Origin of the sequence: Rhizobium sp. CCGE 510 (assembly GCF_000292525.1) — a bacterium.
GTDB lineage: Bacteria > Pseudomonadota > Alphaproteobacteria > Rhizobiales > Rhizobiaceae > Rhizobium.
In genome coordinates, this window is the sequence record NZ_AEYF01000044.1 from 282,802 (window position 1) to 338,255 (window position 55,454).

General features: G+C 61.9%; 54 protein-coding genes and 1 tRNA gene (2 of these 55 only partly in view). 24 read left to right on the forward strand and 31 right to left on the reverse strand.

Annotated elements, in window-relative coordinates; genetic code table 11:
- From RCCGE510_RS21445 to RCCGE510_RS21480, 8 genes are all read right to left on the reverse strand, one after another.
- Positions 1 to 126 carry the 5' end (the start) of a Maf-like protein gene (locus tag RCCGE510_RS21445; RefSeq protein WP_007633452.1) on the reverse strand. It extends 495 nt beyond the left edge of the window, so the window shows 126 of its 621 coding nt (coding positions 1-126); its start codon is at positions 124 to 126; its stop codon lies off the left edge, out of view.
- A gap of 55 nt (positions 127 to 181) precedes the next feature.
- Complete coding sequence (gene infA, locus RCCGE510_RS21450) at positions 182 to 400, reverse strand: translation initiation factor IF-1 (RefSeq protein ID WP_003545338.1); 219 nt, start codon at positions 398 to 400, stop codon at positions 182 to 184.
- A gap of 123 nt (positions 401 to 523) precedes the next feature.
- Complete coding sequence (locus RCCGE510_RS21455) at positions 524 to 1,009, reverse strand: low molecular weight phosphatase family protein (RefSeq protein WP_192815335.1); 486 nt, start codon at positions 1,007 to 1,009, stop codon at positions 524 to 526.
- Positions 1,006 to 1,479, reverse strand: coding sequence for a UPF0262 family protein (locus RCCGE510_RS21460; RefSeq protein WP_007633461.1), 474 nt, complete (start codon positions 1,477 to 1,479; stop codon positions 1,006 to 1,008). Before RCCGE510_RS21460 ends, RCCGE510_RS21455 begins: the two co-directional genes overlap by 4 nt.
- Before the next feature lie 4 nt (positions 1,480 to 1,483).
- Complete coding sequence (hisD, locus tag RCCGE510_RS21465) at positions 1,484 to 2,782, reverse strand: histidinol dehydrogenase (RefSeq protein ID WP_007633463.1); 1,299 nt, start codon at positions 2,780 to 2,782, stop codon at positions 1,484 to 1,486.
- A gap of 67 nt (positions 2,783 to 2,849) precedes the next feature.
- Entirely contained in the window at positions 2,850 to 3,281 is a 432-nt protein-coding gene (locus RCCGE510_RS21470; RefSeq protein WP_007633470.1) for a DUF2948 family protein, read from the reverse strand.
- 94 nt (positions 3,282 to 3,375) lie between these two features.
- Positions 3,376 to 4,668, reverse strand: a complete 1,293-nt coding sequence (gene murA, locus RCCGE510_RS21475) for a UDP-N-acetylglucosamine 1-carboxyvinyltransferase (protein WP_007633472.1) — start codon at positions 4,666 to 4,668, stop codon at positions 3,376 to 3,378.
- A gap of 106 nt (positions 4,669 to 4,774) precedes the next feature.
- Positions 4,775 to 4,969, reverse strand: a complete 195-nt coding sequence (locus RCCGE510_RS21480; protein WP_007633474.1) for a hypothetical protein — start codon at positions 4,967 to 4,969, stop codon at positions 4,775 to 4,777.
- Positions 4,970 to 5,123: 154 nt separating this feature from the next.
- On the opposite strand from RCCGE510_RS21480, the gene RCCGE510_RS21485 reads away from it, so the two are divergent.
- Positions 5,124 to 5,198: transfer RNA gene (locus RCCGE510_RS21485), tRNA-Thr, on the forward strand.
- Between the two features lie 77 nt (positions 5,199 to 5,275).
- Here the strand turns inward: RCCGE510_RS21485 and RCCGE510_RS21490 are convergent.
- Positions 5,276 to 5,974 carry a DUF4145 domain-containing protein gene (locus RCCGE510_RS21490; RefSeq protein ID WP_157179928.1) on the reverse strand — a complete coding sequence of 233 codons (699 nt, stop codon included), beginning with the start codon at positions 5,972 to 5,974 and terminating at the stop codon, positions 5,276 to 5,278.
- A gap of 535 nt (positions 5,975 to 6,509) precedes the next feature.
- Between RCCGE510_RS21490 and RCCGE510_RS21495 the strand changes: the two genes are divergently transcribed.
- Together RCCGE510_RS21495 and RCCGE510_RS21500 are read left to right on the forward strand one after the other, a co-directional pair.
- Positions 6,510 to 7,118 (forward strand): hypothetical protein, encoded by a 609-nt coding sequence (locus RCCGE510_RS21495; protein ID WP_007633479.1) that lies wholly within the window; start codon positions 6,510 to 6,512, stop codon positions 7,116 to 7,118.
- 225 nt (positions 7,119 to 7,343) lie between these two features.
- Positions 7,344 to 7,586: a DUF982 domain-containing protein gene (locus tag RCCGE510_RS21500; RefSeq protein WP_007633480.1), complete on the forward strand. Its 243-nt coding sequence runs from the start codon at positions 7,344 to 7,346 to the stop codon at positions 7,584 to 7,586.
- Positions 7,587 to 7,871: 285 nt separating this feature from the next.
- Here the strand turns inward: RCCGE510_RS21500 and RCCGE510_RS21505 are convergent, their stop codons facing one another.
- Together RCCGE510_RS21505 and RCCGE510_RS21510 are read right to left on the reverse strand one after the other, a co-directional pair.
- A complete protein-coding gene (locus RCCGE510_RS21505) occupies positions 7,872 to 8,132 on the reverse strand; it encodes a hypothetical protein (protein WP_037079524.1) in 261 nt (86 codons plus the stop codon).
- 119 nt (positions 8,133 to 8,251) lie between these two features.
- Entirely contained in the window at positions 8,252 to 8,512 is a 261-nt protein-coding gene (locus tag RCCGE510_RS21510) for a BON domain-containing protein (protein WP_007633482.1), read from the reverse strand.
- A gap of 178 nt (positions 8,513 to 8,690) precedes the next feature.
- Between RCCGE510_RS21510 and RCCGE510_RS21515 the strand changes: the two genes are divergently transcribed.
- Positions 8,691 to 8,957 (forward strand): hypothetical protein, encoded by a 267-nt coding sequence (locus RCCGE510_RS21515; RefSeq protein WP_007633483.1) that lies wholly within the window; start codon positions 8,691 to 8,693, stop codon positions 8,955 to 8,957.
- A 103-nt stretch (positions 8,958 to 9,060) separates the two neighbouring features.
- Positions 9,061 to 11,121: an ATP-dependent helicase gene (locus tag RCCGE510_RS21520; RefSeq protein ID WP_007633484.1), complete on the forward strand. Its 2,061-nt coding sequence runs from the start codon at positions 9,061 to 9,063 to the stop codon at positions 11,119 to 11,121.
- Positions 11,122 to 11,132: 11 nt separating this feature from the next.
- Here RCCGE510_RS21520 and RCCGE510_RS21525 read toward each other — a convergent pair whose 3' ends face one another.
- The 5 genes from RCCGE510_RS21525 to mscL all read right to left on the reverse strand — a co-directional run bounded on the left by RCCGE510_RS21525 (position 11,133) and on the right by mscL (position 17,494).
- Complete coding sequence (locus RCCGE510_RS21525) at positions 11,133 to 12,185, reverse strand: enoyl-CoA hydratase/isomerase family protein (RefSeq protein WP_007633485.1); 1,053 nt, start codon at positions 12,183 to 12,185, stop codon at positions 11,133 to 11,135.
- 86 nt (positions 12,186 to 12,271) lie between these two features.
- Positions 12,272 to 14,233, reverse strand: a complete 1,962-nt coding sequence (locus tag RCCGE510_RS21530; RefSeq protein ID WP_007633486.1) for an EAL domain-containing protein — start codon at positions 14,231 to 14,233, stop codon at positions 12,272 to 12,274.
- 102 nt (positions 14,234 to 14,335) lie between these two features.
- The gene (galE, locus tag RCCGE510_RS21535) at positions 14,336 to 15,370 is read right to left on the reverse strand and encodes a UDP-glucose 4-epimerase GalE (RefSeq protein ID WP_007633487.1); all 1,035 of its coding nucleotides are present in this window, start codon (positions 15,368 to 15,370) and stop codon (positions 14,336 to 14,338) included.
- 194 nt (positions 15,371 to 15,564) lie between these two features.
- Positions 15,565 to 16,731: a pyridoxal phosphate-dependent aminotransferase gene (locus RCCGE510_RS21540; protein ID WP_007633488.1), complete on the reverse strand. Its 1,167-nt coding sequence runs from the start codon at positions 16,729 to 16,731 to the stop codon at positions 15,565 to 15,567.
- Positions 16,732 to 17,056: 325 nt separating this feature from the next.
- Positions 17,057 to 17,494 (reverse strand): large conductance mechanosensitive channel protein MscL, encoded by a 438-nt coding sequence (mscL, locus tag RCCGE510_RS21545; protein WP_007633490.1) that lies wholly within the window; start codon positions 17,492 to 17,494, stop codon positions 17,057 to 17,059.
- A 221-nt stretch (positions 17,495 to 17,715) separates the two neighbouring features.
- On the opposite strand from mscL, the gene RCCGE510_RS21550 reads away from it, so the two are divergent.
- A complete protein-coding gene (locus RCCGE510_RS21550; protein ID WP_007633492.1) occupies positions 17,716 to 21,219 on the forward strand; it encodes a hybrid sensor histidine kinase/response regulator in 3,504 nt (1,167 codons plus the stop codon).
- A gap of 3 nt (positions 21,220 to 21,222) precedes the next feature.
- On the opposite strand, the gene RCCGE510_RS21555 is transcribed toward RCCGE510_RS21550, so the two are convergent.
- Complete coding sequence (locus tag RCCGE510_RS21555; RefSeq protein ID WP_007633493.1) at positions 21,223 to 21,780, reverse strand: TetR/AcrR family transcriptional regulator; 558 nt, start codon at positions 21,778 to 21,780, stop codon at positions 21,223 to 21,225.
- A gap of 189 nt (positions 21,781 to 21,969) precedes the next feature.
- Between RCCGE510_RS21555 and RCCGE510_RS21560 the strand changes: the two genes are divergently transcribed.
- Positions 21,970 to 23,163 carry an MFS transporter gene (locus tag RCCGE510_RS21560; protein ID WP_007633494.1) on the forward strand — a complete coding sequence of 398 codons (1,194 nt, stop codon included), beginning with the start codon at positions 21,970 to 21,972 and terminating at the stop codon, positions 23,161 to 23,163.
- 61 nt (positions 23,164 to 23,224) lie between these two features.
- Here RCCGE510_RS21560 and RCCGE510_RS21565 read toward each other — a convergent pair whose 3' ends face one another.
- The 3 genes from RCCGE510_RS21565 to RCCGE510_RS21575 all read right to left on the reverse strand — a co-directional run bounded on the left by RCCGE510_RS21565 (position 23,225) and on the right by RCCGE510_RS21575 (position 26,795).
- Complete coding sequence (locus RCCGE510_RS21565) at positions 23,225 to 25,582, reverse strand: methyl-accepting chemotaxis protein (RefSeq protein WP_007633495.1); 2,358 nt, start codon at positions 25,580 to 25,582, stop codon at positions 23,225 to 23,227.
- A gap of 260 nt (positions 25,583 to 25,842) precedes the next feature.
- Positions 25,843 to 26,307 carry a nuclear transport factor 2 family protein gene (locus RCCGE510_RS21570; RefSeq protein ID WP_037079526.1) on the reverse strand — a complete coding sequence of 155 codons (465 nt, stop codon included), beginning with the start codon at positions 26,305 to 26,307 and terminating at the stop codon, positions 25,843 to 25,845.
- Between the two features lie 83 nt (positions 26,308 to 26,390).
- The gene (locus tag RCCGE510_RS21575) at positions 26,391 to 26,795 is read right to left on the reverse strand and encodes a GFA family protein (protein ID WP_007633497.1); all 405 of its coding nucleotides are present in this window, start codon (positions 26,793 to 26,795) and stop codon (positions 26,391 to 26,393) included.
- Between the two features lie 58 nt (positions 26,796 to 26,853).
- Between RCCGE510_RS21575 and RCCGE510_RS21580 the strand changes: the two genes are divergently transcribed.
- On the forward strand, positions 26,854 to 27,354 hold the full coding sequence (locus RCCGE510_RS21580) for a MarR family transcriptional regulator (protein WP_192815336.1): 501 nt from the start codon (positions 26,854 to 26,856) through the stop codon (positions 27,352 to 27,354).
- Between the two features lie 411 nt (positions 27,355 to 27,765).
- Here the strand turns inward: RCCGE510_RS21580 and RCCGE510_RS21585 are convergent, their stop codons facing one another.
- From RCCGE510_RS21585 to RCCGE510_RS21600, 4 genes are all read right to left on the reverse strand, one after another.
- Positions 27,766 to 27,975, reverse strand: coding sequence for a cold-shock protein (locus RCCGE510_RS21585; RefSeq protein WP_003545273.1), 210 nt, complete (start codon positions 27,973 to 27,975; stop codon positions 27,766 to 27,768).
- Positions 27,976 to 28,405: 430 nt separating this feature from the next.
- Positions 28,406 to 30,622, reverse strand: coding sequence for a 3-hydroxyacyl-CoA dehydrogenase NAD-binding domain-containing protein (locus RCCGE510_RS21590; RefSeq protein ID WP_007633513.1), 2,217 nt, complete (start codon positions 30,620 to 30,622; stop codon positions 28,406 to 28,408).
- Between the two features lie 34 nt (positions 30,623 to 30,656).
- Complete coding sequence (locus RCCGE510_RS21595) at positions 30,657 to 31,865, reverse strand: acetyl-CoA C-acetyltransferase (protein WP_007633515.1); 1,209 nt, start codon at positions 31,863 to 31,865, stop codon at positions 30,657 to 30,659.
- Positions 31,866 to 31,965: 100 nt separating this feature from the next.
- A complete protein-coding gene (locus RCCGE510_RS21600) occupies positions 31,966 to 33,762 on the reverse strand; it encodes an acyl-CoA dehydrogenase C-terminal domain-containing protein (RefSeq protein ID WP_007633517.1) in 1,797 nt (598 codons plus the stop codon).
- A gap of 341 nt (positions 33,763 to 34,103) precedes the next feature.
- Here RCCGE510_RS21600 and RCCGE510_RS21605 point away from each other — a divergent pair, with 341 nt between their 5' ends.
- From RCCGE510_RS21605 to RCCGE510_RS21640, 8 genes are all read left to right on the forward strand, one after another.
- Positions 34,104 to 34,805 carry an SDR family NAD(P)-dependent oxidoreductase gene (locus RCCGE510_RS21605; RefSeq protein ID WP_007633518.1) on the forward strand — a complete coding sequence of 234 codons (702 nt, stop codon included), beginning with the start codon at positions 34,104 to 34,106 and terminating at the stop codon, positions 34,803 to 34,805.
- Positions 34,806 to 34,904: 99 nt separating this feature from the next.
- Positions 34,905 to 35,270 carry a VOC family protein gene (locus RCCGE510_RS21610; RefSeq protein ID WP_007633520.1) on the forward strand — a complete coding sequence of 122 codons (366 nt, stop codon included), beginning with the start codon at positions 34,905 to 34,907 and terminating at the stop codon, positions 35,268 to 35,270.
- Between the two features lie 329 nt (positions 35,271 to 35,599).
- Positions 35,600 to 39,382 (forward strand): SEL1-like repeat protein, encoded by a 3,783-nt coding sequence (locus RCCGE510_RS21615; protein WP_007633521.1) that lies wholly within the window; start codon positions 35,600 to 35,602, stop codon positions 39,380 to 39,382.
- A gap of 488 nt (positions 39,383 to 39,870) precedes the next feature.
- Positions 39,871 to 40,794 carry a sulfite exporter TauE/SafE family protein gene (locus RCCGE510_RS21620; protein WP_007633522.1) on the forward strand — a complete coding sequence of 308 codons (924 nt, stop codon included), beginning with the start codon at positions 39,871 to 39,873 and terminating at the stop codon, positions 40,792 to 40,794.
- Positions 40,794 to 41,594 (forward strand): TIGR02186 family protein, encoded by an 801-nt coding sequence (locus RCCGE510_RS21625; protein ID WP_007633523.1) that lies wholly within the window; start codon positions 40,794 to 40,796, stop codon positions 41,592 to 41,594. Before RCCGE510_RS21620 ends, RCCGE510_RS21625 begins: the two co-directional genes overlap by 1 nt.
- Before the next feature lie 186 nt (positions 41,595 to 41,780).
- Complete coding sequence (locus tag RCCGE510_RS21630; RefSeq protein ID WP_007633524.1) at positions 41,781 to 42,338, forward strand: dihydrofolate reductase family protein; 558 nt, start codon at positions 41,781 to 41,783, stop codon at positions 42,336 to 42,338.
- Positions 42,339 to 42,443: 105 nt separating this feature from the next.
- Positions 42,444 to 43,430: an alpha/beta fold hydrolase gene (locus tag RCCGE510_RS21635; RefSeq protein WP_007633525.1), complete on the forward strand. Its 987-nt coding sequence runs from the start codon at positions 42,444 to 42,446 to the stop codon at positions 43,428 to 43,430.
- Between the two features lie 28 nt (positions 43,431 to 43,458).
- The gene (locus tag RCCGE510_RS21640) at positions 43,459 to 44,040 is read left to right on the forward strand and encodes a transglycosylase SLT domain-containing protein (protein WP_007633526.1); all 582 of its coding nucleotides are present in this window, start codon (positions 43,459 to 43,461) and stop codon (positions 44,038 to 44,040) included.
- 72 nt (positions 44,041 to 44,112) lie between these two features.
- On the opposite strand, the gene pdeM is transcribed toward RCCGE510_RS21640, so the two are convergent.
- Both pdeM and RCCGE510_RS21650 read right to left on the reverse strand, forming a co-directional pair.
- Complete coding sequence (pdeM, locus tag RCCGE510_RS21645; protein ID WP_037079530.1) at positions 44,113 to 44,838, reverse strand: ligase-associated DNA damage response endonuclease PdeM; 726 nt, start codon at positions 44,836 to 44,838, stop codon at positions 44,113 to 44,115.
- Between the two features lie 25 nt (positions 44,839 to 44,863).
- Positions 44,864 to 47,374, reverse strand: coding sequence for a ligase-associated DNA damage response DEXH box helicase (locus RCCGE510_RS21650; RefSeq protein WP_007633529.1), 2,511 nt, complete (start codon positions 47,372 to 47,374; stop codon positions 44,864 to 44,866).
- A 105-nt stretch (positions 47,375 to 47,479) separates the two neighbouring features.
- On the opposite strand from RCCGE510_RS21650, the gene RCCGE510_RS21655 reads away from it, so the two are divergent.
- Both RCCGE510_RS21655 and RCCGE510_RS21660 read left to right on the forward strand, forming a co-directional pair.
- Complete coding sequence (locus RCCGE510_RS21655) at positions 47,480 to 47,980, forward strand: Rrf2 family transcriptional regulator (RefSeq protein ID WP_007633530.1); 501 nt, start codon at positions 47,480 to 47,482, stop codon at positions 47,978 to 47,980.
- Positions 47,981 to 48,001: 21 nt separating this feature from the next.
- Entirely contained in the window at positions 48,002 to 48,463 is a 462-nt protein-coding gene (locus tag RCCGE510_RS21660) for a carboxymuconolactone decarboxylase family protein (protein ID WP_007633531.1), read from the forward strand.
- A gap of 52 nt (positions 48,464 to 48,515) precedes the next feature.
- On the opposite strand, the gene RCCGE510_RS35245 is transcribed toward RCCGE510_RS21660, so the two are convergent.
- Positions 48,516 to 48,683 carry a hypothetical protein gene (locus RCCGE510_RS35245; protein ID WP_007633532.1) on the reverse strand — a complete coding sequence of 56 codons (168 nt, stop codon included), beginning with the start codon at positions 48,681 to 48,683 and terminating at the stop codon, positions 48,516 to 48,518.
- Positions 48,684 to 48,781: 98 nt separating this feature from the next.
- Positions 48,782 to 49,420 carry a YitT family protein gene (locus tag RCCGE510_RS21665; protein ID WP_007633533.1) on the reverse strand — a complete coding sequence of 213 codons (639 nt, stop codon included), beginning with the start codon at positions 49,418 to 49,420 and terminating at the stop codon, positions 48,782 to 48,784.
- Here RCCGE510_RS21665 and RCCGE510_RS34855 point away from each other — a divergent pair.
- Positions 49,419 to 49,586 carry a hypothetical protein gene (locus RCCGE510_RS34855; protein WP_157179929.1) on the forward strand — a complete coding sequence of 56 codons (168 nt, stop codon included), beginning with the start codon at positions 49,419 to 49,421 and terminating at the stop codon, positions 49,584 to 49,586. The two genes, RCCGE510_RS21665 and RCCGE510_RS34855, sit on opposite strands and share 2 nt — an antisense overlap.
- 43 nt (positions 49,587 to 49,629) lie before the next feature.
- On the opposite strand, the gene RCCGE510_RS21670 is transcribed toward RCCGE510_RS34855, so the two are convergent.
- Positions 49,630 to 50,562, reverse strand: coding sequence for a methyltransferase (locus RCCGE510_RS21670; protein ID WP_007633535.1), 933 nt, complete (start codon positions 50,560 to 50,562; stop codon positions 49,630 to 49,632).
- A 140-nt stretch (positions 50,563 to 50,702) separates the two neighbouring features.
- Between RCCGE510_RS21670 and RCCGE510_RS21675 the strand changes: the two genes are divergently transcribed.
- The 3 genes from RCCGE510_RS21675 to RCCGE510_RS21685 are packed head-to-tail and all read left to right on the forward strand — an operon-like array spanning position 50,703 to position 52,843.
- Complete coding sequence (locus tag RCCGE510_RS21675) at positions 50,703 to 50,969, forward strand: DUF6460 domain-containing protein (protein WP_007633536.1); 267 nt, start codon at positions 50,703 to 50,705, stop codon at positions 50,967 to 50,969.
- 1 nt (position 50,970) lies between these two features.
- The gene (locus tag RCCGE510_RS21680; protein WP_007633538.1) at positions 50,971 to 51,468 is read left to right on the forward strand and encodes a CAP domain-containing protein; all 498 of its coding nucleotides are present in this window, start codon (positions 50,971 to 50,973) and stop codon (positions 51,466 to 51,468) included.
- 28 nt (positions 51,469 to 51,496) lie between these two features.
- Positions 51,497 to 52,843 (forward strand): MATE family efflux transporter, encoded by a 1,347-nt coding sequence (locus RCCGE510_RS21685; RefSeq protein ID WP_007633543.1) that lies wholly within the window; start codon positions 51,497 to 51,499, stop codon positions 52,841 to 52,843.
- Here RCCGE510_RS21685 and RCCGE510_RS21690 read toward each other — a convergent pair.
- Together RCCGE510_RS21690 and RCCGE510_RS21695 are read right to left on the reverse strand one after the other, a co-directional pair.
- Complete coding sequence (locus RCCGE510_RS21690) at positions 52,819 to 53,907, reverse strand: quinone-dependent dihydroorotate dehydrogenase (protein ID WP_007633544.1); 1,089 nt, start codon at positions 53,905 to 53,907, stop codon at positions 52,819 to 52,821. The genes RCCGE510_RS21685 and RCCGE510_RS21690 overlap by 25 nt on opposite strands.
- Positions 53,904 to 54,257, reverse strand: a complete 354-nt coding sequence (locus RCCGE510_RS21695; RefSeq protein WP_037079540.1) for a DUF952 domain-containing protein — start codon at positions 54,255 to 54,257, stop codon at positions 53,904 to 53,906. The genes RCCGE510_RS21690 and RCCGE510_RS21695 overlap by 4 nt, the downstream gene beginning before the upstream one ends.
- Before the next feature lie 117 nt (positions 54,258 to 54,374).
- Here RCCGE510_RS21695 and RCCGE510_RS21700 point away from each other — a divergent pair, with 117 nt between their 5' ends.
- Positions 54,375 to 54,773: a hypothetical protein gene (locus tag RCCGE510_RS21700; protein WP_007633546.1), complete on the forward strand. Its 399-nt coding sequence runs from the start codon at positions 54,375 to 54,377 to the stop codon at positions 54,771 to 54,773.
- Positions 54,774 to 54,863: 90 nt separating this feature from the next.
- Positions 54,864 to 55,454, forward strand: the 5' portion of a protein-coding gene (locus RCCGE510_RS21705; protein ID WP_007633547.1) for a response regulator transcription factor. 57 nt of this gene lie beyond the right edge of the window; the window shows 591 of its 648 coding nt (coding positions 1-591); the start codon lies at positions 54,864 to 54,866; the stop codon falls past the right edge of the window.

Below are 55,454 nucleotides of genomic sequence, written 5' to 3' on the forward strand. Positions count from 1 at the left end.
CGACTTCTTCGGCGCCTCGTCGATATCCATCGGCATCAGGCGCGCGGGCTCGATGCCGGCCTGGTTGAGCAGGTCGACGCGACGGGGCGAGCCCGAGGCCAGAATGAGCTTGTATTTCAGCGCCATGGAACCTCGACCATCGGCATACGGGGGAAAACCCCTTGCAAGACCTTTGGCAAATTTACTTGAAACGGTAGGTGATGCGGCCCTTGGTCAGATCGTAGGGCGTCATTTCCACAAGCACCTTGTCGCCGGCGAGAACGCGGATGCGGTTCTTGCGCATGCGGCCGGCAGTATGGGCGATGATCTCGTGTTCGTTTTCGAGCTTCACGCGGAACGTCGCATTCGGCAGAAGTTCGGTGACGATACCGGGGAATTCGAGGACTTCTTCTTTCGGCATATAAGTGTTTTCTTCCTGTGGGTTGAATAGGCAGCGCAGCGCGCGCCTTTAAAATTTGGGCGGAAACTACACAATCAACGCAGGTTTGTGAACCTTGTTGAACGGCCTTTCCTTTATTTGTTTTCATGCCGTTTGCGCGGCAATGCCATTTCGTTTGAGCAGCCGGCTTTCGATGAGACCGGCCAAGTGATCGCGGACCTCGCGGTAGCTCTCCAGAATCTGCTCGCGCGTTCCGCTGACAACCGTCGGATCCATGGTCGGCCAATAGACGACATCGATTGCATTCGACCGCGTCAGCTCGAGCGCGGCATGATGGGCCGGCGGCGACAGCGTGATGATCAGATCGAAATAATCGTCTTCGAGCTCTTCCAGAGTCTGCGGCAGGCGGCGCCCGAGGGAAAGCCCGATCTCCTCAAGCACGACATCGACGAAAGGATCGCGCTCGCCGGCGCGCACACCGGCCGACCTGATATAGGTATTACCGGGCAGGATACTACGGGCGATCGCTTCGGCCATTGGCGAGCGGATGGAATTCATCCCGCACATGAAGAGGATGGCGCCCGGCCTCTTTCCCTCCTCGATATCGGCGGCGCGATCCATTGCCGTCATCCGCGCCAGTAGAGCACACAGACCAGGGTGAACAGGCGCCGGGCGGTGTCGAAATCGACCTCTATCTTGCCGGTCAGCCTATCCTTCAGCGTCTGCGAACCTTCATTGTGGATGCCGCGCCGGCCCATGTCGATCGCCTCGATGCGGCTCGGCGTCGATGAACGGATCGCTTCGTAATAGCTCTCGCAGATCATGAAGTAATCCTTGACGATTCGCCGGAAGGGCGTGAGCGACAGGATATGGGTGGCGACGGCGCCCCCTTCTTCGGTGGTGACGGCGAAAACCAGTTTCGAATCGACCAACGAGATGTTCAGCCGATAGGGCCCGCCGGAATGGCCGAGCGGGGCAAAACTGTTCTCCTCGATCAGGTCGAAGATGGCGACGGCGCGTTCATGCTCGACATCGGGCGTCGAACGGCCGATCGTATCGTCAAGGACGACGTCGCAAAGCCGGAAATCGCCCTTCGCCATGCCCTCACCTTTCGAGGTTGAGGCGGATCGCGACCGATCGCGCATGGGCATCGAGGCCTTCGGAGACGGCAAGGGCGATCGCCGCCGGGCCGAGGGTGCGCAGCTGCTGCGGGCCGAGACGCAGGATCGAGGTGCGTTTGACGAAATCGAGCACCGAAAGGCCGGAGGAGAAGCGCGCCGAGCGCGCCGTCGGCAGCACATGGTTCGAACCGCCGACATAATCGCCGATCACCTCGGGCGTATGGGCGCCGATGAAAATCGCGCCGGCATTGCGAATGCCGTCGAGCAGCCGGTCCGGATCGGCGACGGCGAGTTCGAGATGCTCGGCAGCGATGCGGTTCGCCAGGGGAATGGCCTGTTTCAGATCGGCAACGAGGATGACCGCACCGAAATCGCGCCAGCTTGCCGCCGCCGTCTCGGCGCGGTTCAGCGTCATCAGCTGACGTTCGACCGCCTGCTCCACCGCCTTGCCGAAGTCGGCATCGTCGGTGATCAGGATCGCCTGGGCGCTGACATCGTGCTCGGCCTGCGCCAGGAGGTCGGCGGCGATCCAATCCGGATTATTGTCCTTGTCGGCAATCACCAGCACCTCGGAGGGGCCGGCGATCATATCGATACCGACGGTGCCGAAGACATGGCGCTTGGCAGCTGCGACGTAGGCATTGCCGGGGCCGGTGATCTTGGCGACCGGGGCGATGGTCTCGGTCCCATAGGCCAGAGCCGCGATCGCCTGGGCGCCGCCGACACGATAAACTTCGGTCACACCGACAAGCTTGGCGGCGGCAAGTACCGCCGGATTGACCGTGCCGCCGGTGGCAGGAACGGCGATGACGATACGATCGACGCCGGCGACCTTGGCCGGCACGGCATTCATCAGCACCGAACTCGGATAACTCGCAGTGCCGCCCGGAACATAGAGCCCGACCGCTTCGATCGCCGTCCAGCGCGAGCCGAGACCGACGCCGAGGTCGTCCTCGTAGATATCGTCCTTCGGCAGCTGCCGGCGATGATGGGATTCGATGCGCAGTGCCGCGAGCTTCAGTGCACCCAGCACCTCAGACGGCACCGCCTCGACGGCGGCGTCGAACTCCTCAGGCGTGACACGCATCGGAACAGTGGCGAAATCGATGCCGTCGAACTTCTGCGAGTATTCGGCCAGCGCCACATCGCCGCGCGCCCTGACATCATCGATGATGGCGCGAACGACGATGTTCACATCCTCGGAGACTTCACGCTTCGTCGTCAGAAAGGCGGCGAAAAGCTGCTCGAAACCTTCCGATGCCTGATCCAGCCAGATTGCCAAGGCCGATATTCCTTCTCAACTCGAAACTGCGATGTTCAAACTGCAAGCGTCAGAGGCGTCAGCGACGTCAGAGATGACGAGGCTTTGACGAAGCCTCCCAGGCACCGCCGATATCAGCGAGCTGCACCTCGATGCATTCGACATCGAGCGCAATCGAGGCGGTGCCGGACAGCGACAGCTCGATCGTACCCTCTGGTCCGTCGCCCGTCTTATCGAAACGCAACGCCAGCAAAGACAGCACTTCGTCGCGTTTGCCACGATCGATGCCGAGCGAGCGAACGGCCAGCACCCGCTTGAACACCAGGGCAGCCCGGCGGCGCTCGAACCCCTTGCGCTTGCGCTCGGCACCTTCCCAGACGAAACGATTGACGGCAAGGGCGAACTGCGCGTCGCGCGGCGACCAGTCGATGTCGCCGACTTTGAAGACGCTGTCCTGCATATGCGCGGAAATGATCGCGAGGTCCTCGTCATCGAGCGCAACAAGCTTCAGGTCGGTCATTCAGTCTTACCCCAGCAGGCACCGCCGGAATGGCGATGCGTAGACAAGGGAAATAAGACGCTGCGGGCAATTACGCAACCGGGATAAGGGCGGCTTACTCGCTGATGCGCTCGACGACGGCGCCGCAGCGGGTCAGCTTCTCCTCCAGCCGCTCGAAACCGCGGTCGAGGTGATAGACGCGAGAGACCGTGGTTTCACCCTCGGCGGCAAGGCCGGCGATGACGAGTGAGACGGAGGCGCGCAGATCGGTCGCCATGACGGGCGCGCCGCGCAGGCGCTGGACACCCTCGATCTTCGCCGTCTGGCCGGACAGCGTGATCCTGGCGCCGAGGCGGGCAAGCTCCTGCACATGCATGAAGCGGTTTTCGAAGATGGTCTCGGTGACATGCGAGACGCCGGACGATCGGGTCATCAGCGCCATGAACTGCGCCTGCAGATCTGTGGGGAAACCCGGGAAGGGATCGGTGACGATATCGACCGGCCTAATGCCGGCGCCGTTGCGCTTGATGCGCATGCCGTTGTTGGTCGATGAGATGTCCGCGCCGGCGCGTCGCAGCGTTTCCAGCGCGGTTTCGAGCAGCGCCATATCGGTATTTTCGAGCACGACGTCACCGCCGGCCATGGCGACGGCCATGGCATAGGTGCCGGTCTCGATACGATCCGGCAGCACCCGGTGGCGGGCGCCGGAGAGCGAGGTGACGCCTTCGATGGTGATCGTCGCAGTCCCGGCGCCGGTGATCTTGGCGCCCATGGCGTTCAGGCAGTTGGCGAGATCGACGACCTCAGGCTCGCGGGCGGCATTGCCGATGACGGTGGTGCCGCGAGCAAGCGTTGCCGCCATCATCATCACATGGGTAGCGCCGACCGAGACCTTCGGGAAGGTGTAGCGCGCGCCGATCAGGCCGCCATTCGGCGCCTTGGCGTTTATATAGCCGGCCTCGATCTCCATGGACGCACCGAGCGCGGTCAGGCCGTCGATGAAAAGATCGACGGGGCGCGTGCCGATGGCACAGCCGCCCGGCAGCGACACACGGCAATGGCCTTCACGCGCCAGCAGCGGGCCAATGACCCAGAAAGAGGCACGCATCTTCGAGACCAGTTCATAGGATGCCGTGGTATCGACGATGGTGCGGCAGGTGAAATGGATGGTGCGCGAATAGGAATCTTCCTGGCGCTCGCGGCGGCCATTGACGGCGACATCGACGCCGTGATTGCCGAGGATGCGCATCAGCAGTTCGACATCGGCCAGATGCGGCACGTTTTCGAGCGTCAGCGTATCGCTGGTCAGAAGCGAGGCGATCATCAGCGGCAGTGCCGCATTCTTGGCGCCGGAAATCGGAATGATGCCATTCAGCTCATTACCGCCAACGATTCTGATACGATCCATGTGCGCTTACGGGCCGCGCCCGCCTTTCCTGAAAGTACTGCCTTGGGATAGGAGTGGGGTGTTTAAGGGATTTTTCGCGACGCTTCAATTCGCCGCGGACGGAACATTACGATTCGTCCATTTTTGCGGCAGGCAGTCCATTTGTTTCGTCAGCTTGCCCGGAACGGCGGGCGCGCACCTGCTGTTTGCGTTTCGAAAGATTTTCCCTGAGCTTCTCGGCGGCGCGCTCGCGGCGCAGTTTCGCCTGCGTCTCGATCGCTTGCTTGCGGCTCTGCTGGCCGGTTTCGGTCTTGTCGTTCATGTGACAGGATTAGCCGAATTCGCGCCGATCCAAAAGGCCCTTGCATCCCAATCCACGCAAAGTTGGAATTTGCTGCTTGCGCTTGCCGCCAAGCTGTGGCAATAGCCGCCCCGTTCCCGCGATTTGAGCCACGGCTCGCACGGGTCCTGGTCCTGCTGCCGTAGCTCAGTGGTAGAGCACACCCTTGGTAAGGGTGAGGTCGGTGGTTCAATCCCACTCGGCAGCACCAGTTTTCTTTCGTAAATCATTCACCTACAGCTCACTCAACCTCCATGGTCGGCACGACAGCTGGCGGCGTCGTTGATATCACTCCTCAATGCCTTCAACGGTGGACTTTCCGGCCTCCTTGGCATCCTTTTGAGCTTGGCGCTTTTCCCTGAAAATTTGCTGTAGGGCCTCTTTATTTTTAGCCCGCTTCTCCTTGGCGGCATACCACTCCGCAAAAAGCGTTTCGATCAGCTCGATTAGCGATCGAGCCTCTTGCGGAGACACATCAATAATCTGGTCGACGTTCTTATCCATATGAGCGCCAATATCACCAACGCTTCGCAATGTTTGAATATCTTCCCACAAGTCCGGGTCGATGCGATCTTTTACGAAAGAGAGTTCGGCGCCTAAGTTTCCTCTTTTCTCTTGAGGAATATTAAAAAAGTTGCGAACGATGCCCTGAAGGCAGCGGCGAGCCATCGCGGCCGCCGCGCGCCCGCTGATTTCCGATATTAACACTGCTTCTTCGTAGGTGATCCGAATTTCATCCGGTACCGACGCCGGCAGCGGCATGACTCGTGCTTCAGGGAGCAGCCGTTTATGCCACCGTACGTCCTCCATATTGATTTCCGTGGTACTGCTCCCGCCGGAAGGTCCAACATGACCTACACTTTTTACGCCAGCAATATGCATATCGACCGTCAGACCACGGCACTCATCATTGGGGCAGTTCATTGATGTGATACGGACTTTAAGAGCGCCGTGCTTAGAGCGACTATTGATAAAACCATCGCTCATCAGCAGGTTTTCTTTTGTCAGAGTTGAGAAATATCCACAGTTAGGGCATCGCCAGTTTTGTGACATCTTAGTCCCGCAGCGGTTGGATCTAAATTGATGCTATCCTTCATAAACATCATGACGTTAGTCAAATGGACGAGTGTTTAAGCAGAGCGCCAAACCATTCGCACCAGACGGACGAAACTGAATAATATTGCACCGCCACCTTTGATTATTACCCTAATTGCAACAGCTAAATATCCTTGATAGAATATTATTCTGCGCTTACTAAAGAATTATTGACGCTCCGCGGAGAAAAAATACCTTCGTTATGCACTATTGTCCTTATATCATCTGCAAACTTATCATCTTTCTCCGAAATTATATTTTCAATTGGCATCGCCGCTCCTCAATCAAAGAGCAATAATCGTTTTCGGCGACAACTTGCACGGCGTTCCCACCGAAATATCGCCTGAAAAATGTGAGTGATACACAGTTTAAATCGAGTTTCTATTTTTGTCAGCCATCGGTAGTTTTGTTGCTGTGAAATTTGGGCTTGGAGCGCAACAAGAAGGTCGAATTGCTTTTTAGAGCAGAAAATGAATTGAACGCTGCTCAGGCAAAATTAGCAGAACTTAAAGCTAGCACACGCTTTTCGGAGGCCGATCGACTTTGGTCGGAAATTCTTACGAACCTTCAACGATTTTATACGCGCTTGCAGCAAGCGTCCAAGGATGGGGCCAAGACCGAGGCTTGGTTTGGCCGGATCAAGAAAAAGCGTTCAGTTGACCCGCTCTTGCTCTACCTCCAGCAAGCGCGGCACGCGGACGAGCATCTGGAACTTCAAGTCACAGAGACTGTCATCGACACCCTTATCTATTCAAAACCGTACGACCCAGCTGTGGGAATGAAGAGCTTTGAAATACCGGAAACGTCGATCACTATTTCGCTAGATGAAGCGAAACTCGTGAACGTTGAGCCCCATACAAAGGTTGAAGTAAAGGGAAAATTTCGCCTGGTGCCAGTTACCAACAGGGGTGTGAAATATCCGGTTCCGGCCGAGCATAACGGGATTATTATGGATCTTTTCGACCCCGTTAATGCTGGAGGCCATGCAATTGGCTACCTTCGATCTACCCTCGAGGAAGCCACCACATTTCTATAGCACCGGTTTTCCTGGCGGGCAGAAACCTAACAGCCGATCATACAGCCTTGTCTCGATTGCTTCGATCCCTCCCCGCAGGCTGACATCTCGCCTCGCCAGCAACAAACGATTCACCATTGTTGGCCGTGAAAATCACGCTAGAATGGCGATCGTGGTGGCGTCTTCACGGAGGTATATGGAGGCGCTGCATCTTTTGTTTCTGTCGACAATCGTGGAGGAGCATTGATGGCAACTGAAAGATGGAACAGCCCGGTCAAGGTCGGTTTTGAAAATGCCGACGCGCGAACGGTCAACGGGCCGTTCGATGCGCTGAAATGCCTGGCGGATTTCTGGCCGAACTTGCGCGGTCTCCGTTATATCAAGGCGCGCAGTACCTGCCGGGCAGCACTCGATGGGCGCAAGAGCGTGGAAGAGGCGAGAGCCGAATTCCTGGCGGCGGCCGAAGAGGCGAAGCTGAAGCTGCATTAACGCGCGGCGCGTTCGACAGGACGCACAAAGGCGCTTGACACGTTGAACTGATATTTCGGTCAGCATTGCCGATGCTATCGGTTTTTTCCTAAACGAAACGTGCCAGGACGGTACAAGGCTTAATTTACTTAACCCTGCAGCGAACCTGTGGCGGGTTTTGGTGCAATGGGCGTTGCGCCCGGGTCGGGTGTTTTCATAGAAGACGCATAGCCATCATGATGATGGTCAGAGGCTCGTCACCTCTGCGGGAACGCAGGCGAGCCTCGTCCGAGCAGGACTGGATTTTCAGCAGTCCGCGCCGCCCTCATTCCCGACCTCGATATAACCGACGCCGATGATCGTGCCATCGCCCGCGCGGATGAAAGAGGGGAGATAATGCGGTTCGGCCGGCGTGCAGGCGACGGGCCCGGTATATTCGTTGAGGGCAATCTGGTCTTTCGGCAGTGCGGAATAATTGGTGCCGGTTTCCAGCGAGGCATAGGCGGAACCGGCAAAGACAGCGGTTGATATCAAGGTGATTGCCGAGAGGCGAGGAAGCGACTGCATGAGGGTCTCCAGCGTTTCGATCCGGCATTTCAACACGCGGGAGAGCACTTGGTTCCCTTCGTGTGCGGTGAGGATATAGGTGAGCACCGTCGCGGCTCAGCTTCTGATTTGCAGGCGTTTCAGCGCCGGAGAAGACGGCTGCGCACATAGCCTCGGCCGACGACGCTCTCGGAGATCTCGACCGCCCGCTCGACGTCGCCCCGTCGGCGCACGAAACCTTCCAGGATGACGTATGAGCCGGATATGCCGACGATGATTTCCCCGGCGTCGATATCGCCGGCCGCATGAAGGGCGCTCTCCACCGAAGCACGGGTCGCCGCATCGCTGTGGCCCTGCCGGATGGATTCCTCATGGTCTATGAATGCTGGAAAGCCGAGCACCGTGAACGTTTCCTAATGTTGGTTGATGTCTGTCAACGCCGCAGCGACGTATTTCGTTGCGTCCCCCGGAAAAGAAGAGCCTGCTCGACAGTGATACTTGCGCGGTGGCATGGGCTACCCTTGGCGAAAGGCGCCGCGGCTTCCATATCTCGCTGCAGTCGAAAGAGGGATGATGACGATGAAAGCGCTTCTGCCCGCCTTGTTTGCCGCGGCTTTGCTTGCCGGCTGCTCCTCGGCCGATACGCCGGCGCTGGACGCCATTCCCGGCAGCATTACCTATGGCGGCCAGCCGCGAACGAAGCTCACCAAGTCGCCGGTCGGCAGCGCCGTTTACAACCAGTTCTACAACGGGACGGGCCAGCGCGTGGAGGAAACCTATATTCTTCAGCCCGACCGCAGCCTGAAGCTGGTGCGGCGCGTGATCGGACCGGATTTCCCTGATTGACGTTGCGTTGGAGCCGCAGGCTTGACAGCGGCAGCAATCGCGAACATTCAAGGAACATCTAATTTTCCGCAGTGATTCTGCGAGAGCCCGACCGGACGGCTGGATGTATCTCGAAAAGCTCAATCCCCAGCAGCGCATGGCCGTCGAGCACGGCACGCTCACCGACGGCAGTCATATTGCCGGGCCGCTGCTGGTGATTGCCGGCGCCGGCTCCGGCAAGACCAATACGCTGGCGCATCGGGTTGCTCATCTGATCGTCAAGGGCGCCGATCCGCGCCGCATCCTGCTAATGACCTTCTCGCGCCGGGCCGCCGCCGAGATGATGCGGCGTGTCGAGCGCATCTGCCGTGACGTGCTGGGCTCGAATGCCGGCGTCATGGCCGATGCGCTGTCCTGGTCCGGCACCTTCCACGGCATCGGCGCGCGGCTGTTGCGCGACTATGCCCAACAGATCGGCCTCGATGCCGATTTCACCATCCATGACCGCGAAGACAGCGCCGATCTGATGAACCTGATCCGGCACGATCTCGGTTTCTCCAAAACGGAAAGCCGGTTTCCGACCAAGGGCACTTGCCTTGCGATTTATTCCCGGGCGGTGAATTCGGAAACCGCGCTGGACGAGGTGCTGCGCGACGCCTTTCCCTGGTGCGCGGCCTGGGAGAAACAGCTGCGCGAGCTTTTCGCCTGTTATGTCGAGGCGAAGCAGAGCCAGAACGTGCTCGATTACGACGACCTGCTGCTCTACTGGGCGCAGATGGTCGGCGAGAGCGTAATTGCCGAGGATATCGGCAGCCGTTTCGACCACGTGCTGGTCGACGAGTATCAGGACACCAACCGGCTGCAGGCCTCGATCCTGCTGGCGCTGAAACCCGGCGGCCAGGGGCTGACCGTCGTCGGCGACGATGCACAGTCGATCTATTCGTTCCGTGCCGCGACGGTGCGCAACATCCTCGATTTTCCCGCCGCCTTCAGCCCGGCCGCCAATATCGTCACCCTCGACCGCAATTACCGTTCGACGCAGCCGATACTTGCGGCAGCCAACGCTGTCATCGATCTCGCCTCGGAGCGCTTCACCAAGAACCTGTGGACCGAGCGGCAATCCTCCGAGCGGCCGCGTCTGGTTTCGGTGCGCGACGAGGCCGACCAGGCGCGCTATGTCGCCGACATGGTGCTCGACAACCGCGAGGAAGGCCTGACGCTGAAGCAGCAGGCCGTGCTGTTCCGCGCCTCGCACCATAGCGGGCCGCTGGAGGTCGAGCTAACTCGGCGCAACATTCCCTTCGTCAAGTTTGGCGGGCTGAAATTTCTCGACAGCGCCCATGTCAAGGACATGCTGGCCGCTCTGCGCTTCGCGCAGAACCCGCGCGACCGGGTGGCGGGCTTCCGGCTGATGCAGATCCTGCCGGGCGTCGGGCCGTCGACGGCGCAGAAGGCGCTTGACCTGATGGCCGAGGATGCGAGCCCGATATCGGCGCTCGCCGCCATGCCGGCGCCGCCGCGCTCCGGTGAGGACTGGACGTCCTTCGTTTCGACGCTGCAGGAGCTGAAATCAGGCAAGGCCGGCTGGCCGGCGGAAATCGGCTTGGCGCGGCAATGGTACGCGCCGCATCTGGAACGGCTGCACGAGGACGCAGCGACCCGGCAGGCCGATCTGCTGCAGCTCGAGCAGATCGCCGGCGGTTATGCCTCGCGCGAGCGTTTTCTCACCGAGCTCACGCTCGATCCACCGGATGCGACCAGCGACCAGGCCGGCGTGCCGCTGCTCGACGAGGACTATCTCATCCTTTCCACGATCCATTCCGCCAAAGGCCAGGAATGGACGAAAGTCTTCATGCTGAATGTCGTCGACGGCTGCATTCCGAGCGATCTCGCCGTCGGCGCCACGGCCGAAATCGAGGAGGAACGCCGGCTGCTCTATGTCGCGATGACCCGCGCCCGGGACGGTCTCGACCTCGTCGTGCCGCAACGCTTCTTCACCTATGGGCAGAACGCGCAGGGCGACCGGCACGTCTACGCCTCCCGCAGCCGCTTCATTCCGGTAACCCTGCTGCAGTTCTTCGAGGCCTGCAGCTGGCCGCAGGTGAAATCGGAGACCGCCGCGCAAGCCCACGTGCGGCAGATGCGCATCGATGTCGGCGCCCGCATGCGCGGCATGTGGCGATAACTGGATGGCATTCAGAGTGAAAGCGGCGGCTCGGCCGGTTTCAGGAAATGCTCGACCCTTGCGGGCTCCACGGCCTCGACTGACGCCGGCGACCATTGCGGGTTGCGGTCCTTGTCGATGACGGCGGCGCGGATGCCCTCGAAGAAATCGGGGTTATCAAGCATCTGCAGACAGGCACCGAGTTCGCGGCCGAGGCATTCGGCAAGCGAGGCGCTGCGGCGGCCGGCTCTCAGCAGCGCCAAAGCGAGCTTCAGACTGGTCGGTGAACGCGTCAGCAGCACCCGGCGCGTCTCGGCGGCGAAGTCGCCCTCTTCCCCGGCCAGTGCTGCCAGGATCTCCTCAACGCTGGCGAAACGAAATGCGCGGTCGATCACCGACGCGTTCTGCCGCAGCCGGCTTTCTCCCTGAGGCTCCGAAAGTCCCTGCAGCACCGCATCGACATCGCTGGATGAACTGCCGCGCGGCAGGGCGGACAGAGTATCAATCACCGCGCCGAGCCGCGACGACGCGATCTGCAGATCGGCAAGGCCGGCGTGGATCGCGTCGGCGGCACCGATATCGAGCCCGGTCAGGCCGAGCCATGTTCCGGCTTCGCCGGGGGCGCGCGGCAGCAGCCAGGTGGCGCCGACATCCGGGACATAGCCGATGCCGGTTTCGGGCATGGCCAGCCGCGTGCGCTCGGTGACGATGCGGTGGCGACCGTGCGACGCCAGGCCGACGCCGCCGCCCATGGTGATGCCGTCCATCAATGCGACATAGGGTTTGGGGTAGGAAGCAATAATATGGTTGAGGCGGAATTCCTCGCGCCAGAAGGCTTCAGCGAGACCGTCGCCGGCGCGGGCGCTTTCATGCAGGGCGCGGATATCGCCGCCGGCGCAGAAACCGCGTTCGCCCTCGCCCATCGCCACGACACTTGCCACCTCGGAATCGCCGGCGAAAGCGTGCAGCGCCTCGGTAATCCCGCGGATCATCGGCAGCGTCAGGCTGTTCAGCGCCCGCGGTCGGTTGAGCCGGATGATGGCAGCGGTGCCCCGCCGTTCGATGATGACTTCGCCGTCCTGCATGGTTCACCCCATTGCTAGAGCGTTGGAATTGCTCTGTGCCATGAATAAACGACGATGCGACATCGCTCCAGTCGATTTAAGTCGGCTCAGGCAGACAGCGAATTGCGGGCGGAGGCTGCGGCTTCGCAGCGGGCGGCGTAATCGATGGCAAGTTCCAGCGGCAGCGGCCGCGAGAAATGATAGCCCTGCGCCAGGCGAACGCCCGCCGCCTTCAAGCCCTCGGCGATCGCCTCGCTCTCGACGCCTTCGGCAACGGAGGCAATGCCGAGATTCTGGCAGAGATTGGCGACCGAGCGAGTGATGTTCATGCAACGGGCGTCGCGATCAAAATTCATCACGAAGGCCTTGTCGATCTTCAGCTTGTCGAAGCCGAGACGGTGGATATGGCTGAGGCTGGAATAGCCGGTGCCGAAATCGTCGAGCGCGATCGAGATGCCGGCAGCGCGCAGCATTGAGATGACTTGGTCGGCGGTGTCGAAATCGGAGAGCAGCGCCGTCTCGGTGATCTCGAATTCGATGCGCCGGGGATCGATGCCGGAGCGGGTGATCATGCCCAGCAGCGCCATCGATGTCTCATGGTCGCAGATATCGCGCGCCGAGAGATTGAAGGAGAGCCTGAGATGGCGTGGAATGATCGCCAGCGCTTCGAGCGCCCTGGCGAAAAGAATGCGGGTCATCCGGCCGATGACCGCCGTGCGCTCGGCAGCGGGAATGAAGGCATCTGGACTGATGCGGCCGAAGCGGGCGCTATCCCAGCGGGCAAGCGCCTCATAACCGACGACGCGGCCGCTCTTCAATTCGACGATCGGCTGATATTCGAGTTTCAATTCGCTGGCAAAATCATTCGCCTGCAGCTCGAGTTCGATCAGGTGGCGCTGCGTCAGGATCTTCTCGTGCTCGGCCGAGAAGAATTCGACGCCGCTGCTGCGCTTGCTCTTGACCTGGTAGAGGGCAAAATCGGCTTTCTCGTAGAGATCCTCGGCGGTGTATCTGCCGATCTCGGGATAGACGATGCCGCAGGAGCCGAAAACGCGGACCGAACCGTCGGGGATTTCGTAGGGATCGCGGACGACGGCGCAGAGCGCCTGGCCGAGATCGGCAATCGCCTGGCGGGTCATCGAACAGGGGAAGATGATACCGAACTCGTCGCCGCCGAGACGGGAGACGATGCCCTCTTCGCCGACCAGCGCGACGAAGCGGCGCGCGGTCTCCCTGAGCACGAGATCGCCGGCGGCATGGCCGAAGACATCATTGACCGGCTTGAAACCGTCGAGATCGAGAATGCCAAGGACGGGCGGCGCGGCCGGATCCTTCTGCAGCCGCTTTTCCAGCGAGAGAAAGAAGCTGCGGCGGTTGGCAAGGCCGGTCAGCTGGTCATGCAGCGCGTTGCGGCTGTTGACGAGATTCAGCTCCTCGGCTTCCGCCTGCTTCTGCTTCAGTTCCTCGGTCAATTGCACCAGGCCGACGAAATTCTGGAAATAACTGTTGATCACCCTGAGGAAGGGCAGGATCAGGAAGAGACCGCTGACGGCGGTCGCGACGAATACGGGATTGCCCGAGAACATGAAGGTCGCGACCATGGCCGAGAAGGTGATCACAGTGGTGAGCGCGGCCGCCATCGGCAGATGCATCAGGCAGAATATGCAGGAAATGCCGGTGACGACGAGGAAGTAGGCGATCTGGCCCTGCTGCGAAGCATCGCCATATTGATAAAGCGCGATCGCCCAGCTGCCGAAAGCAATCGCGAGGATGGCGGCGCCCGATATGGTGAGCTTCATCAGTCTGAAGGCCCGCTCGGGCGTGACGTTTTCCTTACCCCTAGTCTCCCACCAGCAGAGACGGAAGACGCAGACGATGCTCAAGGCGACGGGAATATAGAGCGAGAGCCAGAGTGGCGCGGATTCGAGATGGGTTATCGCCACCGCAAGGGCGTTGATGACCAGTAGGATATAGAGAATGGGGATCTGCGACGACAGGGCCCGGAACTGCGCCGTCAGAAGCGTGGGATTGTCTTTTTGCAGCTGCAATGAGGCCAGAAAGTTCTTCATCTTCCCTTTTCCGTCGGCCGGAGCCAGCCAGAGAAAGCTTGATCATTCCTTATTCACGTGACGGCATGCAGGCACGGCGCTGGTAGACAGTTTTCATACCACTCAGAACGAAGCGGCTGCGAGTGCCCGGTGGATGCTGTGCAGATCGTCGACGTTTCTGTTCGACAGGAAGATTTCCCAATCGAGCGAGCTTTGGACGATGGTTTCGAGCGAATCGTGCCTGGGCTTCCAGTCGAGCACCTGCCGGGCGAGCGAGGCGTCGGCGACAACGCTGGCCGAATCGCCGGCGCGCCGCGGCGCCATGTGGATCTTGAAGGAATGTCCGTGCAGGCGGGTGACCATGTTCAGCACATCGAGCACGGAATAGCCGCTGCCGTAACCGCAATTGGCAACGAGCGAGCCCTTGTCCCTGCGCAGGTGCTGCAGCGCTTTCAGATGGGCATCGACAAGATCGGTGACATGGATGTAGTCGCGCACGCCGGTGCCGTCATGGGTGGGGTAATCGATACCATAGACGCTGACGCTGTCGCGCCGGCCGAGCGCTGCCTCGCAGGCAACCTTGATGAGGTGGGTGGCGCCGGAGGTCGACTGCCCGGCGCGGTGGTCGGGATCGGCGCCGGCGACGTTGAAGTAGCGCAACGCGACGTAGTTGAAATCATAGGCGGCGGCGGCATCGCGCAGCATGAACTCGGTCATCAGCTTCGACTGGCCGTAAGGATTTTCCGGATTGAGGGAGGCCGTCTCCTTCACCGGCAGATCGGTCTTTTGCTGACCGTAAACGGCCGCCGTCGAGGAGAAGACGAAGTTTCGGATGCCGGCTTGGACCGAGGCGGAGAGCAGCGCCCGGGTCTTGCCTGAGTTGTTGTCGTAATAGGAGAGCGGATCGGCAACCGAGACCGGGACGACGGCGGAGCCGGCGAAATGGACGATCGCCTCGATGTCGTTTTCGATGAAGATCTTCTTCAATATGTCGGCATCAGCGACGTCACCGAGATAGAAGCGCGCCGCCGGTGCCACGGCCCAGCGAAAGCCTGTGGAGAGGCGGTCGAGCACGACCACATCCTCGCCTGCATCGAGCAGCGCCCAAACCATGTGACTGCCGATATATCCGGCGCCGCCCGTCACCAAAACCGCCATGACCCGCATCCCTGCTTTCGTTTGATAAGCAGGGGCATCAGGCCCGGTTTTTCCTTCCAATTTTCTTATCGAACCGCCGTTCGAGGCCGTTTGAACCGGTATGTTTGGACTTGTGGTTAGAGGCCGATTTCAGGCTTTGCTCAAGTTTTATCGATCGGACGATTCCGGCACGAAATCGCCGACCGAGCCGCTTCTCAGAGCTTGAGGATATAGTCGCAGAGACGCTCGGCCGCGATCGCCACCTGGGCGGGATCGCGCAGGAAACAGGCGCGCAGGAAGAGTTCGCCGCCAGGCCCGAACGCGGTGCCGGGGGCGAGGCCGACGCCTGTCTTGTCGACGATATCGAGTGCCGCCCTACGGCTGTCGGCGACGCCGTCGATCTTGAGGAAGGCGTAGAGCGCGCCGTCAGGTTTCAGCGTTTCGACGCGGTTGGTGGCGACAAGCGCGTCGCAGAGAATATCGCGGGAGCGGGTCGCCTTGGCGATATTGGCGGCGACGAAATCGTCGCCTTCATTCAGGGCGGCGACGGCGCCCTTTTGCATGAACTGCGCCACGCCCGATGTGGAATACTGGATGAGGTTTTCGAGGACCTGGCCCATTTCAGGCGGGGCGACGATCCAGCCGACGCGCCAGCCGGTCATCGACCAGTTCTTCGAGAAGGAATTGACGAAGATGATCTTGTCGTCCGGCTCCATCACATCGAGGAACGAGGGTGCCCGACCGCCGGCAAAGTAATAGAGGGCGTAGATTTCATCGGCCAGGATCCAAAGGTCGTGCCGGCGGGCCAGCGCCAGGATATCGCCCAGATCCTTGCTGGTTGCGGTCCAACCCGTCGGGTTTGACGGGGTGTTGATGAAGATGCCCCTGGTCTTCGGGGTGATCGCGGCTTCGATGCGGTTCAGATCGACCGCCCATTTACCGCCTTCGAATTGCAGTTCGACACCGACGGAGCGTGCACCTGCTATCTCCAGAGCGGCGGCGATATTCGGCCAGGAAGGCGAGAGGTAAACCAGCTCGTCACCAGGCGAGGTCAGCGTCTGCACGGCGATCTGGATCGCCTGCATGCCGGAACCGGTGACATAGAAATGCTCGATCGGAAGCCGGATTCCGAAATGTCTCAAGTAATAATCCGAAAGCGCCTGACGAAGCTCCGGAATGCCGCGCTGCCAGGTGTAAAAGGTTTCGCCAGCGGCAAGCGCGTCCATCGCCGCCCGGCTGATGAAATCCGGCGTCGGCAGGTCGCCTTCACCCACCCAGAGCGGCAACAGGCCTTCACGGCCACGGGCATAGTTGACGACTTCGACGATCCCGCTTTCTGGCGCCGCCATGGCGCGCGGGCTGAGGCTCTTCACGATAGACATGCACATCTCCGGTTTCCGCATTCATAGTGGATTTGCGTCGGCAAATCCCATGATATCCAGTGATGGCATATTGATTTTCGTGATGAATGGCCGGGCCGGGCCGGCGGTAAAAAATTCCCTGGGGAGATTGATGCTTGCCCCTCATTCGCCTGCCGGCACCTTCTTCCCGCTTGCGGGTCGAAGGGGTATGCCGCGACCTCTCCGTTCTCATCAACCTCGCGCGGGCACGTCCCCTCTCCCCGTTTTTCACGGGGAGTCCGACGGACGGGTCGAGACCAGTGGCTCGACCCCGGTCGGTTAGGGTGAGGGCAGCCTCCAGCCCCGATCAGGCCGTCGGGCGCTTGGCGAGGAGATCGCGGATCTCGGTCAGCAGCTGAACGTCCGCAGGCGGCGGCGGCAGCTCTTCCGGTGCGGTCTTTTCCTGCCGCTCGACCTGAGCACGCAGGGTGTTGACGCCCTTGACCATCAGAAAAATGATCCAGGCGAGAATGAGAAAGTTGATGAGTACGGTAAGGAAGCTGCCATAGGCAAAGACCGCCCCTTGCGCGCGAGCGGCGGCAAGCGTCGGGGCGTTGACGGCCGACGAAAGCGGCAGGAAATAGTTCGAAAAATCGAAGCCGCCGAAAATGGCGCCGACGATCGGCATGATCAGGTCGTCGACCAGCGATTTGACGATGCCGCCGAAGGCCCCGCCGATGATGACGCCGACTGCAAGATCCATGACATTGCCGCGGGCGATAAAGGCCTTGAACTCATTGAGCATCGCATCCGTCTCCCTCTGATGTAGTTCAAAGATATGCAGTTGTTTTTATTAGCTACATCTTCACTGCAATTAATCAATCGGCAATCGCAATTATTTGGCAATGCCTCCGGCGGTCTTTGACTTAAGACCTAGACGGCCAGGAATTTTCAAAGCACGTGAAATAACTTAAGCTGCCACACGTTGCGGGAGGTCCCGGCGGATGTTCCGCCGGCGGAGGGTCAATGCTTCCAGGCTGGGTCATATTCGCGTCTGCCTTCGGCTATCTGCTCCTGCTTTTCGCCGTGGCCAGCTATGGCGACCGCAAGAAGCGCGGCCAGGGCGGGCTCGAAGGCGGATGGCCGGTGGTCTATGCACTGAGCCTTGCGATCTACTGCACCTCCTGGACCTATTTCGGCAGCGTCGGCCTTGCCGCACAACGCGGCCTGGAATTTGCCGGAATCTATATCGGCCCGATCCTCGTCTTCACGCTCGCCATGCCGCTGCTTCGCCGCATCATCGAGCTCGCCAAGGCGGAGAAGCTCACCTCGGTTGCCGATTTCGTCGCCGCGCGCTACGGCAAAAACCCAACGGTCGCAACGATCGTCGCGCTGATTTCGCTGATCGGCACCATTCCCTATATCGCGCTGCAGCTCAAGGCGATCTCGAGCACCGTCAGCGCCATGGTCAACCCGTCCGATTACGGCATCGGCAGCGGCAATCTCTACTTCCTCGACCTGCCGCTCATCGCGACGCTGGTGCTGGCCTGCTTCGCCATCATGTTCGGCACGCGGCATACGGATGCGACGGAACACCAGGACGGCCTGATCCTCGCGGTCTCGATGGAATCCGTCGTCAAGCTCGTCGCCTTCCTGACCGCCGGCATCTGCGTCATCTGGTTTCTCTTCGATGGCCCGACCGATCTCTGGCATAAGACTGTCGACAACGAGCTGGTCATGGCGGCGCTCAACTACCATACGCCGATCAGCCGGTGGATCACGCTGATCCTCCTCTCGGCCTTCGCGATCATCCTGCTGCCGCGGCAATTCCACGTGACGGTCGTCGAAAACCGGACGCCGAAACAGCTGAAACTCGCCGGCTTCCTGTTTCCCACTTATCTCATCGCCATCAATCTCTTCGTGCTGCCGGTGGCGATCGGCGGGCTGCTGACCTTCGGCGGCGCGGGTAACGCCGATTTCTACATGCTGTCGCTGCCGCTTGCCGGCCAGATGCCGGTGGTGTCGCTGATCACCTTCATCGGCGGCTTCTCCGCCGCAACGGCGATGGTCATCGTCGATTCCGTGGCGCTGTCGATCATGGTGTCGAACGACATCATCATGCCGATCTTCCTGAGGCGCAAACTCGCCGGCCGCGCCAGCATGCGCGACAATTTTGCCAAGACCCTGCTCAACATCCGCCGCAGCGCCATCTTCGCCGTGCTGTTGTTCGGCTACGCCTACTACCGCTCGACCGACAGCACCGCCGGCCTTGCCTCGATCGGCCTGCTTTCTTTCGCGGCAATCGCGCAGATCGCCCCTGCCCTCATCGGCGGTCTGATCTGGCGGCGGGCGAATGCACGCGGCGCGATCCTCGGGCTTTCCTCCGGCTTCATCATCTGGATCTACCTGCTGTTCCTGCCCTCGCTCGGCGGTCCCGATTATTCCTATGTGGCCAGCGCCGTGCTTGGCTTCATCTTTCCCGGGACGACGTTGTTCACCGCAGCCGAGGCCGACCCCCTGGTCAATGCAACGGCGATGAGCCTGCTCGTCAACACCGCCTTCTTCGTCGTCGGCTCGCTCACCCGCAATGCCCGGCCGCTTGAACGCATCCAGGCTGGCATCTTCGTCAAGCGGCATTCGCGCTCGCAATTTGCCACGCGCGGCTGGAAGACCCGCATCAGCGTCGGCGATCTCAAGGCGGCGATCTCGCGTTATCTCGGCGAAGAGCGGATGCAGCGTTCTTTGACGACTTACGAACAAAGCTCCGGCCGCAAGCTGGAGGACGAACAACCGGCCGACATGGCGCTCATCCATTTCAGCGAGCAGCTGCTCGGCAGCGCCATCGGCTCGTCGTCAGCCCGGCTGGTGCTGTCCTTGATCCTGCAGAAGATCGAGGATGCCTCTTCCGACACCGCCTGGCTGCTCGACCAGGCAAGCGAGGCGCTGCAATATAACCAGGACATGCTGCAGACCGCGCTTTCGCAGATGGATCAAGGCATTGCGGTGTTCGACAGTTCCAACCGGCTGACGATCTGGAACCGGCGCTTCCGGCAATTGCTGGATCTGCCGGAAAGCGCCGGCCAGGTCGGTTTTCCCCTTGCCGACATCGTCACCACGCTGAGTGAGCGTGGCGACATCGCGCCCGGCGATCTCAATCAGACGGTGCGGCATTTCCTGACCCTCGACAAACCCTTCGCACTGGTGCTCAGCGGCGGCGAGCGGATCATCGAGGTGCGCTCCAATGCCATGCCCGACAAGGGCATCGTCGCGACCTTCACCGATATCACCCAGCGCGTCAGCGCCGACCAGGCGCTGAAACAGGCGAATGAGACGCTGGAGCAGCGCGTCGCCGAACGCACCGCCGAGCTGACCCGGGTCAACCACGAACTCGCAGAGGCGCGCGCCGCCGCCGACGAGGCGAATATCGGCAAGACCCGCTTTTTCGCCGCCGCCGGCCACGATATTCTGCAGCCGCTGAACGCCGCCAGGCTCTATTCCTCGGCGCTGGTCGAGCGCATGGCGCAATCCGACAACAGCCCGATCGTGCGCAACATCGATTCCGCGCTGGAATCGGTCGAGACCATTCTCGGCGCCGTGCTCGATATATCCAGGCTCGACACCGGGGCCATGCGGCCGCGCCTCGCCGCCGTGGCACTTTCCGACCTGTTGGAGCGGATCGAGACCGACTTTGCACCGATCGCCCGCGAGAAACAGCTGAAGCTGGTGGTCATGCCGACGTCGCTCAGGGTGCGCTCCGACCCCAATCTTCTGCGACGGCTGGTGCAGAACCTCGTTTCCAATGCCATCAAATACACGATCACCGGCAAGGTGCTGGTCGGCGCGCGGCGGCGCGGCAACCAGGTGATCATTCAGGTGATCGATTCCGGCATCGGCATTCCGCCGTCGAAATTCCGCACGGTGTTCAAGGAATTCGCCCGGCTGGACGAAGGCGCCAAAACCGCCTCCGGCCTCGGGCTCGGTCTTTCGATCGTCGACCGCATCGCCCGCGTTCTCAACCATCCGGTCGAGTTGCACTCGACGCATGGCAAGGGTACGGAGTTCCGCATCGCCATGCCGCTCGACGTCTCGCGACCGGCGGAGGCTGCAGCGGCCACCACTGCCGCCGACCGTCCGGGGCAGCCGCTGAGAGGGCTGAAGATCCTCTGCATCGATAACGAACCGAAGATTCTCGAAGGCATGCGGCTGCTGCTCAGCGGCTGGGGCTGCGAGGTCGAGGCGCTGGATAGCCTCGCCGAGGTGATATCAAGCGATGGCCATGGCGGGCCGCCGGATCTCGTCATCGCCGATTATCATCTCGACGACGGCACCGGCATTGCCGCGATCCTGCATCTGCGCCGGCAGTTCGGAGCCGATATCCCCGCCCTGATGATCACGGCCGACCGGACGCCGGAGGTGCGCAGCGAGGCCGAGCGATACGGCATCGCCGTTCAGCACAAACCGGTGCGGCCGGCAGCGCTGCGCGCCTATATCACCCAGATTTCCGGCTTGAAGCGCGCGGCTGCAGAGTAAGGGTCAGTCCGCAGCGTCCATGACGCGCGCGATGAGATCACGGACCCGCGCCGCATCCGGCACATCGCCGAACAGGATGCGATACATGATCGGCGCCACGACCTGATCCATGACGCGCTCGAGTTCCGGAAAGACCTCGCCGCGAACCTTTGCCCTTTCGGCGATGACGCCGATCTGCTGGCGGGTATACTCGCTGCATTTGCAGGCATTTGTGCCCGTTTGTGCCGCCAGCACGTCGCGGATCATCTCGCGGCCCGGCCCGGAAGACATTTCCTCGGCATACTGCTCGGCCCAGGCTTCAAGATCGGCCCTGCCGCCGCCGGCATCGACCGGCTGCATATCCGGCCGCAGCCGCTCGACGGCAACGTCGGCAAGAAGCGCCTGAAGCTCGCCCCAGCGGCGATAGATGGTCGACGGCGTCACACCGGCCTTGGCAGCGATCAGCGGGATCGTCACCTCGGCGCGGTTCGTCTCGGCCAACAGCTCATGGACCGCCTTGTGAACCGATGCCTGAACCCGCGCGCTTCTGCCGCCCGGACGGAGATTCTCTTTTACCGCCATGCCTGCAATCCAACTTTCGTATCTTCGTTTTATGCATGTCGTTATCCGGAACCGCTGCACGCTTCCGGGCGACAGGCATACCATGGTTCAAAATCTTTGACAGAACCATAAACGCAAAGAATTTGCCTTTACCGTGCAATCGCCTTAAATGAAGCTAACGCAATTATTTGGCTTTAAGAGGGCTTGTATATGGCCGCCGCAACCAAATCCACCGAGAATGCGCAGCACCCCTCGATCGGCTTTCATGCGCTGACACTCGCCGCCTTCTTCGGCGCTTCCGCAGCGCCGACGCCGCTCTACCGGATCTATCAGCAGAACTTCTCCCTGTCGCCGGTGCTGATCACGGTGGTCTTCGCGGTCTACGCCTTCGCGCTGCTGGCGGCGCTGCTGACCGCCGGTTCGCTCTCTGACCATCTCGGCCGCAAGCCGGTGATCTTTTTCGCCCTTGTGCTCGAAATCATCGCCATGGGCCTCTTCGTCGTCGCCAGCGGCCCGGGCTGGCTGATCGCGGCACGGATCGTCCAGGGTATTGCGACCGGTATCGCCGGCGCCTCGCTTGGCGCGGCCCTCGTCGATGTCGACCGGGCAAAGGGACAGATCGTCAATTCGATTGCGCCGCTTTGCGGCATGGCGGTCGGCGCGGTCGGCACCAGCGCCTTGATCCAATACGGCCCCTTCCCGATGCATCTCATTTATGCGCTGCTGCTTGCCGTCTTCGCCCTGCTGGCAGCCGGCATCTGGCTGACGCACGAGACCGGCGGCACGCGGCCGGGCGCGCTCGGTTCGCTGATCCCCAGGGTCGCCATTCCCCAGCAGGTAAAGCGGCCGCTGTCGCTGGTGACGCCGATCAACATCGCCAACTGGACGCTTGCCGGCTTCTATCTCTCGCTGGTCCCGTCGCTGGTCGCCAGCACCACCGGCAGCGGCGCGCCGCTGACGGGTGGCGCGGTGGTGACCGCGCTGATGGCGAGCGGGGCGATCGCCGTCTATCTCAGGCGCAGCAGGTCGGCCCCGGCCAATCTCCGTTTCGGCGTGTCGGCAAAAACGCTCGGCATCCTGACCGTCGTTGCCGGCGTGCATCTCGCCAATGTGCCGCTGCTTCTGATCGGCACCGTCTTCACCGGCGCCGGTTTCGGCACCAATTTCCTCGGTTCGATCGGCACCATCATGCCGCTCGCCAAGGCGGATGAGCGGGCCGGGCTGCTGTCAGCCTTCTACGTCCAGAGCTATCTCGCCTTCAGCCTGCCGGCGATCCTTGCCGGCTTCCTGGCGAAATCGGCCGGTTATGCGCTGACGACGGATATCTATGCAACGGCCATCCTGCTGCTGATGGGCGTCGGATTGCTGGGGCTTCGCGCCGGCCGTCGGAAGGCGGCGGCCTGAGGACGGCCGCCGCGATCATCCATGACGGGGATCCGTCACCGCGTTCCGTTGAACGATCGGGTCAGAAATCCTCCCAGCCGTGGTCGGCCGGAGCTGTTGCCTTCGAGCCGCCACCCAGAGCGGTCGCCAGCGTCCTCTTCAATGCGCGGGCCGGAGAGGGAACCGGGATGGCCGCATGCGACGATACGATTTTCGGAGCGGCGATCGGACGCGGCGCATTCGGACGCGATATTGCCGACGTCATGCCCGTGCCCGTATCAAGCCGAAACTGACCCAACCGTCCGGACAAAGCAGAGACCTCGGTCGCAAGCGTGTGGGCGGCCGCATTGGACTCCTCCACCATCGCTGCATTCTTCTGCGTCGCCTGATCCATCTGATTGACGGCGGTATTGATTTCCTGAAGGCCGGTCGACTGCTCACGGGCGGATTGAACGATCGCGTGGACGTTGCGGTCGATCTGCTGCACCTCCTGAACAATCCCGTCCAACGCATCGCCGGTCTCACGCACCAGCGCAACACCATGGCGCACCTGGCCGCCTGAAGCGCCGATCAGCGCCTTGATCTCCTTGGCCGCGCCGGCCGAGCGCTGCGCCAGTTCCCGGACCTCCTGAGCAACAACGGCAAAGCCCTTGCCGGCTTCACCGGCGCGCGCGGCCTCGACGCCGGCATTCAGCGCCAGCAGGTTTGTCTGGAAGGCGATCTCGTCGATGACGCCGATAATATTCGAGATCGACTTGGAGGACTGTTCGATGTCGTTCATCGCTTCGACAGCCCGTTGCACGATCTGGCCCGAGCGTTCGGCATTTGCCTTGGTGCGAACAACCATCGATCCAGCTTCTTCGGCACGCGCCGTGGAATCCTTGACGGATGTCGTGATCTGCTCGAGCGCTGCGGCAGTTTCCTCGACGGAGGCAGCCTGTTGTTCCGTCCGGCGCGCAAGATCGTCGGCAGCAGCACGGATCTCTTCGGTGCCGCTTTGGATGACCTCGGCATTTTGGGAGAACGACACCAGCGCCGAACGCAGTTTGACGACCGACTCGTTGAAATTGATGCGGGTCTCGTCAAGCGTCGCTGCGAAAGGATGCTCGAGTGCGCTCGTCATGTCGCCTCCCGCAAGCTTCGCCAGGCCTAGCGCCAATTCACCGACGGCGAATTTGACGTCGGCTTCCTGGGCCTCGTCGACCCGGGCGCGCTCTGCACGCTCCTTTTCCTGCAGCGCGCGGTTTTCTTCTGCCTCGACCTGCAGACGCGCCCTTTCGCGGTTACTCTCCAACAATGCCTTCAGCGAGCGCGACAGGTCGCCGATTTCGTCCTTCGCGTCGCTGTCCTTCAGGCTCACATCGAGTTTGCCTGCAGCAATCTCGGCAGTCTCGCCGATGACGCTGGAAATCCGACCGACGAACCGGCGTGCTATCAGCCACCCGGCGACGCCCAGCAGCAAGGCCGCCAAGCCTGTTGCGAGAACGGCATCCCGCACCACCGCATACAGAGGCCCAAAGAGTGTTGCCTTCGGGACCGAAACGATCGCATACCAATCCGGGCTCTCGGCAAGCTTGACCGCGATGGCAATCGCCAGCGATACACTGCCGTCCTCATTGGTCACCTCACGCTCAACACCGGGATTGGCGATAAGACGATCCCAATCCGCAGTCTTTACTCCCGCCTCGGAAAGGCTTTTGCCGATGAGGCCCGCATCCGGATGACTGACAATCTTGCCGGCGCTGGTCACCAGGCCAAGGAAGCCCTCCCCCATCGGTCGAACGGCTGACAGCGCCTTGTTGGTGTCCTGAAGCGAAAGGTCAAGGCCTGCAACGCCAACGGCTTTGCCGTCGATGACAATCGGCTTGGTGACGGAGGTCATCAAGACGTCTTTTCCATCGATCGCATAAGAATACGGCTCGATGATAACGGTTTTGCGCTGTGTGAACGGCAGCTGATAGTAGTCGCCCGCTCCAGCCACGGTGTAATCGGTCAACGCGGTATGGGTGATCTGCCCCCCGCTTCGCACCCAATAGGGCACATAGCGGCCCGTCGCGTCGTGTCCTTCCTTGCCGACATAATCCTTGTCCTTGCCGTCGAAAGCATTCGGCTCCCATCCGGTCCAAGTCCCAAGGACTGGGGGGTTGGCTTGCAGCATGTTGAGCAGGATCTTGTCCGCCCTGGCACGATCGGTGTCGCCGATCTCCTTCATCGTCGTCAGCACGACGTCAAGGCTGTCCACGATATGCACGGAGCCGCCGATATTCTTTTCGACTTTCAGCGCCTCGACTGTGGCGATCTGGCGCATCTGATCGATGCTGCCGCTGCGAATTTCCGTATAGGAACGATAGAAAATCACGCTGGAAGCGACAATAACGGCAATGACGCCGCAGGCCGCCACAGAAAAAAGATTGCGACTTGTCGTAGACTTGAAAAGCATGTTCTCCGCCCGCCTTGCTGCTGTACTGACGCACGCCTTAAGTCAAATTCGCCGGCACGTATAAACAACCGTCATCCAGCAGAAACTGAAGGCCTCCCAATCTCCATGCTTGCAAAATTTGATTAAAACAAAGTTCTTATTCTCAAAAGCACACCCGCGATCCTTCATATTCGCGCCCGTTCTTTAAGTCTTTGTTTTTAGGCATGTCCTTGCGACAAACCATTGCACGGTCTGAGCGACATGCTTGATCGGCAACGGAATTATTCGCCAGGGCCTGCACTTTGCGGTTTCAGATCGAGCAGCGCACGGCCGCTGCCATCCATGGCGAAGGGCACTGAGGCGTGCTGATGGACGACCAGCCAGCGGCCATCCCGCTTGACGAGGCCGAGGGTCTGGCGAAACCAGAGATCAACCTCGGTGCCATCGGTCTTGGTCCCGGTCATGCGCATGAGACCGCTCCAGAAGGCGACATCGCCGCCGACCGTCAATCTGGCATCGCGCACTTCGCCGCCGATCGGGCCTTGCCAGGTATTGAACCAGGCCTGCAGGCCGGCTGCGTCCTTGCCATTGCAGACGAGCGGCGGCGCCAGCGAGAACTCGACGGAATCCTCGGCTTCATAGGAAAGTGCCTCCTCGGCGTTCTTTTCACTGAGCGCCTTGGCCCGCATCATCAGCATGGCGATGACCGCCTCTTCTTCATGCCTGGCATTGGCTTCGTCTTTCACGATCATTCTCCTTCTCCATTATAGGCAGAAGACGAACGGGAGGACGACGGACCGACACCGATTCTAAAGCTCTTTGACTTGCATCAGAGATAACTCGTCACCGCCGGCTCGTTCCACCACGCATCGTGCCTGCCGTCGGCATAACGGACGGGCAAGGCTGCCAGTTCCTCAGGGGAGATATCGTCGAGGCAGGCGATGTTGATCGAGACATAGGCGCCGCCGATCGCCTCGACATAACCATTGCCGTAGGCCGGCACGCCGCAGCTGCGGCAGAAGCGGTGATGACCGCTCATCGTGTTGAACTGGTAGTCTGATGTCTCAGCCTCGTCGCACATCAGCCGGAAATCTTCCGGCTTGACGTTGACACCCCAATAGCGCCGCTTGGCGCAGATCGAGCAATTGCAGCGGCCGGTGCCCTCCGCGAGGTCCACGTCCACCTCGTAATGCACTTTGCCGCAATGGCAGCTTCCCTTGTAAGTTTTCTTCACGGTGCGCTCCTCCTTCGACGTTGCCTTTGCAGTCGCGATATGACAATATGTTGTCATTATGGACGAGATACAAAATAGACAACATGTTGTCAAACGAAATCGACCGACGCGGACGATGGAAGGCGATGCCTTTTCCGCTTTTGCGATCACGGCCCTTCGCCTCGCCGGTCACCTGACGGCAGCCGGCGACCGGCTGGCAAAACCCTCAGGACAGACCAGCGCCCGCTGGCAGGTGCTGGCCGCGGCAAGGCGCAACGACATGTCGGTGGCGCAGATCGCTCGTTCGCTCGGCCTCGCCCGCCAAGGCGTGCAGCGGCTTGCCGACATGCTGGAGAGGGAAGGGTTGATCGCCTATGCCGACAATCCGCAGCACCAGCGCGCCAAGCTGGTGCTGCTGACGGCGGAAGGGGCCGCCCGGCTGGGGGTGATCGAGGTGGCGCAGGCCGGATGGGCCGACGGGCTCGGTGCTGCGTTTACGTCAGCCGAACTCGATGCGGCGCGCGCGGTCATGGCGCGGGTGATGGAGATGCTGGAGAATGACGGGGCGGCTGGAGGCTGAGCGGCTTACCTGTCATGCGAGGCTTGTTGTCGCCGTCGCCGAGCGAAATCGAACGATTGTTTAAAGTCGTGCCGTGAGCGCCCCCTCTGCCCTGCCGGGCATCTCCCCCACAGGTGGGGAGATTGGCTGGGCGCCCCGACTTCCCCAAATAATCAACGCTTCAACATGTCAGTTACGGCAAGACGCCGAAGAGGTCCGGTGGGCCGGCCACTTGTCGATCTCCCACCTGTGGGGGAGATGCCCGGCAGGGCAGAGGGGGGTGTCGCGGACGCATGTCTTGGGAAATGGACAGCATCGGCCGCCCAGAAACAAAAAAAGGCCGGGCTAACCCGACCTTCCCTGCTATCTCAACGAACCGTGCCGGTACATCCGTGGTCACGATCCGGAGATGATATTTAGAGCCTTGAAGGCTTAGGCCGCCTGGAGGCGGTCAGCCGACATCTTGCCGGACTTGTTGTCGCGGACGAGCTCGTAAGACAGCTTCTGGCCATCCTTGAGATCGCGCATGCCGGCGCGTTCAACGGCCGAGATGTGGACGAAAACGTCGGCAGCGCCGTCATCCGGCTGAATGAAGCCGAAGCCCTTGGTTGCGTTGAACCACTTAACAGTACCTGTGCTCATGACGATATCCTTTTCGAATCGTTCATAGAAGATTGCAGCTCGAACAAATGCCGAGCGGCGATGAAAACCGATTTTGGAGGAAGTTCGCCAGGAACGACGCAAGCGCCGCTTCAAAGTTCATCTAGCAAGATCGATGCGTGAACGTTTAATCGGAAATTGTGTCCTTGGCAAGGCGGGCGCCGAGGGAAAGTCGAACCATCTCGGATGTCGTGCGGTGGTCGCCCCCCTCTGCCCTGCCCGGCATCTCCCCCACAGGTGGGGAGATTAGCAAGTTGCCGGCTCGCCGGACCTCTTCTGCGTTTTGCCGTGACGGACAAAATCGGGGGAAACCCTCGCGCCCAGCCAATCTCCCCACCTGTGGGGGAGATGCCCGGCAGGGCAGAGGGGGGCGCCGCGGCATGACGGCAAAGATGACCCTGTCTAAAACAGCTTACGCAGCCTCCCCGATCTTGGCATAGGGATCAAACCGCCCATAAAACGTCTCACCCTTGGCGGCCATTTCCTTCAGCAGCGGCGTCGACTTGAAATGATCCCCGTAAGCCGCAGCTAACTTTTCAGTCAACTCGACGAAGGCCTTCGTGCCCATCCCGTCGATATAGCTCAGTGCCCCGCCGGTATAGGGCGCGAAGCCGAAGCCGAGGATCGAGCCGACGTCGGCCTCGCGCGGGTCGGCGACGATGCCTTCCTCGACAGTGCGGGCGGCTTCGAGCGCGATGGTGACGAGGAAGCGTTGCTTCAGAACATTGATATCGACCTCATCCGCCTTCTTCTGCGGGTAGAGGCTCTTGAGCTCCGGCCAGAGCGACTTCTTCGCCGGTTTCGGCGGATAGTCGTAAAAACCCTTGGAATTCTTGCGGCCGAAGCGCCCCTCCTTTTCCACCATGCGGGAGATCAGCTGCATATGCCTGGGGTCGACGGCCTTCTCGCCGAGATCGGCGGCCGTCGCCTTGAGGATTTTCAGCGAAAGATCGATGGCGACTTCGTCGTTGAGTGCCAACGGACCCACAGGCATGCCGGCCATCTTGGCGGCATTCTCGATCATCGCGGGCGGCACGCCCTCGATCAGCATATCGTAGCTTTCCGACATGTAGCGCAGCACGCAGCGATTGACGAAGAAGCCGCGGGTGTCGTTGACGACGATCGGCGTCTTCTTGATCGCCCCGACATAATCGAGCGCGACGGCCAGTGCCCTGTCGCCGGTTTCCTTACCGAGGATGACCTCGGTCAGCATCATCTTTTCCACCGGCGAGAAGAAATGGATGCCGATGAAATCGGCCGGGCGCTTGGAATTCTTCGCCAGCCCTGTGATCGGCAGGGTCGAAGTATTGGAGGCGAAGATCGCGCCTTCCGGCAGCACGGCTTCCACAGCCTCGATCACCGATTTCTTCACCTCGCGATCCTCGAACACCGCCTCGATAACCAGATCGGCATTGGCGAGACCAGCATAATCGGCCGAGGGCGTGATGCAGGAGAGAAGGGCCGCGGCCTCGTCCTGGGTAAACCGCCCCTTACCGACGGAATCCTTGACCAGACCTTCGCAGACGGCTTTTCCCTTGGCAGCCGCCTCCATATCGCGATCGATCAGCGTCACCGGAATGCCGGCGGCGGCGGTGACATAGGCGATCGAGGCGCCCATGAAGCCGGCGCCGACGACGCCGACATGTTTCAGCTCGGTCTTCGGGTGACCGGCCGGACGGCGCGCACCCTTGCCGAGCTCCTGCATGGAGATGAACAGCGAACGGATCATCGAGAAGGCTTCGCGGGTCTGCACCACCTCGGTGAAATAACGCTGCTCGATCTTCAGGCCGGTGTCGAACGGCACCTGCAGGCCTTCATAGACGCATTTCAGGATGGCAAGCGCTGCCGGATAATTGCCCGATGTCTCGCGGCGCAGGATGGCCGGCGCTGCCGGCCAGAGCTGGGCTGAGGCCGGCGTCCAGATGCCACCGCCAGGCGCCTTGAAACCCTTCTCGTCCCAGGGGGCGACCGGCTTCAGGCCATCCTTGATCATCTGCTTGGCGGCGGGGATCAGTTGATCCGGCTCGACCACCTGATGCACCAGGTTCATCGCCTTGGCGCGGGAGCCGGTAAGCGACTGGCCTGTCGTCATCATCTGCAGCGCATCCTGGGCGTTCGCCAGCCGCGGCACACGCTGGGTGCCGCCGGCGCCGGGGAAGATGCCGACCTTCACCTCAGGCAGCGCGATCTTGACGCTCTTGGCATTGGAGACGACGCGGCCGTGGCAGGCGAGCGACATTTCGAAGGCGCCGCCCATGCAGGTGCCGTTGATGGCGGAAACCCAGGGCTTGCCCGATGTTTCGAGCTTGCGGAACAGGCCGGTCATGCTGCCGACCATGTCGAAGAGTTTCTGCACGGCCGTTTGCGGGGTCTTTTCCTTCTCATCCTGGTAGAAAGTGAAGGTCGACTTGACCATCGACAGATCGGCGCCGCCGGAGAAGGAGGACTTGCCCGAGGTGATGACGACACCCTTGACGGCGGCATCGGCCACCGTGGCGTCGATGATGGCGTCGAGTTCGGCCATCACTTCGGCGGTGAAGACGTTCATCGATTTGCCGGGCATGTCCCAGGTGACGAGAGCAATGCCGTCGGCGTCGGTTTCGAGCGTGAAATTGGTGTAGGTGCTCATTTTGGGAATTCCTCTCCCTGAATTCTCTTGCGGATCAAACGCGTTCGATAACCGTCGCCGTGCCCATGCCGGCGCCGATGCAGAGCGTCACCAGCGCGGTGTTCAAGTCGCGGCGTTCGAGCTCGTCGAGCACCGTGCCGAGGATCATCGCGCCGGTGGCGCCGAGCGGATGGCCCATGGCGATGGCGCCGCCATTGACGTTGATCCTGTCATGGTCGATGCCGAAGGCCTGCATATAGCGCAGCACCACGGCGGCAAAGGCCTCGTTGAGCTCGAAGAGGTCGATGTCGGCAAGGCGCATACCGGTCCGTTTCAGCAGCTTCTCGGTGACATCGACAGGTCCGGTCAGCATCAGCGCCGGATCGGAGCCGATATTGGCGAAGGCTTTGATGCGGGCGCGCGGCTTTATGCCCATGCTCTGACCGCCGGCCTTGGAGCCGAGCAGGACGACGCTGGCGCCATCGACGATGCCGGAGGAATTGCCGGCATGATGGACATAGTTGATGCGCTCGATCTCCGGATGGGCCTGGATGCCGACGGCCTCGAAGCCGCCCATCTCGCCGGGCATCTGGAATGAAGGATTGAGGGAGGCCAGCGCCTGCATGTCGGTGCCTGGGCGCATGTGTTCGTCCCTATCAAGGATCGTCAGGCCGTTCTGGTCCTTGACCGGGATGACAGACTTGTCGAACCAGCCCTGTTCCCAGGCGTGAGCGGCACGCTTCTGGCTTTCGACCGCGTAAGCGTCGACATCGGTCCTGTTGAACCCGTATTTGGTGGCGATCAGATCGGCCGAGACGCCCTGCGGCATGAAAAAAGCCGGGAAATTCACCGAGGGGTCCATGAACCAGGCGCCGCCCGACATGCCGAGGCCGACGCGGGACATGCTTTCGACGCCGCCGGCAATGACGATGTCGTCGGCCCCTTGGGCAATCTTGCCGGCGCCGAAATTGACGGCATCGAGGCCGGAGGCGCAGAAGCGGGAGATCTGCATGCCGGGCGCCCTGTTGGAGTAACCGGCTTCGAAGGCAGCGGCCTTGGGGATGACGGCTCCGGCATCCATGACCGGATCGACGCAGCCCATGATGATGTCGTCGACCGTTTGCGTATCCAGCCCGTTGCGGTCGCGGATCGCTTCCAGGGTCTTTGCCGCCAGGCGGACGGAGGGCACCTCATGCAGGGCGCCGTCCTTCTTGCCGCGGCCACGCGGCGTGCGCACGTGGTCGTAAATGAAAACCTCGGTCATTGTCTCGTCTCCCTGGCGGCAATCTATCTTGCCTTGAATCTTGGAAGGAGGAGAGAAGACCCCTCCCCAGCCCTCCCCACAAGGGGGAGGGAGAAATGGCTCAAAACGCTTCGGCGGCCAGTTCCATCATCGTGTCGGCACCGGTTTCGATGCGGGCCTTGCGCAGCACGGTTTCCGGCATGATCCGTTCCATGAAAAAGCGGGCGGTCACCAGCTTGTTCTTCAAGTAATCCTCTCGGGTCCCATCGCCGGATGCAAGGCCGTCCTCGGCGGCTTTCGCCATCTTCGCCCACATATAGCCGAGGACGACGAGGCCGAAGAGGTGCATGTAATCGGTCGAGCCGGCGCCGGCATTGTCGGGCTTGGCCATGGCGTTCTGCATGAACCACATGGTCGCGCCCTGGACGTCGTTCAAGCCCTTCTTCAGATGCTTGGTGAAGAAGGAGAGCTTTTCATTGCCGCGGTTCTCCTCGCAGAAATCGCCGATCTCCTTGAACAGCGCCGTGGCGGCGCGGCCGCCGTTCAGGCCGAGCTTGCGGCCGACCAGATCGAGCGCCTGAATGCCGTTGGCGCCTTCATAGATCATGGCGATGCGGGCATCGCGCACATACTGGCTCATGCCGTGTTCTTCGATATAGCCGTGGCCGCCGAAGACCTGCTGGGCCATGACCGCATGATCGAAGCCCTTGTCGGTCATCACGCCCTTGAGGATCGGGGTGACGAGGCCGAGAATATCGTCGGCCGTCTGGCGCTCCTTCTCGTCGGTGGCACGGTGGGCGATATCGGATTTGAGGGCGGTCCACAGCAGGAAGGCCCGGCCGCCCTCGTTGAAAGCGCGGATGGTCATCAGCGTGCGGCGAATATCGGGATGGACGATGATCGGATCGGCCTTCTTGTCAGGCGCCTTGGGGCCGGACAGCGAGCGGCCCTGGATACGGTCGCGGGCGTAATTGGCGGCGTTCTGATAGGCGATCTCGGAAACGGCGATGCCCTGCAGGCCGACCATCAGACGGGCCTCGTTCATCATCACGAACATGGCGTTGAGACCGCGATTTTCGGCACCGATCAGGAAGCCGGTCGCTTCGTCGTAATTCATGACGCAGGTGGCGTTGGCGTGAATGCCCATCTTGTGCTCGATCGCACCGCAGGAGACAGTGTTGCGGGCGCCGAGGGCGCCGTCCTTGCCGACGAGGAATTTCGGAACGATGAACAGCGAGATGCCCTTGGTGCCCTCGGGCGCACCCTCGATGCGCGCGAGCACCAGGTGGACGATATTGTCGGCGAGATCGTGCTCACCGGCGGAGATGAAGATCTTCTGGCCGGAGATCCTGTAGCTGCCGTCAGCTTGCGGCACTGCCTTGGTGCGCAACATGCCGAGATCGGTGCCGCAATGCGGCTCGGTGAGGTTCATGGTGCCGGACCACGTGCCGTCCACCATCTTCGGCAGGTATGTCGCCTTCTGCTCGTCGGAGCCGTGGACGAGGAGCGCGGCGATCGCGCCCTGCGTCAGCCCCGGATACATCATCAGCGACATGTTGGCGGCGGAGGTATATTCGCCGACGGCGGTATGCAGCGTATAGGGAAGCCCCTGCCCGCCGAATTCCTCCGGCACGGCAAGGCCGATCCATCCGCCGTCGCGATAGGCCTTGTAAGCCTCTTTAAAACCCTTCGGCGTCGAGACGCTGGCATCGTCGTGACGGGTGCAGCCTTCCTGATCGCCGGAATAATTCACTGGGAAGAGAGCCTCCTCGGCAACCTTCGCCGCCTCACTGAGGATCGCCTCGATCATATCCGGCGTCGCGTCGGCAAAACCGAGAAGATTGTTGTAGCGTTCCAGGCCCAGCACATCGTTCAGGATGAAGAGCGTATCGTTTACCGGGGCCTTGTAGACTGGCATCTTAAGAATTCCTCCCATTCGGCTGACTGGATCGCGCCGGCCTCGGGCACCGTCTTACAAAATATTGACGTTTGCGTAAACGTCAAATTTTGTGGGTGTGCGGCTTTCGTGAAAAAATTCGAGGGCGGAAACCACGAGCCGTGAAGCGCCAGGCGGAGGAGACGTCATCTCGTCTTCCTTGTCCATCGGAAACGGTATTGTGGCAAGACTTCGGGAGAGCCACCAGCATGATCGGTTTCGAGCTGATAAGACAGCCTACCGAGGAACGAATGTCTGCTGGGCGGTAGCGCAGAGCGTTTAGACTTCCTACGTCTTCCAGACGATCCATCGAGGAAGATATCATGACCGACTTTCCCTATGAGAGCGCGCTGATCGTTGGCGCTGGCTCCGGCATCAGTGCATCGCTCGCCCGGCAATTGTCGGCGCTCGGCGTCAAGGTCGGGCTCGCCGCCCGCAATATCGAGAAGCTGCAGGGGCTCATCGAGGAGACCGGCGCCAGCGCCTTTACCGCCGATGTCTCGGAGCCCGAGAGCGTCGCGGCGCTGTTCGAAGAGGCCGCCAGCACGATCGGCGGACCTGACGTGGTGATCTTCAATGCCAGCGCCCGCCTGCGCGGGCCGCTGGCCGAACTCGATCCCGCCGATGTCGAAAAGGCGATCGCCACCACCGCTTTCGGCGGTTTTCTGGCGGTGCAGCAGGCGGCGCGGCGGATGATACCGCGTGGCCGTGGCGCCATCCTGATCACCGGCGCCTCGGCAAGCGTGAAGGGCTTTGCGCAATCGGCCCCCTTCGCGATGGGCAAATTCGCGCTGCGCGGCCTTGCCCAGAGTGCGGCCCGTGAACTCGGGCCGATGGGCATCCATGTCGCGCATTTCGTCATCGATGGCGCGGTGCGCTCGCAAATGCGGCCGGACCGGGCGGAGAAGCCGGATGGCACGCTCGCGCCGGACGCGATCGCACAGACCTATATCGACGTGCTTCGCCAGCACCGCAGCGCATGGTCGCTGGAGGTCGAAGTCCGGCCCTGGACGGAGAATTTCTGAGCTGCCGCCGACGGCCGCGATGCTGCCGGGAGAAGGCAGCTTTCGCGGCGGCGACGAACAGACTATGTTTCGTTGCCGGAGCTGAGGGGGAAGACATCGATGCCGCGCCTGGACCATGTGACGATCGATACCCGCGATGCTCCTCGTATGATCGGCTTCCTCAACGCCGTACTCGGCGTCGAGGAAGGCTATCGGCCACCGTTCGACTCGCCCGGCCACTGGCTCTATCTGGACGAACGCCCGGTCATCCATCTCAGCCTGACATCGCGCAGCACCGACTTTCCGTCCGGCATCTTCAACCATGTCGCCTTCAGCCTTTATGAATTCGCCCCGGCGCTGGAGCGCATCAAGGCGAGCGGCTATCGCTACGAGTATTACGATATTCCCGACACCGATCTCGGCCAGGTCTTCGTCTATGGCCCCGAAGGCGTGAAGATCGAGCTGCAATATAAGCGGCCGACCTAGGCGCTCCACCGCCATTCGATGTGACGAATTCAGGGGCAATTGCCGCCTAAAACGGCGTTTGGAACACAAACGTTAAAAAATTCTCATCGACATTAACGGCTTGTTTACCACGTTTCGTGAAAGGTGCGGATTGAGCAGTAGCAATCCGCATTTCTTTTCCCAGTCTCGCGTTTCTAAGGATGCCGCTACATCGTCCAGCTTGAGGAAAGTCTAATTGACTAACCTCTTATGAATGATGCGCTCCGGTCCGCGTGAAGACGCTGGCCACAGACGGAAAAGCCAAGGATCGAGCTCTGACGAGGGGTCGAGCAGTCGAAGCGAGCAAGAAGATGAACGGATCGCGATCAAATCCTTCCCGACAGTCCGACAGGACCTCGCTCGATGCGCTGAACCGCACGATCGAAGGGCTGGAGGCACGCATCGAAGGGCTGATGGGCAGTGGGCGCGAACAGCGGCCGCGCACGGCAACAGCCGAGCGCGAACCCTACCCAGCCTCCAATGCTCCGCGCCCCGCAAGGGCGCCGCTCGAGCCGCGGCCGGATCCGCTTTCCGAAATCCGCCAGCGCCAGCGCGCGCTTGAAGCGGGCCGCGAGCGACCCTACACACGCGAGCCGGCCCCGCAGGTGCGCGAACCCGCGCCGCGCGCCGCCGCACCACAACCGGCACCCGCCTTCCGTGCGGGCGACGACACGATGACCGAGATCGCCCAGGCGCTCGTCAATCTCAGGCATGACCTGAAGCGCGATATTTCGGAGGGCGTCACCCGCGAGATGAACGCGCTGCGCGCCGAGCTGCGCGAGATCAAGGCAAATGCCGGCGATGGCGGTTTCGCCGACGATATGCGCGCCGATATGGGCCGGCTTGCCCAGAGCATCACCCAGCTGACCGGCCGCTCGAGCGGCCCGGAGGCCACCGGCCTGCGCGAGGATTTCGAGGAGCTGCGCTCGCTGATGGACGGGCTGGCGCGCGAGGATTCGCTGCGCCATATGGAAAACCGCTGGGACGGCTTCGAAAGCCGGCTTGCGGCGCTCGATACCGAGGGTCTGCAGGAAGAGCTGGTTTCGCTCGCCTACCGGCTCGACGACATCAAGCGTCATATCGGCGGCATGGGCGAAAGCCCGGCGGTCCGGGCGCTTGAGGACAAGCTGATCGCCATCGCCACGGCGATGGAGCAGTTCGGCAACATGATCCAGCCGCACGACCGGGTCATGTCGGAACAGTTCGCAGCCATGGACACGCGGCTTGACGAGATCAGCCGGGCAATCGCAGCAAGTGGGCGCGCGGCTGCCGCCAACGATCCGGCGCTGATGCAGCGGCTGGAAGGCCGGCTTTCGGCGCTGGCCGATCAGATCGACCTGATGAGCCATGATGCGGCCAACCGCGTGAACCCGGCCGACGAGCTGGCGATGCGGCTGGAGGCGCTGACGGGACGCGTCGAGGAACTGACGAAGGTGGAAGCGACGTCACGGCTCGACGAACGGCTGGAACATCTTTCCTATCTGCTGGAGCGGACGCAGGCGACGGCGCAGCCCGACCTCACCGGCACGCTTTCCGACATTTCCCGCAAGATCGACGCGCTTGAGAACGGCGCGGTCAACGACGTGCTGGCGCAGCGGCTCGACGGTCTCGCCCGGCGCATCGACGAGATGGCGGACCTGCAACCCACGGCGGTCGCCGCGGTCGACGACGGCGCCTTCCGGCGTCTCGAAGGGCGGCTCAGCGACATCGCCGCCCGGCTGGAAGAGAGCACATCGGCAGCGCCGACCGATCCACGTGCGCTGAAGAACTTGGAAGACCAGATCGCCAATCTTTCGGCACTGATGAACACGCCGCGCGAAAGCGCCGTGATCCCCGCCGAATTCGACCGGCGGATGGGCGCGATCGAAGACTATATGGCGACGAGCGACGAATATATCATCGAGGCGGCACGCCAGGCGGCGGAGGCCGTCATCGATGCCTATTCGCGCAACGGCGGTCCGCAGGGCGCCGTGCCCGCCGCCGACATGTCGGCGCTGACGGCGCTGGCCGAGGATCTGCGCCACCTCGAGGATATCAGCCGCGACAGCGAGGAGCGCACGCACAAGACCTTCAAGGCGCTGCACGAGACACTGGTGCATATTGCCGACCGTCTCGACGGCATGGAAGAGCGTGGCGGGCGGGTGAATGCCCAGATGCCGGTGGCCGACGTCGATTTCGATGTCGATCCCTACGCGCTGATGGTGGCCGAGGCCGAGATGGACAGGACGCCGGCGGCTGTCCTGGCAGCGAAGGCCTCTCCCGTCATCCGCACGGCCGAGGTTGCAGCCGAACCTGCCGCCCCGGCGCAAGCCGATGCCATGAGCGGAACCAGCGCGATCGCCATCGAAGCCGCGACCAGGACGCCGGAGGCTGCGACGCACGCGCCGACCAAGGCCAGCCTGCTCGCCAGCCTCGGCAAGCGGCTGCTGCCCGGCAAGAAAACCGAGAGCCGGGCACCCGAACGCCCGATGATCGACCCCGCGCCGTCGATCGATCCGACCGACGTGGTGCCGACGGATGCGGCAAACGAACTGCTCGAGCCGGGCTCGGGCGCACCCGACGTGAAGAAGATCCTTGAACGCGTCCGCGCCAGCCAGAGTGCTGCACGCGGCAAACCTGCCGCCGAAACCGATCGCGCCGATTATATCGCCGCCGCGCGCCGTGCGGCGCAGGCAGCCGCGATGGAAGTGGACGCCAATCCGAAACAGGCAGCCGTCAAGGCCGAGAAGAAGGGCGCAAGCGTCGACAAGGCCGGCAAGACCGATAGGTCTGACAAGACGGGCAAGACCAGTGCCTTTTCGCGCTACCGCCGGCCGATCCTGCTCGCGGTCGGCGCCGTTCTGCTGGCGATCATGGCCTTTCCGCTTGCCCGGACGCTGACGAGCGGCGAGAGCGCCCCGCAGGCGCCTGCCGAGGTCTCGGCGCTGACCGGCGCGACGGAGAACCCGCCGCTGGCCTTGCCTGAGGCAACACCCGCCCAGCCGGACACCGGCGCGGCCGAAACGACCGCTCCCACAGCGCACACGACGCCGCTTGCCGCCGAAAAGACTGAGCCGGAAGCAACCCCGCCGGTTGCCGGCGAACATCTGACCGACGCCGCCCCGCTCGACGGCGAAGGGGCCGCGACATTTGCGCCTGCCGCCCCATCCGGCGCGGCACAGGAGACATCGGGCTTCGTTGCGAACACGCCGGCGGCGGCATCCGCACCGCAGTCCGCCATCACCATTCCCGATACCGTCCAGCCGAAATCGCTTGCCGATGCGGCGCGCAGCGGCGATGTGCTGGCGCTGTTTGAGATCGGCGCGCGTTACTCGGACGGCCGCAACGGCATCACCGTCGATCAGAAACAGGCTGCAGGCTGGTACCAGCTTTCGGCCGACAAGGGCTTTGCGCCGGCGCAGTACCGGCTCGGCAGCATGTACGAGAAGGGCAATGGCGTCGAACGCGACATCACCAAGGCCAAGGGCTTCTACGAGCAGGCGGCAAGTCAGGGCAATGCCAGCGCCATGCACAATCTCGCCGTGCTCTACGCTTCCGGCGCGCTTGGCCAGCAGGACTATGCCACGGCCGCCTCATGGTTCACCAAGGCCGCCAACCTCGGCATCACCGACAGCCAGTTCAACCTGGCGATCCTTTGCGCCCGTGGCAATGGGGTTCCGGCGGATCTCGAAGAATCCTACAAATGGTTTTCGATCGCCGCCAAGGCGGGCGACAAGGACGCGGCACAGAAACGCGACGAAGTGGCCAAAGCCATGAAGCCGGACCAACTGGAGCGGGCACGCGCCAAGGCCGATCTCTGGAAGCCGGAGCCGGTCGATCACCGCACCAACACCATCGACATTCCCGACGAATGGGCCGGCACCGGCCTCAAGACGGCGACCGTCGATATGAAGAAGGCGATCCGCAATATCCAGGCGATCCTCAACAATAACGGGTTCGACGCCGGCTCACCGGATGGCGAAATGGGCGCAAAGACCGTGACCGCGATCAAAAGCTTCCAGAAGTCGGTCGGCCAGGAGCCGGACGGCAAGGTGACCGACGCGACCGTCAAGGCACTGCTCGAACGCAACAAGCAGGGCAGCAAGGCGATCTGAGGCATGCCGCATCGATGCGGGAGGCACCGAGCCGCCCCTCATCCGCCTGCCGGCACCTTCTCCCCGTAAACGGGGCGAAGGAGATATGCCGCGCCCTCTTCGTCTCCACCAACCTTTCGTGGGCACGTCCCCTCGCCCCGTTTGCGGGGAGAGGGTTAGGGTGAGGGGCGGCCTAACCATCGGCGCTAACCGGACAGCGAGCCAAGCATGGCGAAAGACTCGGCCGGACTTTGTCAGCAATCCGAGCTTGGCGGCACTATGCCGCAAGGCTTTCTCCACTTTTTACCCCCACCTGTCACGCAATCTGAAAAAAGCCGGATTATGCGGGACAGATCGATCGACGCACCTGCCGAATCGTCCGCTTTCAATCTTCATCGCCACAAGGGCTGATCGAAAGCCTCTGGCAACGATTTCACAGTATGGTGCGCATTCGAACGGGGTCGTGACAGAACCCGCCCGGCAGGGGCGGTCATCATTCGGGGTCGGCTGTGACAATCTATCTGCCCATCGCAGAATTGTCGGTGAACATCTTCATCATTCTCGGCATGGGGGCGGCCGTCGGATTCCTGTCTGGAATGTTCGGCGTTGGTGGCGGCTTTCTGATCACGCCGCTGCTGATCTTCTACAACATCCCCCCGATCGTTGCGGTCGCAACCGGCGCCAACCAGGTGGTGGCGTCGTCGATCTCAGGCGCGATCACGCATTTTCGGCGCGGCACGCTCGACGTCAAGCTCGGCACTGTGCTTTTGATCGGCGGCCTCTCGGGGGCGACGGTCGGCATCTGGATCTTCTCGCTGCTGCGCGCCATCGGCCAGCTCGATCTGATCATTTCGCTGATGTATGTCATCTTCCTCGGCACGGTCGGCGGACTGATGCTGCTCGAAAGCATCAATGCCATGCGGCGGGCGGCGCGCAACGAGCTGCCGGCGCCACGCAAGCCCGGCCACCAGCACTGGGTGCACAGACTGCCGCTGAAGGTGCGCTTCAAGAAATCCAAAGTTTTTCTGAGCGTCATTCCGATCGTTGCGCTCGGCTTTGCGATCGGCATCCTCACCTCGATCATGGGTGTCGGCGGCGGCTTCATCATGGTGCCGGCAATGATCTATCTGTTGCGCATCCCGACCAATGTCGTTGTCGGCACCTCGTTGTTCCAGATCATTTTCGTGACCGCCTATACGACGATCGTGCAAGCGGCGACGAACTTTTCCGTCGATATCGTGCTTGCCTTCATCCTGATGGTCGCAGGTGTTATCGGCGCGCAATACGGCGTGCGCGTCGGCCAGAAGCTGCGCGGCGAGCAGTTGCGCGCCCTGCTCGGCTTGCTGGTGCTCGCCGTCGGCGTGCGTCTGGCGATCGCGCTGGTGGTGACGCCGGCCGACATTTATTCGGTGGTGATGGGAGCGGGCAACTGATGCGTCTGCTTGCCGCCGCCATCGCGCTTCTTTGTCTGCTGCCGGCGGCTGCCGTAGCACAATGGCTGCCTGGGCAGGCAACCGAAGCGGTGCGTGAAGGGCTAGAAATCGGCACGTCGACCAGCGAAATCGCCATCACTTCGGATTTCCACGGCGCCGACCTGACGATCTTCGGGGCGCTGTCGAACACCGACCAGCTGCTGCTCGCCATCGGCCAATATGATGTGGTCGTGGTGTTGGAGGGCCCGCGCCAGGATGCGACGGTGCGCAAGAAGGAGCGCGTCTTCGGCATCTGGGTGAATACACGCTCGATGACCTTCGAGGCGGTGCCGCACTCCTATTCCATGTCGAGTTCGCGGATGATCGACGACCTGACGACGCCGCTCGAACTGACCGATCAGGGGATCGGCATCGATCACATTCCGCTGACGCCGGTCGGCTTTGTCGGCGATGGCAGCAATCTCAGCGAATTCCGCGATGCCTTCCGGCGGCTGCAGCAGGGCGGCGGGTTCTACGACCGCAACCCGAGCGGCGTGCGCTTCGTTTCCTCCAATCTCTTCAAGGCGAGCCTGCGCCTGCCGGCAAACATTCCGAACGGCGTCCACACGGTGCGCGCCTATCTGTTCAAGAGCGGCAATCTTATCACCCAGCAATCGCTGCCGCTGCGTGTCATCAAGACCGGCATCGAGCAGACGATCACCGACGCCGCGCATGGCCAGCCGATCCTCTACGGCTTCGCGTCCGTGGCTCTCGCGGTCATCACCGGTTGGGGCGCCAGCCTGATCTTCCGCAAGGACTGATCCGCCGCAAGGCGCTGCTTACGCGAATTTCTTAAGGGTGATCGGGCAAGCCAACGCTTCATGCCGGCGCAGCCATTCTCCATCTATCCCGACAAGCCGCTTGCATTTTGCTATCGGTTGCCCTAGTTTCAAACCGGTTGCGATAAGCAACTTGTTTTGCGGCCGGCAGACCGGAAGGAGGATGGAATGAGAAAGCTCGTCGTCTGGAACCTGATGACCCTCGACGGTTATTTCGAAGGCACGAAGCCGTGGGATATCGACTTTCATAATCTCGCCTGGGGACCCGAGCTGCAGCGTTTGGCCGAGCAATTCGGCGAAGAAGGCGATCTGCTGGTCTTTGGCCGCAAGACCTATGAGGGCATGGCCTCTTACTGGCCGACCGCCGAAAGCGAAGACAAGATCAAGGCCTATATGAACGGCATCGCCAAGATCGCCGTGTCGCGGACGATGACCGAGCCCGGCTGGAACAATGCCCGCGTCGTCAGCGATCCGATCGCCGAATTGACAAGGCTGAAGCAAGAGGACGGCAAGACGATCTTCATCTTCGGCAGTGCCGCGCTTGCCGACAGCCTGCTGAAAGCCGGCCTTATCGATGAAGTCAGGATTTGCGTCGTGCCGGTCATTCTCGGCGGTGGCAACCCGCTTTTCAAGCCCGCAGGGGAGCAACTGCCGCTGAAACTCATCCAATCCTCGACGACGGAAAGCGGCGCGGTAATCCTGCGCTACGCGCCCGTCAAAGCGTAGCGGGTTAGACTATCTGATGACGCCAATGGCCCAATCTATGGCCGCCTTCGGCTTTTCCTGCTGAAATCCCGCCTCTATCATCGTCCCCGAACAGGGAGACGGAGCATGGCAGAAGGCACGGACCTGCCGTTTGCGGAAGAACAAGATGAACGGCCGGCAGCAGGTGCACCGGTGGAGATCCGATGCAGCGACGGCGTGATGCTCGGCGGCCATCTCTGGACCTCGGGCGCAGCGAAGGCTCGCGCCAGCGTCATCGTCAATCCGGCGACCGGCGTGCTTGCGCGTTATTATCATCGTTACGCCCATTTTCTCGCCGCTCACGGTTTCGACGTCCTGACCTATGACTACCGCGGCATCGGGCTTTCACGGCCGGCGCGGCTCCGCGGCTGCGGTTATCGCTGGCGGGAATGGGGCGAACAGGATTTCGACGCGGCGCTGCGCTTCATGGACGGACGGGCAGACCAGCCGCTTTATGTCGTCGGCCACAGCATCGGCGGTTTTCTGCCGGGCCTCTCGAAACATGGCGGGCGGATCGACCGCATGCTGACGATGGGCGCTCAATATGCCTATTGGCGCGACTATGCGCCGGCGCGCCGGATGCGGCTGCTGATGAAATGGCACGTTGCCATGCCGGTGCTGACGGCGCTCTTCGGTTATTTTCCCGGCAAGCGGCTCGGGTGGCTCGAGGATCTGCCGGCCGGCGTCGCCCATGAATGGAGCTTTCGCCGGGCGCGCATGGAGATGAGCCACCCTGTCGCCGAGCGGGACGAGGTGCTCAAGCGTTTTGCTGCCGTGACCGCACCTATCCTGGCCGTCGCCATGTCGGACGACGAACTCGGAACCGTGCCGGCGATCCGCCGGACGCTTGCCTATTACCGCAATGCCGAGATCGGCGAAGTGCTGTTGCAGCCCGCCGATTTCGGCTTCGAGGCGATCGGCCATTTCGGCCTGTTCCATGCACGCCATTCCGAGGGCTTCTGGCGCGACAGCGTCCTCTGGCTGCGCGACGGCATCCATCCCTGGCCGGCGCAGGCAGCTATCCAGAAAACTTCGTATTCGACTAAAAACCGGTCCTTAACATTTACGAGTTAGTAATCTCTCGGAAACGAGAGGTTTTGTCATGCGTACTCGTATCGTTCTGACCGCCGTGGGTCTCGCGCTGCTTGCCGGCTGCGCGACGGCGCCGAAGCAGACGAGGAACATCTGTGCCGTCTTCGATGAGCGCGACGGGCTCTTCTCCAGCTGGCAACGAGCGGCCGAGCGGACGGAGAAGAAATACGGCGTGCCGGTGCCGATCCTGATGGCGACGATGTATACCGAATCGGGCTTCCAGCCCTATGCCCGGCCGCCGCGCACCAAGCTGTTCGGCTTCATTCCCTGGACCCGGCCGTCGACCGCCTACGGTTATTCGCAGGCGCTCGACGGGACATGGGATCACTATCAGTCGCAGACCGGGAACTGGACGGCGCGGCGGGCAAACTTCGCCGACGCCATCGATTTCATCGGCTGGTATCACGCCCAGAACAGCGCGGAGACCGGCATTCCGCTGAACGATGCCTATAACCTCTATCTCGCCTACTATTCCGGCCCGACCGGTTACAAGCGCGGCGACTGGCGCTCGAACGGGCAATTGCAGCAGACCGCGCAGAAGTTCGCGCGAATGGCCGGGACGTATCAGCGGCAGTTGCAGGAGTGCGATTGATTTCAGGGTGTGCCGTGTAGGCCCCCCTCTGCCCTGCCGGGCCTGGGGCGAGCCGCCACGGCACAGCAAGCGCTACCCGCGCAAATTCCCGTACCTGACCGAATAGATCCGATCCCGCCCCAGCAGATGCGCCATGAGCGAGGATGTGTCGAACAGGCCCTTCATCGCCTGATGGGCGAGATCCAGGCCGCCGCTCATGACGCCGAAGGCCGGCATCAGGAGGCGGGCGCCGTCGGTGGCAAAACAGGGGCGGCGGACGGATTTCTCGCGGCGGCGGACGGTTGCCGACGGGTGCAGGTGGCCGGCGATTTCGCCGCTCTGCAAGCCGTTCCTCGGCTCGTGGCGGAAGGTCAGGCCGGCATAATGCATCTCGTCGACGGAAGCGCCGGGCAGATCGACGACGCCGTCGGGATCGTGATTGCCGTTGACCCAGATCCATTCGCGGCCGCGGGCCATTGTGACGATCAGCGCCCGAAAATTCTCCGGCAGATGCGCAGAACCGACGCGGTCGTGGAAATTGTCGCCGAGCGAGACGACGAGCTTCGGATCATAACGCGAAATGACGGCGGCAAGCACGGTCAGCGTCGCCAGCGTATCATAAGGCGGCAGCATCATGCCGCGGCGGGCGAAGGCTGCGCCTTTTTCCAGATGCAGGTCGGAGACGACGAGCAGGCCGGCATCCGGCAGATAAAGCGCACCGAGCGGATCGCAGACGACGGCAATGCCATGGACCGATGTCTCGATCCCCGGCATCGCGGTCTGTCCCGATAAGTCGCGCGCAAGCGCCAGGCGGTTCATCACGGTCATTGCTTCCAAACAAGTCTCAAGCGAGCGCCTCGGCGATCAGATCGTCGGCCGCTTCGGCGAGCAGCGCATCATGGGCCTCGCCCGGCACCGCTTCGCGGCCGATTTCCAGCATCACCGGCACGGCGAGCGGGGAAATATGGTCGAGAGCGCGGTGGGTGATGTGGCCCCTGATTCGTCTCAGCATATCGCCAAGCCGGCCAATATCCAAAAGTCCCGTCGCCGCATCCTGCCGCGTCGCCTGCAGCAGGATGTGATCCGGCTCGTGGCTGCGCAGCACGTCGTAGATCAGATCGGCCGAGACGGTGATCTGCCGGCCGCTCTTTTCCTTGCCCGGATGACGGCGCTCGATCAAGCCCGCAATCACGGCGCAATTGCGGAAGGTGCGTTTCAACAGGAAGGATTCGTCGAGCCAGGCTTCGAGATCGTCGCCAAGCATATCCTCGTCGAAGAGGTCGGAGAGGCTGAGCCGGCCATTGCCGATCATCAGTCCCATATCCTCAAGACCCCAGACGGCCAGCGAATAATCGGTGGCGACGAAGCCGAGCGGCTTGGCGCCGGCCCGCTCCAGCCGGCGGGTGAGCAGCATGCCGAGCGTCTGGTGGGCGAGACGGCCTTCGAAGGGATAGGCGACCATATAACCGCGACTGCCGCGCGGAAAGGTTTCGATCAGGAACTCGTCGCGCTTCGGCAGCATCGACTTGTCGTTCTGCAAGGACAGCCAGTCGCGCACCTGATCCGGCAGATGGCGCCAGCGGTCGGGATCGGCGATCATCGCCCGCACCTGCTCGGCGAGATAGGTTGACAGCGGGAACTTGCCGCCATTGTAGGACGGGATCTTCGGATCGAGCGAAAAGGCCTGCGATGCCAGGCATTCGTTTTCGCGGATGCCCTCGAAGCGCAGCACCTTGCCGGAGAAGACGAAAGTATCGCCCGGCGACAATTGCTCGAGGAAGTATTCCTCGACCTTTCCAAGCGTGGCGCCGCCGCGGCCGATCCTGCCGCCCTCGCCGCGCTTGACCATGCGGATGTTCAGCATCGGGCTTTCGACGATGGTGCCGAGATTGAGGCGGTATTGCTGGGCGACGGCAGGATTGGAGACGCGCCAGCGGCCCTCTTTGGTCTTGCGGATGCGGGCATAACGCTCATAGGTCCGAAGCGCATAACCGCCGGTCGCGACGAAATCGACGATGCGCTCGAAGGTTTCCCAGTTGAGATCGGCATAGGGCGAGGCGCTGATGATTTCGTCGTAGAGTTCCAGCATGTCGAAAGGTTCGGCGCAGGCCATGCCGAGCACGTGCTGGGCGAGCACGTCGAGCGCGCCACGGCCGACCGGCGGGGTGTCCTGGGCGCCGATATAATTGGCGTCGAGCGCTGCCTGACACTCCATCACCTCGAAACGGTTGGCCGGTACCAGGATCGCCTTCGACGGCTCGTCCATGCGGTGATTGGCGCGGCCGATGCGCTGGGCAAGCCGCGAAGCGCCCTTCGGCGCGCCGACATGGATGACGAGATCGACATCGCCCCAGTCGATGCCGAGATCGAGGGTGGAGGTGGCGACGACGGCGCGCAGCCGGTTTTCGGCCATCGCCGCCTCGACCTTGCGGCGCTGGGCGACATCGAGCGAGCCGTGATGGAGGGCGATCGGCAGATTGTCGTCATTGATCGTCCAGAGCGCCTGAAACAGCATTTCCGCCTGGCTGCGGGTGTTGACGAACAGCAGCGTCGTTTTGTGTTCGACGAGCTTGTTGTAGACGTCGGGAATGGCATAGCGGGCGGAATGGCCGGCCCAGGGAATGCGCTCTTCGGTCGACAGGATCGAGATATCCGGTTTGGCGCCGCCTTCGACGACGACGAGGCCGGCATGATGCTCGCTGCCCTCATGTTGGGCGACCAGCCATTTTTGTAGATCCATCGGTTCGGCGACGGTCGCCGACAGGCCGATGGTCTGGAGGCCGGGGGCAAGGCGGCGAAGGCGGGCAAGGCCGAGCGACAGCATATGGCCGCGCTTGGAGGTGACGAGCGAATGCAGCTCGTCGAGCACGACATATTTCAGATCCTTGAAGAAGCGCTCGGCCTCGCGGTTGGCGAGAAGCAGGGCGACCTGTTCCGGCGTCGTCAGCAGAATATCCGGCGGGTTAAGCTTCTGGCGCTGGCGCTTGGCGTTCGGCGTATCGCCGGTGCGGTTTTCGACGGTAACCGGCAGGCCCATCTCCTCGACCGGTTTCATCAGGTTGCGCTCGATATCGATCGCAAGCGCCTTCAGCGGCGAGACATAGAGCGTATGGATGCCGGTGAAGGCGGAGCCGGGCGGAATCCGGCCGCGGCGGGTGAGATCGGTGAGCGACGGCAGAAAACCGGCAAGCGTCTTGCCGGCGCCTGTGGGCGCAATCAGCAGCGTGCTTTCACCGGCCTCGGCGCGAGCGAGCAATTCCAACTGATGGGCGCGCGGCCGCCAGCCCTTTTCCGCAAACCAGCGGGTAAAGGCGGCAGGCAGCAACGTGAGGGTTTCGGAATCGATCTGGTCCACGTTCTGAAGGTAGTGAAAGCCTGAGGAAAAAGAAGAGCGGCAGGGGGAATTGACAAACGCGATAATCATGGATATTTTTTATCCCTGAATTGAGGAGCCACTGGGATGAAGATGAGCGATGGGGTCGAGCAGGCCATTCACAGCGTCGCGATGCTTGCCGGCCTCTCCGAAGGCGGCGTGCTTTCGGCCGCAGCACTGGCGGAATTCCACGGCGTTTCGACGAGCTATCTGCTGAAACATCTGCAGGCGCTGTCTGGCGCCGACATCCTCAATACTGTCCCGGGGCCGAAGGGTGGATACCGGCTGGCCAAGGCGGCCGAAGAGATCTCGCTGCTCGACATCCTGCTCGCCGTCGAAGGACCGGCACCGGCTTTCCGTTGCGCCGAAATCCGCCAGCGCGGACCGAACCCGGTCGCCGATCGCTTCTTCGCCACGCCCTGCAACATCAGCGCGGCGATGCTCAAAGCCGAACGGGTCTATCGGGCCGAACTTGCCAAGACCAGCATTGCCGACCTTGGCATCGAACTAACCGCTCTCGACGACGGATCGATCGCAGCCCGAAGCTGCGCCTTCCTGGAAATCCACGAACGCAAGACGGCTCGCTGAGCCACAACAAAGGAGAAGACCATGCAACCGCGTTTCAACTTCGCCAAAGCCGCCCCCGATGCATATAAGGCGATCGTCGCGCTCGAGCAGTACGTCCAGTCCTCCGGATTGGAGCGCCGCTTCATCCACCTGATCAAGCTGCGCGCTTCGCAGATCAATGGCTGCGCCTATTGCGTCGACATGCATGTGAAGGAAGCCCGCCATGATGGGCTGAGCGAGCAGTGGATCAACCTGATGTGCGTCTGGCGGGAATCACCTGTTTATGACACCCGCGAACGGGCGCTGCTCGGCTGGGTCGATGCCGTGACGAACATTGCCAAGTCAGGCGCGCCGGATGCCGATTACGAGACGCTGAAGGCGCATTTCTCCGAAGAGGAAATGACGAAGATCACCGTGGCGATCGGGGCCATCAACATCTGGAACCGTCTTGCCGTCGGCTTCCGCTCGCAGCATCCGATCGATGCGGCAGTCAAGGCAGCTTGATATCAGTTTCCGGACGACCGACCCGAAAAGTTCGGGTCGGTTGAATGTACTGTCACGCGCGATCCGTCGTGGCTCGCACGGCAACGACATCAGGCGATGGGCCCGAGAGGTCGATGCTGTTGAAGAGGTCGCGGACAACTTTCGCGATTTCCTCTGCGGAAGCGCCCTTGGCGTATTCTTCCTGCATGCGGCGTCTTACAAGCTTTTCCAAATCCGACATAACTCACCTCATCAAATCCGGCGCGGGAGGAAGTGTCGCGTCATGGCTGCGCAGAGGCAAGTTACGTTTTGTTTAGAATGGCTTACCGATTTTTAATGTTAGATCGCGATGTAGCGGTCGGCGCGGTGGTTGATGGCGACAAAGAGGTTGAGGACGACGGCGCCGAGCACGGAATAGAAGACGACCGGCGGCGTGGTGACGAGGAAGGCGGCGGCGAGCACGCAGAGGTCGATGACGAGCTGGACGAGGCCGGCGCGGATGCCGAAACGCTCCTGAACATAGACGCCGAGAATGCCGACGCCGCCGAGGCTGGCGCGGTGGCGATAGAGCGCCAGCACGCCGAAGCCGAGCAGCAGGCCACCGAGAAGGGCCGCCCAAGCCGGATGGATGCTGGAAATGGAGAAGAAGCGCGACTGCACGTCTGATAGCACCGAGGTCAGGCCGATGGCGATGAAGGTCTTGACCGTGAAAGCCATGCCGAGTCGCTTCCACGACAGCCAGAAGAACGGCAGGTTGAGCAGGAAGAAGGCAAGGCCGAAATTGACGCCGAAGGCATAATGCAGAAGGAAAGCAACGCCGGCGGTGCTGCCGGTGAGAAGGCCGGCGCTGGCGAGGACGTAAAGGCCGAGGGCGGCGACGAGGCTACCGGAGAAGATGCCCTGCACGTCTTCGATCGGGGCATGGCGCGTGGCGCTGGCATTCCAGAAGCCGCCAAGGACATTGATGAGCTGTGTCATGTCGCCAGTCTCCACGGCAGACGAGTTCAAGAACACGCCGGAGAAGACCGGGCGCGGTGAAATTTTGCGTAATGAGATGAGCTTGAGCGCCTTGGCCTTTGTTGCCGGGCTCGCTGCCGATGCGCTGCAGTATCGGGTTTTTTCGCGGGCCGATCAAGCGAATTAGGTAAGCAATACTGACCTATAAAAACATCGCAAGAAATGTTCGCTTACGGGGATTTCCGCGTAAGAAACAGAATGCCGGCAACCGGTTTACCGCCATCTTTGCGAATGACCGTTTTGACGATCTTGAGGATTTCAAGGCCGTGACGGCCGAGCAGCTTCCGCACATAGGCTTCCGAATGGGCGTAACGCAGCGAGGGCGCCAGATGAAAGCCGTCGCCCTCCCCCACATCCTCGACTGAAAAAGCGATGTCGGCACCTGCGGCGGCGAGGTGTTCGACGATGGCAAAGACGCTTTCGAGATTGCCGAGATACATCAGCACATCGGCTGCCGTCACCAGGTCGGCGCGGTGGCGTGCGGCATCTGTAAACAGGCCGGCGAGATCCGGCGACAGCGAAAGATCGGCCTGGGCGAGACTGTCGTAGACCTGCTTTTCGGCGGCCTTGGCCAGCATGTTCTGCGAGAGGTCGAAGCCTTCGAGGCGGCTGACCCGGGCGCGGATTTCCGGGCCGAGCAGGCCGGTGCCGCAGCCCAGATCGACGGCGCATTCATAATGCCTGCCGGTGGAGGCGACGAGGGCCGCGAGCTTCTGCGGGACGGTGTAATCGAGTTTTTCGACGAGCGCTGATTCGAAACGGGCGGCATAATCGTCGAACAGGCGCTCGACATAGCGGCTCGGCGGCCGGTCGGGTGTGGCGGCGCCGCCGAGCAGGGCGAGCTTGAGGGTGGCGCCGAAAATGTCTTCGGGATCGAGGGCAAGCGTGCTGCGATAGGCCTCGATCGCGGCTTCGCCCTTGCCCGCCTTTTCGCGATAGGTGGCGAGACGATACCAGCCGGCGGCCCAGCCGGGCACGAGCTCGAGCGCCTGTTCCATCAGCTCGGCCGCCGCCTCCGGCTCGCCGCCTTCTTCGAGCATGCGGGCATAATCGGCGCGGCGGTCGGCGATGACGTCGCCTGAGGAAAGCTGGTGGGGTTGCATAATTGGACCTTGGTTCGCCGCATTTGGCGGCGGCCACAAAAAAACTCAAGTCCTATTTCACAGGCGAAGCGGCCAATTCCGGAAAGGGCTTGCGGGCGGTGCGCCGCAACCTTATTCCAAGGGCAAACAGGAGATGGCTTATGTCCGATCAGGCGAACAGGTTTCTCGGCGATTCAATCGGCCGCACATTGATAAAGCTTATCGTCGTGTCGCTGATCGTCGGTTTCGTCATGACCGTCTTCGGCCTGACGCCGTGGAACATCATCTATGGGTTCCGGGATTTCATCCTGGAAATCTGGCATCGCGGGTTTTCAGCGCTCGGGAGTGTCGGCAACTATCTCATCCTCGGGGCGACGATCGTCATCCCGCTTTTCGTCATCCTTCGCCTTTTCAGCTATCGCCGGTAACATGACATCGATCGATCTTTCCAGGCGCAGCCTGCTCATCCTTTCCGGACTTTCGCTTGCCGCCGGCATTGCCGGCTGCACCACGACCCCGCACCTTGCCGGCACGCCTTCGAACGGCGAGGACGAAACGGCGAGCGTGCTGCCGCTCGTCAACCAGCTGAGGGCGAAGAACGGCCTGCCGCCGCTTAGCGTCGATCCGGCGGCGAAAACGGCTGCGCTTTTCCAGGCGAAGCGCATGGCGAGCGCCGGTAAGATGGCGCATCTGATGGGGCTGACCGACAGTTTCGGCGCCAGGGTCAAGGCGAGCGGCGTGCAACTACCGGCGGCCGAAAATATCGCCTCCGGCCAACAGAGCGTCGATGCCGTGGTGACGGCCTGGATTAACTCGCCGCATCATCTGGAAAACATGCTCGGCCGTTATGACGGCCTTGGCGTTGCCGTCGCCCATAATGCATCTTCCAAGAACCTGCCCTATTGGGCCATGGTGCTGTCAAGCTGAGGCGATTCGGCCTCGATATGGGGCAAGCATGGATACGCGCAGCAACAGTCATTCCCTGGCCTTCGAGGTAACACACCGGCTGGTGCTGTCGATCGCCATTCCGATGACGCTCGGTTTCGTGACGACGCCGCTGCTCGGGCTGACGAGCACCGCAGTCGTCGGCCATATGGGCAATCCGCAAGCGCTGGCAGGGCTGGCGATCGGTGCGATGCTGTTCGATCTCATCTTGGGCAGTTTCAATTTCCTGCGGGCATCGACGACAGGACTGACAGCGCAGGCCTATGGAAGGCGAGACCAGCACGAGCAACAGGCCGTCTTCTGGCGAGCACTGATCTCCGCGCTCGGCTGCGGATTGGCGCTGCTTTTGCTTTCGCCGCTACTGATTGCGGCCGGGTTGCCGCTGATGGGCGCGGAAGGCGCGATCGCAGAGGCGACCAGCACCTATTTCTCGATCCGCATCCTTGCCGCACCGGCGGCGCTGGCGAATTACGCCATCCTCGGCTTCGTTCTCGGGCGCGGACAGGGCAAGATCGGGCTGCTGCTGCAGGCGATCATCAACGGCATCAACATCCTGCTGTCCATCTATCTCGGCCTGACGCTCGATTGGGGCGTGGCGGGGGTCGCCTGGGGAACGATGGCCGGCGAGACGGCCGGTGCGCTCGCCGGGCTGTTCATCGTGCTCAGCGGTTTTTCCAGGGCCGAGCGGCCGGCATGGGCGGAGATTTTTTCGCGGCATCGGCTGGCCGAGCTTTTCGCGCTCAACCGCGACATCCTGATCCGAACCTTCGTGCTGATCGGCGCCTTCACCATCATGACGCGGATCGGCACGGGTTTCGGCGCGGTGACGCTTGCCGCCAATGCCGTGCTGATGAATTTCGTCCTGCTCTCCAGCTATTATCTCGACGGGCTTGCCAATGCCGCCGAGCAGATCACCGGCCGGGCGATCGGCGCGCGTTACCGGCCGGCCTTCGACCGCGGGCTGAAGCTGACGATCTTGTGGTCCTTCGGGCTGGCGGCGATCGTTTCCGCCTTCTTCTTCCTTGCCGGTTCCTGGCTGATCTCGGTGCTGACCACCTCACCGGAGGTACAGCAGGCGGCCGAGACCTATCTGCCCTGGGCGGCGGTGACCGGGCTGACAGGGGCACTCGCCTTCCTGATGGACGGTGTCTTCATCGGCGCCACATGGTCGGCCGAGATGCGCAACCGGATGCTGATGTCGTTTGCCGGTTATCTCGCCATGCTCGCCGTTTTCGTGCCGCTCTTCGGCAATCACGGCCTGTGGCTGGCGATGAACGCCTTCCTGCTTTTCCGCGGCTTTTTCCTGGCCGTGCTGGTCAAACCGCGGGCCGATCAGACTTTTCGAGCTGCCCAGTAATCCAGCCTGGTGTCGCGCAGCTCGCCGATCGAGCCGGCCTTTTCGCGATCCATGAGTTTCGAAAGGCCGCGGACGATATCGCCGGCCAGGCCGGGTCCCTCGTAGACCATGCAGGAATAGAGCTGGACGAGATCGGCGCCCGCCCTGATCTTTTCCAATGCGGTTTCGGCCGAGGAGATGCCACCAACGCCGATGATCGGCAAGGCAGGGCCGACGCGCTTGCGCATCCTGGCGAGCACCGCCGTCGATTTTTCGAACAGCGGCACGCCGGAAAGGCCGCCGGTCTCCTGCGCCTGGCGCTGATCCTTGAGACCGTCGCGCGACAGCGTGGTGTTGGAGACGATCAGGCCATCCAGCGCATGCGCGAGTGCTTCCGCCGCGATATCGTCCATGCCTTCCTCGGTCAGATCAGGAGCGATCTTCAGAAAGACCGGCACCTTGCGGCCGGATGTCGCTGCTGCCTCGTCGCGCGCCGTCAGCACTGATGATAGCAGTGCGGCAAGGCTTTCGCGCCCCTGCAGGTCGCGCAGGCCCGGCGTGTTCGGCGAGGAGATGTTGGCGGTGAAATAACGTGCGACCGAATGGAAGCGGCGAATGCCGGCGACGTAATCGGCGATGCGATCGTCGCTGTCCTTGTTGGCGCCGATATTGACGCCGACCATGCCCTTGCCGCTCAGCGCGGCAAGGCGCGCGAATGCCGCCTCATGGCCTTCATTGTTGAAGCCGAGGCGATTGATGATGGCTTCATCCTCGACCAGCCGGAAGATGCGCGGGCGCAGATTGCCGGATTGCGGCTTCGGCGTCACCGTGCCGATTTCGGTAAAGCCGAAGCCGAGCTTCAGCAGCGCCTCCGGCACCTCGGCATTCTTGTCGTAGCCTGCGGCCATGCCGAGCGGATTTTCGAAGACGAGTCCGGCGACGGTCTGGCGCAGGCGCGGATCGGGGGTGAGCTGGCAGGCCGGCACCAGGCCGGATTTCAGTGCGGCGATCGACATGCCGTGCGCCGTTTCCGGATCGAACAGGAACAGACCCTTGCGGGCGAGACGCTTGAAGGGATCGATCATGGCTGCAGCTCCGGAAAGACATGGGCGCCGGTCTCGTCGAGCGGCAACGGCGCTTGCCACAGCACGGCGGCCAGCGGCAGATCGGCAAAGAGATGCGGGAAGAGATCGCCGCCACGTGAGGGCTCGAACACCAGCTTGTCGCCAAAACCCCCGCCATCGACGGCAATCAGCAGCAGGCCAGACTGGCCGGCAAAATATAGCGCCGCGGTCTGCTTCACCTGATTGGCGGTCGAGAAATGGATGAAGCCATCCTTGAGATCGATGCCGGCGCCATGAAAAATGCCGGTTTGTCTGGCTTGCTGCCAGAGCGTTTCCGTCACGATCTTGTAAAGGGTCGGTGTCACGCTCATCATGGCCTCGCCATTGCTGGTCCTCGATCACCAGCGCTTTGCCGGAAAGAGGCGGCGATGTCCACGCCCCGACAGTAAAAATGGGATCGGCAGAAACAAATTCAGGAGGATGAGACGATGAAGATTTTGGTTCTGATACTTGGCGTTACCCTCCTGCCGCTTGGCGCGGCCGCGGCCGAGGCCGATGCAAGCCGGTTCCAGCTGGAAAAAAGCGGCGACCATTTCGTCCGGCTCGACCGGCAGACCGGGGCAATGTCGATCTGCCAGGACAAGGACGGCGCCCTCGTCTGCCGGATGGCGGCCGACGAACGGGCGGCCTATGAAGACGAACTCGACCGGCTTTCCGCGCGGGTGACGAAGCTGGAGCAAGGCGGCCCCATCCAGCGCGCACTGCCGAGCGATGCCGAAGTCGACCGCTCGATCAGCATCATGGAGAAGATGATGAAGAGTTTCATGGGGATGGTGAAGGAGTTCCAGGCTGATGAAAACGCCAATCCCCTTCCGCAGAAGACCTGATCTGATATAATCACTTAAGAAAGCCGGCATGAACGCGAGGGGATGGCGTTGCGCGCCGGCGATGATCGGGCTCTTGGGAGGGAGTTTTCGATGCACGAACAGACCATCATCATTGCGGACGATCATCCGCTGTTCCGGGATGCGCTGCGTCAGGCTGTCATCGGCATGGAAGGCCGGCAGGCGATCGTCGAGGCCGGCGATTTCGCCGCTGCCCGCACGGCTGCAGGCGCCCATGCGGATGCCGACCTGATGCTGCTCGACCTCGCCATGCCCGGGGTCAGCGGCTTTTCCGGCCTGATGGCGTTGCGCTCCGAATTCGCCAGCCTGCCGATCGTCATCGTTTCGGCAAGCGACGACGCAACGACGATCCGCCGGGCGCTGGAACTTGGCGCGTCCGGCTTCATCTCCAAATCCTCCGGCATCGAGGATATTCGCCGCAGCATCCAGACGGTGCTTGCCGGCGATATCGCCACGCCGGAAAACTATCGCGACGGCCAGGAGCAGGATCCCGATGTCGCCGACCTGATCCACCGCCTGCATACGCTGACGCCGCAGCAGAGCCGGGTGCTGACCATGCTGGCCGAAGGGTTGCTGAACAAGCAGATCGCCTATGAACTCGGCGTCTCCGAGGCGACGATCAAGGCGCATGTCTCGGCGATCCTGTTGAAACTCGATGTCGAC

What these genes read in the sequence shown, in the direction of transcription:
- infA (WP_003545338.1), bottom strand. Translation starts at nt 400, where the DNA reads ATGCCGAAAGAAGAAGTCCTCGAATTCCCCGGTATCGTCACCGAACTT.
- RCCGE510_RS21455 (WP_192815335.1), bottom strand. Translation starts at nt 1,009, where the DNA reads ATGACGGCAATGGATCGCGCCGCCGATATCGAGGAGGGAAAGAGGCCG.
- RCCGE510_RS21460 (WP_007633461.1), bottom strand. Translation starts at nt 1,479, where the DNA reads ATGGCGAAGGGCGATTTCCGGCTTTGCGACGTCGTCCTTGACGATACG.
- RCCGE510_RS21470 (WP_007633470.1), bottom strand. Translation starts at nt 3,281, where the DNA reads ATGACCGACCTGAAGCTTGTTGCGCTCGATGACGAGGACCTCGCGATC.
- murA (WP_007633472.1), bottom strand. Translation starts at nt 4,668, where the DNA reads ATGGATCGTATCAGAATCGTTGGCGGTAATGAGCTGAATGGCATCATT.
- RCCGE510_RS21480 (WP_007633474.1), bottom strand. Translation starts at nt 4,969, where the DNA reads ATGAACGACAAGACCGAAACCGGCCAGCAGAGCCGCAAGCAAGCGATC.
- RCCGE510_RS21490 (WP_157179928.1), bottom strand. Translation starts at nt 5,974, where the DNA reads ATGAGCGATGGTTTTATCAATAGTCGCTCTAAGCACGGCGCTCTTAAA.
- RCCGE510_RS21500 (WP_007633480.1), top strand. Translation starts at nt 7,344, where the DNA reads ATGGCAACTGAAAGATGGAACAGCCCGGTCAAGGTCGGTTTTGAAAAT.
- RCCGE510_RS21505 (WP_037079524.1), bottom strand. Translation starts at nt 8,132, where the DNA reads ATGCAGTCGCTTCCTCGCCTCTCGGCAATCACCTTGATATCAACCGCT.
- RCCGE510_RS21515 (WP_007633483.1), top strand. Translation starts at nt 8,691, where the DNA reads ATGAAAGCGCTTCTGCCCGCCTTGTTTGCCGCGGCTTTGCTTGCCGGC.
- RCCGE510_RS21520 (WP_007633484.1), top strand. Translation starts at nt 9,061, where the DNA reads ATGTATCTCGAAAAGCTCAATCCCCAGCAGCGCATGGCCGTCGAGCAC.
- RCCGE510_RS21525 (WP_007633485.1), bottom strand. Translation starts at nt 12,185, where the DNA reads ATGCAGGACGGCGAAGTCATCATCGAACGGCGGGGCACCGCTGCCATC.
- RCCGE510_RS21530 (WP_007633486.1), bottom strand. Translation starts at nt 14,233, where the DNA reads ATGAAGAACTTTCTGGCCTCATTGCAGCTGCAAAAAGACAATCCCACG.
- galE (WP_007633487.1), bottom strand. Translation starts at nt 15,370, where the DNA reads ATGGCGGTTTTGGTGACGGGCGGCGCCGGATATATCGGCAGTCACATG.
- RCCGE510_RS21540 (WP_007633488.1), bottom strand. Translation starts at nt 16,731, where the DNA reads ATGTCTATCGTGAAGAGCCTCAGCCCGCGCGCCATGGCGGCGCCAGAA.
- mscL (WP_007633490.1), bottom strand. Translation starts at nt 17,494, where the DNA reads ATGCTCAATGAGTTCAAGGCCTTTATCGCCCGCGGCAATGTCATGGAT.
- RCCGE510_RS21550 (WP_007633492.1), top strand. Translation starts at nt 17,716, where the DNA reads ATGCTTCCAGGCTGGGTCATATTCGCGTCTGCCTTCGGCTATCTGCTC.
- RCCGE510_RS21555 (WP_007633493.1), bottom strand. Translation starts at nt 21,780, where the DNA reads ATGGCGGTAAAAGAGAATCTCCGTCCGGGCGGCAGAAGCGCGCGGGTT.
- RCCGE510_RS21560 (WP_007633494.1), top strand. Translation starts at nt 21,970, where the DNA reads ATGGCCGCCGCAACCAAATCCACCGAGAATGCGCAGCACCCCTCGATC.
- RCCGE510_RS21565 (WP_007633495.1), bottom strand. Translation starts at nt 25,582, where the DNA reads ATGCTTTTCAAGTCTACGACAAGTCGCAATCTTTTTTCTGTGGCGGCC.
- RCCGE510_RS21580 (WP_192815336.1), top strand. Translation starts at nt 26,854, where the DNA reads ATGGACGAGATACAAAATAGACAACATGTTGTCAAACGAAATCGACCG.
- RCCGE510_RS21585 (WP_003545273.1), bottom strand. Translation starts at nt 27,975, where the DNA reads ATGAGCACAGGTACTGTTAAGTGGTTCAACGCAACCAAGGGCTTCGGC.
- RCCGE510_RS21590 (WP_007633513.1), bottom strand. Translation starts at nt 30,622, where the DNA reads ATGAGCACCTACACCAATTTCACGCTCGAAACCGACGCCGACGGCATT.
- RCCGE510_RS21595 (WP_007633515.1), bottom strand. Translation starts at nt 31,865, where the DNA reads ATGACCGAGGTTTTCATTTACGACCACGTGCGCACGCCGCGTGGCCGC.
- RCCGE510_RS21600 (WP_007633517.1), bottom strand. Translation starts at nt 33,762, where the DNA reads ATGCCAGTCTACAAGGCCCCGGTAAACGATACGCTCTTCATCCTGAAC.
- RCCGE510_RS21605 (WP_007633518.1), top strand. Translation starts at nt 34,104, where the DNA reads ATGACCGACTTTCCCTATGAGAGCGCGCTGATCGTTGGCGCTGGCTCC.
- RCCGE510_RS21610 (WP_007633520.1), top strand. Translation starts at nt 34,905, where the DNA reads ATGCCGCGCCTGGACCATGTGACGATCGATACCCGCGATGCTCCTCGT.
- RCCGE510_RS21615 (WP_007633521.1), top strand. Translation starts at nt 35,600, where the DNA reads ATGAACGGATCGCGATCAAATCCTTCCCGACAGTCCGACAGGACCTCG.
- RCCGE510_RS21625 (WP_007633523.1), top strand. Translation starts at nt 40,794, where the DNA reads ATGCGTCTGCTTGCCGCCGCCATCGCGCTTCTTTGTCTGCTGCCGGCG.
- RCCGE510_RS21630 (WP_007633524.1), top strand. Translation starts at nt 41,781, where the DNA reads ATGAGAAAGCTCGTCGTCTGGAACCTGATGACCCTCGACGGTTATTTC.
- RCCGE510_RS21635 (WP_007633525.1), top strand. Translation starts at nt 42,444, where the DNA reads ATGGCAGAAGGCACGGACCTGCCGTTTGCGGAAGAACAAGATGAACGG.
- RCCGE510_RS21640 (WP_007633526.1), top strand. Translation starts at nt 43,459, where the DNA reads ATGCGTACTCGTATCGTTCTGACCGCCGTGGGTCTCGCGCTGCTTGCC.
- pdeM (WP_037079530.1), bottom strand. Translation starts at nt 44,838, where the DNA reads ATGAACCGCCTGGCGCTTGCGCGCGACTTATCGGGACAGACCGCGATG.
- RCCGE510_RS21655 (WP_007633530.1), top strand. Translation starts at nt 47,480, where the DNA reads ATGAAGATGAGCGATGGGGTCGAGCAGGCCATTCACAGCGTCGCGATG.
- RCCGE510_RS21660 (WP_007633531.1), top strand. Translation starts at nt 48,002, where the DNA reads ATGCAACCGCGTTTCAACTTCGCCAAAGCCGCCCCCGATGCATATAAG.
- RCCGE510_RS35245 (WP_007633532.1), bottom strand. Translation starts at nt 48,683, where the DNA reads ATGTCGGATTTGGAAAAGCTTGTAAGACGCCGCATGCAGGAAGAATAC.
- RCCGE510_RS34855 (WP_157179929.1), top strand. Translation starts at nt 49,419, where the DNA reads ATGTCGCCAGTCTCCACGGCAGACGAGTTCAAGAACACGCCGGAGAAG.
- RCCGE510_RS21665 (WP_007633533.1), bottom strand. Translation starts at nt 49,420, where the DNA reads ATGACACAGCTCATCAATGTCCTTGGCGGCTTCTGGAATGCCAGCGCC.
- RCCGE510_RS21670 (WP_007633535.1), bottom strand. Translation starts at nt 50,562, where the DNA reads ATGCAACCCCACCAGCTTTCCTCAGGCGACGTCATCGCCGACCGCCGC.
- RCCGE510_RS21675 (WP_007633536.1), top strand. Translation starts at nt 50,703, where the DNA reads ATGTCCGATCAGGCGAACAGGTTTCTCGGCGATTCAATCGGCCGCACA.
- RCCGE510_RS21680 (WP_007633538.1), top strand. Translation starts at nt 50,971, where the DNA reads ATGACATCGATCGATCTTTCCAGGCGCAGCCTGCTCATCCTTTCCGGA.
- RCCGE510_RS21685 (WP_007633543.1), top strand. Translation starts at nt 51,497, where the DNA reads ATGGATACGCGCAGCAACAGTCATTCCCTGGCCTTCGAGGTAACACAC.
- RCCGE510_RS21690 (WP_007633544.1), bottom strand. Translation starts at nt 53,907, where the DNA reads ATGATCGATCCCTTCAAGCGTCTCGCCCGCAAGGGTCTGTTCCTGTTC.
- RCCGE510_RS21695 (WP_037079540.1), bottom strand. Translation starts at nt 54,257, where the DNA reads ATGAGCGTGACACCGACCCTTTACAAGATCGTGACGGAAACGCTCTGG.
- RCCGE510_RS21700 (WP_007633546.1), top strand. Translation starts at nt 54,375, where the DNA reads ATGAAGATTTTGGTTCTGATACTTGGCGTTACCCTCCTGCCGCTTGGC.